This is a genomic window from Nocardia sp. PE-7 (assembly GCF_030486425.1).
GTDB lineage: Bacteria > Actinomycetota > Actinomycetes > Mycobacteriales > Mycobacteriaceae > Nocardia > Nocardia salmonicida_A.
The window spans coordinates 6,019,880-6,076,273 of the sequence record NZ_CP129614.1 but is presented as its reverse complement, the minus strand read 5'-3'; the positions used below and the strand labels follow the sequence as shown (position 1 = coordinate 6,076,273).

Here is a 56,394-nt window from a genome sequence, read left to right as displayed (position 1 = left end):
GGGCGCGCTCACCGGGCGGCCGGTGAGGATCATGTCGAGTGCGCGACCTTCGCCGACGATGCGCGGCAGGCGCACGGTGCCGCCGTCGATCAGCGGGACGCCCCAGCGGCGGCAGAAGACACCGAACGTGGCGTCCTGCTCGGCAATGCGCAGATCGCACCACAGGGCCAGTTCGAGCCCGCCCGCCACGGCGTACCCGGAGACCGCCGCGATCACCGGCTTGGACAGGCGCAGTCGGGTCGGTCCCATCGGACCGTCACCGTCCTCGGCGGCGTGATTGCTGTTCTCGGTGCCGAGGGCTTTGAGATCGGCGCCGGAGCAGAAGGTGCCGTTCTCGCCCCACAGCACGGCCACCGAGGCGGCGGGGTCGGCGTCGAACGCGCGGAAGGCCTCCGCCAACGCGCGAGCGGTCGGGCCGTCCACCGCGTTGCGGGCCTGTGGGCGATCCAGGATCACCGTCGTGACCGGGCCTGCGTGCTCGACGCGCACGGGGGGCGGAGCCGGCTGACCGGTCGATGGTTCCATTCCTCGACCATACGGCCAGTCCGCCCTTGTGTGAAGAGGTGAATTAGTGGTTCACTTCTTCACATGGTGTACCGCAGGACCCCGGCCGTGCAGGCCCGGCTCGACGCGCAACGAGCGCTGATCGTGCAGGGCGCCACCGGCGTGCTCTCGCGTGACGGGTTCGCCGGACTGTCGATGGCCGCGGTCGCCGCCGAGGCGGGAATCGCTACCGGCACCGTGTACAAGCAGTTCGAGAACAAGGCCGAACTGGTAGCGGCGGTGTTCGAGACGGTGGTCGCCCGCGAGGTCGACGCGGTGCGAGCCGCGGTGGCCGCCGGTGACGTGGTCGGGCGGGTCACCGCCGCTGTGGAGACCTTCGCCGGGCGTGCGCTGAAGAATCCGAAGCTGGCCTACGTTCTGCTGGCCGAGCCCGTCGACCCCGCTGTCGACGCGCAGCGGCTGGAATTCCGGCGTGCGTTCGCCGCGTCGTTCGAGACCGCCATCGCACACGGCGTCGCCGAGGGCCGTTTGCCCGCACAGGACCCGAGCCTCACCGCCGCCGCCCTTGTCGGCGCGATCGGCGAGGTCCTCGTCGGGCCGTTGGCGGCGGCTCCGCACGCCGAGACCGTCATCCCCGAATTGGTCGCTTTCGCCGTGCGCGCGCTCGGTGCGCGCCCGGAAACGTTGTAGTCGAAGGAGTTGCAGGACATGCCGACCCACGAAGTGTTCAACCAGGCGCCACCGCTGATCCCCTTCGACGGCGCGCGCAACCCCGCGCTGCTGGAAGGACTGCACCGCGAAGGGGCAGGCTGGGCCGAAGCGGAAGTGCGCGAACTCGGTGCGCTGGCAGGCGGTTTCGAGGCGCAGGAGTGGGGCAGGCTGGCCAACGAGTACCCACCGGTGCTGCACACCCACGACCGGTGGGGCAATCGGGTCGACGAGGTGGAATTCCACCCGCACTGGCACGACCTGATGAAAGTCGCGGTGACGCACGGCCTGCACGGTTCGCCGTGGCTGGACGCGCGGCCGGGCGCGCACACCGCTCGCGCCGCCAAATTCTTCACCTGGGGCGCCGCGGACGCCGGGCACATGTGTCCGATCTCGATGACCTACGCGGTGGTGCCCGCGTTACGCCACAATCCCGAACTGGCCGCCCGCTTCGAGCCGCTACTCGGTTCACGCACCTACGATTTCGGCTTGCGCGAGCCGTCGTCCAAGGCCGGGCTCATCGCGGGCATGTCGATGACGGAGAAGCAGGGCGGCTCGGACGTCCGGGCCAACACCACCACCGCCACGCCACAACTCGATGGGTCGTACCGCGTCGTCGGGCACAAGTGGTTCACCTCGGCGCCCATGTCGGACATGTTCTTGACCCTCGCCCAGGCGCCCGGCGGCCTGTCGTGTTTCCTGTTGCCGCGTGTGCTGCCCGACGGCACCCGCAACCCCATCCGCATCCAGCGACTGAAAGACAAGCTGGGCAACAAGTCCAACGCGTCCTCGGAGATCGAGTACGAGAACGCCACCGGCTGGCTCGTCGGCGCCGAGGGAGCGGGCGTGAAGACGATCATCGAGATGGTCAACATGACCCGCCTCGACTGCGTGATCGGCTCGGCCACCGGCATGCGGCTCGGCGCGGTGACCGCGATTCATCACGCCAGGCATCGAGAAGCCTTCGGCGCCAAGCTGATCGACCAGCCCGCCATGCGCAATGTGCTCGCCGACCTCGTCGTCGAATCCGATGCCGCGACCACGGTGATGATGCGACTGGCCGGCGCCACCGATCGCGCGGGCAGCGACCCGGCCGAAGCGGCGCTGCGCCGGATCGCGCTCGCCATCACCAAATACTGGGTCTGCAAGCGTGCTCCCGCCCACGCCGCCGAGGCACTGGAATGTCTCGGCGGCAACGGATATGCCGAGGAATCGGGGATGCCGCGGCTGTACCGCGAGGCGCCGCTCATGTCGATCTGGGAGGGTTCGGGCAATGTGGCGGCGCTGGACGCGCTGCGCGCCATGGGACGTCAGCCCGAGACGGTCGAGGCGTACTTCGCCGAGGTCGGTCTCGCCCGCGGTGCCGATGCGCGTCTCGACGACGCGATCGACCGCGTCGGCAAGGAACTCACCGACCTGTCCGACATCGAATATCGCGCTCGACGCGTCGTGGAACTGATGGCGCTGGTCCTGCAGGGCGCGCAGTTGGTGCGGCACGGACATCCCGCTGTCGCGGATGCCTTCTGCGCGACGCGCCTCGGCGGCGACTGGGGCATCGCGTTCGGCACCCTGCCGGTCGGCGCGGATACCGGCGCGATCCTCGAACGCGGATTCGTCGACGTGCGCTGAGCCCGCTGAGCTCACCGACATCCGATGCGCTCGTCGGTAGGGTACCCAGGTGACCTGGGCGAGTGGGGTGCTGTCGGTGAGCGAACTGGCTCAACGGATTCCGAGACGCCGTGAGCGGTTCCTGCTCGGGATCGCCGGGCCGCCCGGCGCCGGGAAGTCGACGCTGGCGCAGCGGCTGTGCGCCGAGTCGATCGTGTCGGGGCGGCCCGCCGTGGTAGCGCCGATGGACGGCTACCACCTGCGAAACGAGGTGCTGCGGGCGCGCAACGCCCTGGCGCGCAAGGGTGAGCCGGATACCTTCGACGCGGCCGGGTTCGTCGCGGATCTGCGGTCGCTGCGGGAAACGCCGGTCGGAGAGCCGGTGCCATGGCCGCTGTTCGATCGCACGATCGACGAGCCGACCGACGCCGGCGTGGTCGTGTGTGACGAGCGGGTGGTCATCGTCGAAGGTAACTACCTGCTGCTGACCGAGGCCGAGGCGCCGGGTTGGGCTGAGGTCCGCGTGCTGCTCGACGCGTGCTGGTACCTGGACGCGCCGCGTGGAGTGCTCACCGAACGACTCATGGACCGCCACACCGCAGGCGGGCGAACACCGGATCAGGCGCGGGAGAAGGTGACGGGGAGCGATCTGCGCAACGCCGATCTCATCGCGGCGAGTAGGAGCCGCGCTGACCACGTGTTGACTGCGGTGGGGCCGGGCTACCGCGTGGCCTGATCCGTTCGAACCGGCTGCCCCGACCTACTCGTCGGCGCGGGTGCGCGGAAATAGGCGGCCGCGGGGCAATCATGGAGTGATGACGCGAGGTCGGCGGTTCCCCGGGCATGCGATGCGCAACGGTGCGGCGGCGTTGTGCGCGGTGCTGCTGTACTACAGCGTGCCGGTGGGCTGGATATTCGAGCTCGACTCGTGGCCGGGGCGGTTGCTCGGGGTGTGTCTGTTCCTGGCCGGGGTCGCGGGACTCGCCTGGCTGGTCTGGCGGCGGATCGAGAACTACCTCAGGGCGCCGACCGCAACGGGTGCGCAGGTCGACGGATTGCTGCTGCTGGTGTGCATCGTCGGTGTGGTGTTCGCGCTGTTCTACTACCGCTTGCAGGAACTTCACCCAGATCAATTCGTCGGGCTCGAAACCCGCACCGACGCGCTGTATTACACGCTCGTCACCCTCGGCACTGTCGGCTACGGCGATGTGCACGCCATCGGTCAGGCAGCGCGCGTCGCGACGATGGTGCAGATCGTGTTCGACCTGGTGGTGCTCGGCACCCTGCTCACCATCATCACTACCAGCGTGACCGGCCGGGTCCAAGCCGCGACTCGTGCCGCGCGGGAAGCGCGTGAAGTCAGCGGCGGTGCGTCCGATACCACTCGATGAGCTCGTCGGTCGACGAATCGCCCACCGAATCCGGCTTTTCCGGCCCGCTGAGCAACGGCATCAGGGCCAGCGCCTGCTGCTTGCCCAGTTCGACGCCCCACTGATCGAAGCTGTCGACGCCCCAGATGATGCCCTCGACGAACACCTGGTGCTCGTAGAGCGCGATCAGTTGCCCCAGCGCCGACGGCGTGAGCTCCGCCGCCAGGATCGTGGTGCTCGGCCGGTTGCCCGGCATCACCTTGTGCGGCACCAGCTCCGGGTCGGTGCCCTCGGCCCGGATCTCCTCGGCGGTCTTGCCGAAGGCCAGCACCTTCGACTGCGCGAACAGGTTGCTCATCAGGATGTCCTGCATGCTGCCGGTGCCGTCGCGGGTCGGCAGGTCGTCGGTGGACCTGGCGAAGCCGAGGAAGTCGGCGGGGATCAGGCGGGTGCCCTGATGCAGGAGTTGGTAGAAGGCGTGCTGGCCGTTGGTACCCGGCTCGCCCCAGAAGATCTCGCCGGTCGACGAGGTCACCGGGGTGCCGTCGGCGCGCACCGACTTACCGTTGGACTCCATCGTCAATTGCTGCAGATAGGCGGGGAATCGACCCATGTCGTTCGAATAGGGCAGCACCACACGGGATTCGGCGCCGAAGAAATTCGAGTACCAGATTCCGAGCATCGCCAGCAGCACCGGCGCGTTCTCTTCCAGCGGCGCGGTCGCGAAATGCTTGTCTATGGCGTGCATTCCGCTGAGGAACTCCGCGAACTTCTCCTTGCCGATGGTCACCATCACCGAAAGGCCGATCGCCGAATCCACCGAGTAGCGGCCGCCGACCCAATCCCAGAAACCGAACATATTCGCGGTGTCGATTCCGAAGGCGGCCACCCGTTCCGCGTTCGTCGATACCGCGACGAAATGCTTGGAGACCGCTTCCTCGCCCAGCGCGGCGACCAGCCAGCGGCGCGCCGCGGTGGCATTGGTGAGGGTTTCCAGCGTCGAGAAGGTCTTCGACGCGACGACGAACAGGGTGGTCGCCGGGTCGAGTCCGGCGAGCTTGGCGACCAGATCGGCGGGGTCGACGTTGGAGACGAAACGGGCGGCGATGCCCGCGTCGACATAGTGGCGCAGCGCGCGATACACCATGTCGGGCCCCAGATCCGAGCCGCCGATGCCGATATTGACGATGGTCTCGATGCGTTTTCCGGTCGCGCCGACCCACGCGCCCGCGCGCACCGAATCGGCGAATTCGCCCATCCGGCGCAGGACGTCGTGCACCTCGGCGTCGGCGTCGGTGCCGTCGATGTAGAGCTGGTCGCCGACCGGCAGGCGCAGGGCGATATGGCCCACCGCGCGGTCTTCGGAGGTGTTGATGTGCTGACCCGAGTACATCGCGTCGCGGCGTTGCGGCACACCGGCCGTGTGCGCGAGATCGATGAGCAGGCGCAGGGTTTCGCGAGTCACGCGATGCTTGCTGTAGTCGATGTGCAGGTCGGCCACCTGCAGCGTCAGCTCGCGGCCACGTGCCGGGTCATCGGCGAACAGCTGCCGTAGATGCATCGGCGCAACGGTGCGGTGATTGCCGTGCAGTGCCTGCCAGGCCGCCGACGCGGTGATGTCGCTGCTGCTCACGACCCGAGGGTACCGCGTCATCGGCGCGCTGGCGCGCGGGTGTCCGCGGCCCTGAGGGGCCGCCGGTCAGGCACCGTTGCTTGCTCCTACGTCGCCTACGCAACGGCGCCTGACCGGCGACCCGGCCGCGGACCGGCCACTGCGTGGCCGCCGCTCCCCAGGGGTCGCGGGCGCGGGGTGGGAATGTGGTGATCGTCGGTCTCGGTGTTCGGGTGTTGGGTGGGGCGGCGGGCTTAGGCTGGGCGCATGGTGTCTGAACGCGATGTACTCGAATTCGTTCCCAAGGGGTTGTGGATCGGCTCCGGACCCGTCGAGGCCACCGGGGGTGGGACTTTCGACGTCCGCAATCCGGCCGACGGGACGGTGATCGCGCAGGTGGCGGACGCGACCCCCGAGGACGCGATGCGGGCGTTGGACGCGGCTGTCGCGGCGGGGGACGCGTGGGCCGCGACGCCGTCGCGGGAACGGGGCGAGATCCTGCGAACGGTGTTCGAGCGGCTGACCGCGCGGGCGGAGGAATTCGCGCTGTTGATGACGCTCGAGATGGGCAAGGCGCTCGCGGAGAGCCGCAATGAAGTGCGCTACGGCGCCGAGTTCTTCCGCTGGAACAGCGAAGAGGCGGTGCGGATTCACGGGCGGTATCTGAACGCGCCGTCGGGGACGGGGCGGATCATGGTCGCCAAGCAGCCGGTGGGGCCGTGCCTGGCGATCACGCCGTGGAATTTTCCGCTCGCCATGGGCACCCGCAAGATCGGGCCCGCGCTGGCGGCCGGCTGCACGATGATCGTCAAGCCCGCCTCGGCGACGCCGCTGACCATGCTGGCGCTGGCCAAGCTCTGTAGCGAAGCGGGCCTGCCGGACGGGGTGCTGTCGGTGGTCACGACGCAGCGTTCCGGGGCTGTCACGGGCCCGCTGATCGACGATCCGCGGCTGCGCAAGCTCACCTTCACCGGCTCCACCGAAGTCGGCAAGAAACTCGTTTCCGCGTCCGCGAACCGGTTGCTGCGCACGTCCATGGAACTGGGCGGCAACGCACCGTTCGTGGTGTTCGACGATGCAGACATCGATGCCGCCGTGGCCGGTGCGATGCAGGCGAAGCTGCGCAACGGCGGCGAGGCGTGCACCGCGGCCAATCGGTTCTACGTGCAGCGTGGCGTGGTCGCCGAGTTCACCGAGAAGTTCGTCGCCGCGATGGCCGACACCGTGGTGCTGGGGCCGGGCACCGATTCCGCGACCACCCTCGGCCCGCTGGTGAGCGAGGACCAGCGCGAGATCGTGAGCGACCTGGTCGACGACGCTGTCTCCGTCGGCGCGCGAGTCCTGATCGGCGGCAAGGCCCCCAGCGGTCCGGGGTGGTACTACCCGGCCACGATCCTGGCCGATGTGCCGCCGACCGCCCGCATCCTGCGCGAGGAGGTCTTCGGCCCGGTGGCTCCGATCGTCGCCTTCGACACCGAGGACGAGGGTGTGGCGGCCGCAAACGACACCGAATACGGGCTGGTCAGCTACGTTTTCACCCGAGATCTCGATCGTGCGCTTCGGATCTCGGAGGCGATGGAAAGCGGCATGGTCGGCGTGAACCGTGGCGTCATCTCCGACCCCGCGGCCCCGTTCGGCGGGGTCAAGGAATCGGGCTTCGGTCGCGAGGGCGGCACCGAGGGCATCGAGGAATACCTGAACACCAAATACATCGCCCTGACCTGAGCCGGGCCAAAAAATAACCGCCCCGGGGATGGTGTCGCACCCGGGGCGGCTTTTCGGAAGCGGCGAACTGGCTGGTCCGCCGCGAGGTCTGTGGTCTGGGCTAGCGGCCGAGTCGGCCGCGGCCGAGGCGGAGCAGGAGCATGGCGAGGGTGTGGCCCTCCTGGCCGAGCTCACTGAAGCGCTCGAGCACCTTCATCTCACGGCTGTGGACCAGGCGCGTACCGCCGGAAGCCATGCGGGTGCGGCCGATGATCCGGGAAATTTCGCTGCGGCGTTTGATCGCGGCGAGGATCGTGGCATCGAGTTGATCGATCTCGAGGCGGAGCTTGTCGATCTCGGCTTCGGACTGCGGCAAGGCCGAATCGGAGCCGGTGGTCGTAGCGGGGGTGCTCATCATTCATCTCCTCGTGTCAGAACTTGGATCGGTCAAACCGAACGGCCTGTTACCCGATCTGTTCCGTCACCCTGAAACTTTCCCGATGGGCGGTACATGATCCCCCGGGAGTACACATAAGTCGTACTCGCCGCCACGATATCGGATCGGCCTCCGATCCGGGCATGCGGAGAAGCGCTGACCATGTCGCCCAGTCTGCCACGGGGCGCTAGGTAGGCAAAACAGTTCAGTTTGTGAATTCGCTGAGAACGGTCACCAAGGCCGCCCGTGCCCACCTGGTCGAGTTCACCCGTGGTTTGCCGAGCCGTCGTCTGCCGGTCGCCTCCGCGGCTGCGGTTCGCGGCTTGTCGGTGGCCGCCGGTAGCGTGGACAGACGATGGACATCACGGTCGCTCCCCACGCCTCAGCCACCGATCCCAGCGAACCGGCGCCCGCGCCGAGCGGTGCCGCGCTACCGCCTGCGGACGGTGGTGGAAGCGGCGCCTCCGCGCTGGCTCAGGCAGCGGCCAGGAACAGCGCCGAACAGTCCCAGCGTCGCCAGGAGCGCGAACAACAGCGCGCCGAGGAGATCGAGCGACTGCTCGACGGGCTCAACCCGCCCCAGCGCGCCGCGGTGATGCACGCGGGGTCCCCACTGCTGATCGTGGCGGGCGCCGGCTCGGGCAAGACCGCGGTGCTCACCCGTCGAATCGCGTATCTGCTGGCGGCGCGGGGTGTGCGCACCGGTGAGATCCTGGCCATCACCTTCACCAACAAGGCCGCCGCCGAGATGCGGGAACGCGTCGCCGGGCTGGTCGGTCCGCGCGCGACCAGCATGTGGGTGTCGACCTTCCATTCCAGCTGCGTGCGCATTCTGCGGATGCAGGCGGCACTGCTGCCCGGCTTGAATTCGAATTTCTCGATCTACGACGCGGATGATTCGCGGCGTTTGCTGACGATGATCAGCCGCGATTTCGAGATCGACACGAAGAAGTATTCCGCGCGGTTGCTGTCGACCGCCATTTCGAATCTGAAGAACGAACTGATCGGTCCGGAAAAGGCCGCCGCCGACGCCGAGGCCGACGACACCGAACTGCCCGCCCTGGTCGCCAGGGTCTACGCCGAGTACCAGCGCCGCTTGCGCTCAGCCAACGCGATGGACTTCGACGATCTGATCGGCGAGACGGTGGCGCTGCTGCAGAACCATCCGCAGGTGGCCGAGTACTACCGCCGCCGATTCCGGCACGTGCTGGTCGACGAGTACCAGGACACCAACCACGCCCAGTACGTGTTGGTGCGTGAGTTGGTCGGGCATCACAGCGAGGCGGAAGAGCAGGCGGTCGAGCCGAGCGAATTGTGCGTGGTCGGTGACGCCGACCAGTCGATCTACGCGTTCCGTGGCGCCACGATCCGCAACATCGAGGAATTCGAACGCGACTTCCCGGATGCGGAAACCATCCTGCTGGAACAGAACTACCGATCCACCCAGCACATTCTGTCCGCCGCCAACGCGGTGATCGCGCGCAACGAGGGCAGGCGCGAGAAGAAACTGTGGACCGATTCCGGCGAGGGTGAACTGATCACCGGCTACGTCGCCGACAACGAACACGACGAAGCCTCCTTCGTCGCCAAGGAGATCGACCGGCTCGTCGACACGGGCGATGCCAACTACGGCGACGTGGCGGTGTTCTATCGCACCAACAACAATTCGCGTGCGCTCGAAGAGATCTTCATCCGAATGGGCCTGCCGTACAAGGTCGTCGGTGGTGTGCGGTTCTACGAACGCAAAGAAGTGCGTGACGTGGTGGCTTACCTGCGCGTGCTGGAGAATCCCGAGGACGCGGTGAGTGTGCGCCGCGTTCTCAATACTCCGCGTCGCGGAATCGGCGATCGGGCGGAAGCATGCGTGGCGGTGCACGCCGAACAGCGCGGTATCGGATTCGCGGCGGCGCTGCGTGATGCGGCCGACGGCAGGGTCGCGTTGCTGAATACCCGGGCGCAGCGGGCCATCGCGGGATTCCTCGATCTGCTCGACGAGATCCGGGTGGCCGGTAAGCGAGCCGACAGCGACTACCCCGATGTGGGGAACGTGGTCGAGGCGGTGCTCGACCGCACCGGATATCGCGGCGAACTGGAAGCCTCCGACGATCCCCAAGACGGCGCCCGGCTCGACAACCTCAACGAATTGGTCAGCGTCGCACGCGAATTCAGTTCCGAGGCGTTCAACAACGCCGAGGCGGCGCGCGAGGAAGGGCTGGTACCGGAGGCGGGCGACGGTGAGCCGGAGCCGGGGTCGCTGGCGGCTTTCCTCGAGCGGGTGTCGCTGGTCGCCGATACCGATCAGATCCCGGACGAGGGCACGGGTGTGGTCACCATGATGACGCTGCACACGGCCAAGGGGCTGGAATTCCCGGTGGTCTTCGTGACGGGTTGGGAAGACGGGCAGTTCCCGCACATGCGTGCGCTGGGTGATCCGAACGAGCTGGCCGAGGAACGTCGTCTGGCCTATGTGGGGATCACGCGGGCGCGTCAGCGGCTCTATCTTTCGCGCGCGGTGGTGCGGTCGGGGTGGGGGCAGCCGGTATCCAACCCCGAATCACGTTTCCTGCAGGAGATTCCGCAGCACCTGCTGGATTGGCGCAGGCTGGAGCCGGTGGTCTCGCCGGTGCAGCGGGGTCGGCGTCGGGGTGAGGACAGCGGCTTCGATCGGGACTGGACCAGTGGGAACGGGTGGGATCAGCGACCCGGTGTGCGTGGGGGATCCGGCGAGCGCAGGCCGGCGCCGGGTGGTGCGGTGAAGCGCAACAACACGGAACTGGTGCTGGCCGTGGGTGATCGGGTCACCGACGACAAGTACGGGCTGGGGCGGGTTGTCGCGGCCGACGGTGTGGGTCCGTTGGCTACGGTGACCATCGACTTCGGGTCGGCCGGGAAGATCCGACTGATTCCGCAGTTCAGTCGGACCATTGTGAAGTTGTGAGTGGTCGGGTAACCAACTCCCCGACCACCTCCCGGCCCCTGCGCGCAGGACGTCTGGCCGAGACCTAACGGTCGCGCGGAGAGGCGGAACCGAGCAGGTCTGTCAGGGCTTCGTCGAGGGTGGGGTAGCGGAAGTCGAAGCCTGCCTTGTGGAGGACTTCGGAGGTGGCGTGGCGGCCGGTGAGGCCCAGGGCGGGGTCGGTGCGTAGGGCTACCGCGCCTATCTTCAGCATCGCCGAGGGGGTGGGGGGTGACGGGGGACGGTGCAGGATTCGGCGGAGGGTGGCCATGAGTTCGGTGTTGCGGACCGGGAATTCGGTGGCCGCGACGAGGATGCCGTCGGGGAGGGTGACGGTGGGGTCGAGACCGAGGCAAGTTCGGACGACGGCCAGCCAGTCCTCGATGTGGATCCAGCTGAACCACTGATCGCCGGGGCCGACGCGCCCGCCGAGACCGGCCTTGGTGAGCTGGCCGAGGCGTCTGAGGGCGGGGGCGTCGGGGTCGAGAACGATGGAGGTGCGCAGGATCGTCCAGTGGTCGGCGCGTGCCGGATCGAACGCCTCCTCCCATGGCTGGGCCACGCCGGTCATCTGCGGGAGACCGACCGGGAGGGGAGTTGTTTCGGTGCATCGGGTTTCGCCAGCGTCCGACCAGATGGCGGTGGTGCTGGCTTGTACCCAGTAGTCGACCGGGGTGTCACGCAGGCCCGCGGCGGCGACCAGGGCGGCGGTGGAATCGACTCGGCTGGAGCGCAACTCGGCGATATTGCGTTCGGTCGGTCTGCAGTCGACCAGCTTGCCGGCGAGGTTGATCACCGCGAGCCGACCGGGTTCGCGCAGTTCGGCCGACCAGGAGCCGATCGAGCGGCCGTCCCATTCGGTCTGGCGGAACGGGAGATCGGGGTTGCGACGGCGGGTCAGCAGGGTGACGCGCTGGCCGCGGCAGGTCAGATCGGCGGCGATCTGGAGTCCGAGTGCGCCGGTGCCGCCCGCGATGACGACATTCAGCGCGCTGTCGACGGGGGCGAGTCCGGCCAGCCGGGCCAGGCGCGAGAAGTTCACGCGCGCATCGGTTTCGATGAAGGGGCGAACGACGGTGCGTGCCGCGGCGGCGGAGCGGCCGGTGAAGCGGAGTTCCTGGGTGATCTCGGTGCCGCCGTCGCGGGGCGTCAGCCGCCAGGTGAGGTGCATGGTGCCCGCGGGTTCGGGCTGCTCGATCCCGAGCTCACGATTCGGCTCGAAGGTGGTGACAGTGAACGCTTTTGCGAACCGCCTGTGGATCCGGGCCGAGACGTTCCCGTTGGGCAGATAGTCGCCGGTGGCCCCGACAGCGATCGGCGAGTGCATCCGCACCGATCGCACTCCGGGATTCCACTCCGGCCACTGCTCGAGATCCCCGAGCACTCCCCACACCAATTCCGGTGCGAGCCCGATGAACTGCGTGTACTTCGTCGTACCAGCCATACCCGCAACGCTAACCCCGCCCCTGACAGAGCGGAAGCGTGCTAATGGTCACGTAGGAGCGACGTCACGCCACGTCAGTCGCGCTGGGCGCCCAGGCTGATGCCGCGGGTGGCCAGCCACGGGACCGGGTCGATCTTGTCGGTGCCGTTGAGCCAGACCTCGAAGTGGCAGTGCGGTCCGGTGGAGAAGCCGCGGTTGCCCATGGTGGCGATCTGGTCGCCCGCCATCACGCGCTCGCCCTGCGAGACGGTGGCGGTGTCGATGTGGCCGTAGATGGTGACGGTGCCGTCGTCGTGCAGGACGCGGACCCACATGCCGAACCCGGAGGCCGGGCCCGCTTCGATGATGGTGCCGTCGGCGACCGCGTAGATCGGGGTGCCGATCGGACCCGCGACGTCGATGCCGAGGTGCTGGACGCCCCAACGGGCACCGAAGCCGGAGGTGTAGTTGCCCGAGGTGAACTTGGCGAACAGGGGCCGCAGCTTGGCGGATTCCTGGGCGGCGAGGTCTTCGGCGAACTTGGCGCCCTTGGCGAGGATGTCGTCGAAATGGCTCTTGTCGGCCACGGCGCTGGCGTCGAGTACCTGCGGCGAAGCGCCGGTGCCGGGGTCGCCGACGTCGGCGGTGCTCATCGACTGGGCGGCGATCTCGTGAACCTGGCCCGCTGCCTCGTAATCGATGCCGTGCGCCGGCTGGCCCGGATCGGCCATGGCCGCCTGACCCGCGGCCACGACAGCGCCCGCGGCGACGGCGATGACCGCGGCGCGGCCCTTCAGCGCGGCGGGCGGTGCGGGGACGCGGTGTGCGCCGCCACGACGTTCGGCGCGGCGCGGAGCCGGCGCCTCTTCCTCGGCGGGCTCTTCGGCCACGGGCGCCCAGTCGGCGCCGTACGTGCCGGTGTCATAGGACTCGTCCGCGGTCCATTCGTCCTCGGCGGGCGTCCATGCCGCGTCGTCGGACCATGTGTTCTGGTCGCGCCACGCATCGTCGGTCTGCGGCCATGCGGCAGCGGGGGCCCGACGGGCTTGCGGATGCGCCGTGTATTCGTCGGCATACCGGTAACGGTGGCCGGAGTTGGTGCGATTTTCGACTGGAAGGGTGGAGCGGTGGTTCATCGGCTGTGCCGAATCGCCAGCTGTTCCAAGCGAGTACTGAAGTACCTCAAGCTTGTCGTCCTCCTCAGTCCTGACTTGCCAGTCGTGACCTGGTTGTCGTGACCTGGTTGTGACTTCGACCGCATTGACGGTAACGAAGCGATTGCAGAGTGGCAAGCGCTGGTCGAAAACCTACACCTGTGTGTGACATTCGTCACCGTAACGCCGAGGAATAACTCACTGTTTTCCGGCATCTCGGGTGAGGTCTGTCGACGACATAACGTAGTAGATGTCGGGGTGTCCGGGCTTTAGGTGGCCCGACCTGCCAAGGCGCTGGCGAACGACGAAAAACTACTCGCCAGTAGCCTTGGCCAGCGGTTTTCCGGGACTCTCGTTATGGGTCGTGACCTGCGCCACTTACTATGAACGTGGTCGTTTAGCCCTCCCCGTGACTAGCTACAGTCCGATCCGACCCGCTACCGACGTCGGGCCGCCAACAAAGACGTTGTCATAGCAACGCAGACGAGACGGTGAGTACATGGATCTCTTCGAATATCAGGCGAAGGAGCTCTTCGTTAAGCACGGAGTGCCTTCGTCCGAGGGTCGTGTTTGCGACACGGCTGAAGAAGCACGCGCCATTGCCGAGGAAATCGGCAAGCCTGTGATGGTCAAGGCGCAGGTCAAGGTGGGCGGCCGTGGCAAGGCTGGCGGCGTCAAGTACGCGGCCACTCCGGACGACGCGTTCACGCACGCACAGAACATCCTCGGCCTCGACATCAAGGGCCACATCGTCAAGAAGCTCCTGGTCGCCGAGGCCAAGGACATCGCGGAGGAGTACTACATCTCCTTCCTGCTCGACCGGTCCAACCGCACCTACCTGGCCATGTGTTCGGTCGAGGGCGGCATGGAGATCGAAGAGGTCGCGGAGAAGACTCCCGAGCGTCTCGCCAAGATCGCCGTCGACGCCGTCAAGGGCGTCGACCTGGCCTTCGCCCGTGAGATCGCGGAGAAGGGCCACCTGCCCGCCGACGTGCTCGACGCCGCGGCCGTGACCATCCAGAAGCTGTGGGAGGTCTTCATCAACGAAGACACCACCCTGGTCGAGGTCAACCCGCTGGTGCGCACCCCCACCGACGAGATCCTCGCCCTCGACGGCAAGGTCACCCTGGACGAGAACGCCGAGTACCGGCATCCCGACCACCTCGAGTTCGCCGACGTCGACGCGACCGACCCGCTCGAGCTCAAGGCCAAGGAAAACGACCTCAACTACGTCAAGCTCGACGGCGAGGTCGGCATCATCGGCAACGGCGCCGGTCTGGTCATGTCGACCCTGGACGTCGTCGCCTACGCCGGTGAGAACCACGGTGGCGTGAAGCCGGCCAACTTCCTCGACATCGGCGGCGGCGCCTCGGCTGCCGTGATGGCCGCGGGGCTGGACGTCATCCTGGGCGACGCGCAGGTCAAGAGCGTGTTCGTCAACGTGTTCGGTGGCATCACCGCGTGCGACGCGGTCGCCAACGGCATCGTCGGCGCACTCGAGGTGCTCGGTGCCGCGGCCACCAAGCCGCTGGTCGTTCGCCTGGACGGCAACAACGTCGAAGAGGGTCGTCGCATCCTCGCCGAGGCCAACCACCCGCTGGTGACGCTGGCCCAGACCATGGACGAAGGCGCCGACAAGGCTGCCGAACTCGCCGCAGCCAAGTAAGGAACCGTAAACATGTCCATCTTCCTGAACAAGGACAACAAGGTCATCGTCCAGGGCATCACCGGCGGCGAGGGCACCAAGCACACCGCGCTGATGCTGAAGGCGGGCACCAACGTCGTCGGCGGCGTGAACGCGCGCAAGGCCGGGACCACGGTCAAGCACACCGACAAAGACGGCAACGAGATCGAGCTGCCCGTGTTCGCCTCCGTCGCCGAGGCGATCGAGAAGACCGGCGCCGACACCTCCATCGCGTTCGTGCCGCCCGCCTTCTCCAAGGACGCCATCATCGAGGCCATCGACGCGGAGATCCCGCTGCTCGTGGTCATCACCGAGGGCATCCCGGTGCAGGACTCCGCCTACGCGTGGGCCTACAACGTCGAAAAGGGCGAGAAGACCCGGATCATCGGCCCGAACTGCCCCGGCATCATCACCCCCGGCGAGGCGCTGGTCGGCATCACCCCGAACAACATCACCGGCAAGGGCCCGATCGGCCTGGTATCGAAGTCGGGCACCCTGACCTACCAGATGATGTACGAGCTGCGCGATTTCGGTTTCTCGACCGCGATCGGCATCGGCGGCGACCCGGTTATCGGCACCACCCACATCGACGCCATCGAGGCGTTCGAGAAGGACCCCGAGACCAAGATCATCGTCATGATCGGCGAGATCGGCGGCGACGCCGAAGAGCGTGCGGCCGCCTACATCAAGGCCAACGTGACCAAGCCGGTCGTCGGCTACGTCGCCGGTTTCACCGCGCCCGAGGGCAAGACCATGGGCCACGCCGGCGCCATCGTCTCCAGTGGTGGCGGTACCGCGCAGGCCAAGCAGGACGCGCTCGAGGCCGCTGGCGTGAAGGTCGGCAAGACGCCGTCCGCCACCGCCGCGCTCGCTCGCGAGATCTTGGAGAAGGCGTCGATCGCTTCTGCGTGATCTGAAATCTCACACTGTCGAAGGCCGCTTTCAGGTTTAACCTGGGCGGCCTTCGTCGATTCATCCACAGGTAGTGGTTTATCCACAGCCTGCATCGGTTGGTGATGACCGGGGCCGTGGCGTGCAGTAGCGTCAGGTATCGGATCAGGCACCAGTCAGTTCGACGCGACCGATGCGCACGACTCGACAAGGAGACGACGAGACATGTCATACCCGACCGGGGGCTCCGGGTACAACGCACCCGTGACACCCGCCGCGCCCCAGGGCCCGAGTACCGGAGCCGCCGCGGCTGCGCCATCGACCGCGACCGGCTCGGAAGGCAAAGGGCTGCCGTTCATTCTGACCGCGGCCGCAGCCGGACTCGGCGTCGTCACCTTCCTTTTCGGCTTCGCACCCTATGTCGGCTTCACCGCGCTGCGTGAGACCTCGACCGGCAGCATGTTCGAGTCCAGCAACGGCGCGATCGCGACGCTCATCCTGGCCGCTGCCTTGCTCGCCGGGCTGTCGCTGCTGCCCAAGCAGAATGTCCTCGGTGTCGCCGCAGCGCTCGCGGTGGCCTCGTTCCTCGGTGTCGTCGTCTCGCTGATCAGCGTGGGCGAGGGCGTGGAACTGCAGTGGGGCGCGTTCGTCGTCGCCGCGTTCTCGTTCGTCGTCGCGGTGCTGCTGGTGCTGGCGCTGCTGTTCGGGCTGGGGATCGTCAAGGTGCCCGCGCCGAAACCGGCTCAGCCGCAACAGCAGCCGGGCCAGTACGGCCAGTACGGTCAGCAGGGTTACGGCGGCCAGCAGGGCTACGGCCAGACCGGCGCCCAGCAGTACGGTCAGACCGGTTACGGCCAGGCCCAGACCGGTGGCCAGTACCCGACGCAGTCGCCGTCGCCGTACGGCCAGCAGAGCCAGCCGTCGGTGCCGCAGGCGCAGCAGCCGTCCTACGGCCAGCCGGGTCAGCAGGCCTACGGTCAGCCGCAGCAGTCGCCGTACGGCCAGCAGTACGGTGCCCCGCAGCCGCAGCAGCAGCCCTCGCCGTATGGTTCGGCGCCGCAGGCACAGCCGCGTCCCGACGAGAGCGCCACGCAGACCTTCGGTGGGCAGCAGCAGGGCCAGCCGTTCGGTGCGCCGACCTATGGTGCGCAGCCGTCGTCGCCGGGTCAGCCGCAGCCGTTCGGTGGCGAGCAGACCGCCGATCCGGCGGCCGACGCGACCACCGCGTTCCGTCCGAACGAAGACAACAAGTAGAACCGACGGCTGCCGCACGGTGGTTCAGGTTCGATCGCGAGCCCACAGGTACGCCTGTGGGCTCGCGGCGCGCCTGACCCCCGGCCGCCGAGGAAGCTGCCACGCTGAATTGTCATGAGCTCCCGTAACGCCCTCGTGCGCCGGACCTCCGGGTCACGCGGCATCGGGGAGACAGTCACCGCACCACCGTCCGGGCCCGAGCCCGGTTGGTGGTCGCTCTCGCCCGAGCGGGCGCGAACCCTGCTGTTGGTCGCGGCGAGGCCGACGATCACCGCGTTGGCGGCGACGGTGCTGCTCGTACTCGTGGTCATGCTCACCACCGGCACCGATCTCACCAGCGCGCCCGCCGCGGTCGCCGCTACGTGGCTCGCCGCCCACCAGGTTCCGCTCACGGTCGGCAGGACAACGCTCGGCCTGCTCCCGCTGGTACCGACGGCCGTGCTGGTCTGGCTCGCCGCGCGCGAATGCGCGCGTGCGGTCCCGAACCGGCCGACCCCGATCGAGCTGGGCTGGTTGACCGGTGCGGTGCTGGCCGGACCGCTGCTGATGACGGCTGTCTGCCTCGCCGTCACCGGCGACGCCGCGGGCGTCACGCCGCTGGAATCGTCCGGTCCGATCGCGGCCTTCGGCTGGGTGCTCGTGCTGTATCTGGTCGCGGCGGCCGCCGGGATCGGCAGTCGGGCGTGGAGTTCGCTGTGCGCGCTGGTGCCGGTCGAGATCCCGGAATGGGCGGTCCTCGGCGCGCGCGCCGCACGTCGCACCGTGCTCCGCATGCTCGGCTGCGCCGCACTGGCCACCGTGATCTCCTTCTTCGTCCATCTGTCCCGGCTCGACGGCGCCTTCCAGCAGGCCCACAATTTCACCGATGTGCTGGGGATGACGTTGCTGTCCCTGCTCTACCTGCCGAATGTGGTGATCGGCGCGGCGGGGATCCTCAGCGGTGCCGCGGTGCTGTTCGGCGCCGGGTCGGTGGGTCTGTTCGGGGTCACCGGCGGACACATGCCGGTGCTGCCCGCGCTGATTCCCGTGCCGGAGGGGCCCGCGTCCGGGTGGTGGGCGGCGCTGCTGCTGGTCCCGCTCGCCGTCGGGGTGCTCGGCGGAATCGAACTCGGCCGTACCAGCGACGATCGGCCCGGCGCGCCGTGGGCGACCCTCACCTGCGCCGGGCTGTCCACACTGACGTTCCTGGTGCTCGCGATCCTCGGCAGCGGTCAGCTCGGCGCCATCGGGTGGGTCGGCGTCGATCTACTGATGCTGGTCGTGCTGATGGTCACCTGGTTCGGCTTCGGCGGCTTCGTCGGCATGGTGTTCGCCCGTCGCTTCCTCGCGCCCGCCGCGCCGACCGAGGTCTACGACGAATACGACGCCGACGACTACGAGGACGACGACTACTACGACGACGAGGACGAGTACGACTACGAGGACGACGAGGATGCCGACGACGACGAGGACGCTGTCGAATACGACGATCCCGCAGTCGAAGTCGACGGCGAACTGGTCGAAGACTTCGATGACGACGTCGAGGTGAGCATCGCCGCACCCGGCTCGACCGACACGCCGACCGACGACATCGTCGACGTCGAAGTGGTCGAGTCGGACCTGCCGGACGGTGACGAGACCCCCGGTCGCTAAGCTCGACCCGGCGCCTATCGCCATCGCCGCCGCCCGATCACACGCAGGAGTAGAGCGCTGACGTCCTCGTTTGCCCCGTGGAAGCCCGCCAGAACACCGGCCACCGTCGTCGTTCTGGCCTCGGGCACCGGCTCGCTGCTCAACGCACTGCTGGCCGCCGCACGCGAGCCCGGCTACCCGGCGCAGATCGTCGCCGTCGGCGTCGATCGGGATTGCCGGGCCACCGCCCACGCCGATGCGGCGGGGGTGCCGCACTTCAAGGTGGGGCTCAAAGATTTTCCGGATCGCGAAGCCTGGAACGTCGCCCTCACCGAGGCCGTCGACGCGCACAAGCCCGATCTGGTGGTCCTAGCGGGCTTCATGAAGATCCTCGGCCCGGCGTTCATGGAACGCTTCGGCGGCCGGCTCATCAACACCCATCCCGCGCTGCTGCCGTCGTTCCCCGGCGCGCACGGGGTGCGTGACGCGCTCGCCTACGGCGTGAAGGTCACCGGCTGCACCGTGCACCTGGTCGACGCGGGCGTCGATACCGGCCCGATCCTCGCGCAGGAGACGGTCGCGGTGGAGCCCGGCGACGACGAGGACACGTTGCAGGAGCGCATCAAGGTTGTCGAGCGACGGTTACTGGCGGAGGTCATCGCCGCCGTCGCGACGCGAGGCATTGTCTCCGACGGACGAAAGGCAGAAATACCAGTGAGCGAGCACGCCGGTGAGTGAACGTAAGGCGATCCAGAGGGCGCTGGTGAGCGTCTACGACAAGACCGGGCTCATCGAGCTCGCCACCGGCCTGCACGCGGCCGGTGTGGAGCTGGTGTCGACCGGGTCGACCGCGGGCAAGATCGCCGAGGCCGGGATTCCGGTCACCAAGGTCGAGGATCTGACCGGATTCCCGGAGACCCTCGACGGCCGGGTCAAGACGCTGCACCCCCGTGTGCACGCGGGCATCCTGGCCGACACCCGTCGCGCCGAGCATGTCGATCAGCTCGTCGAGCTCGGTGTCGAGGCGTTCCAGCTGGTGGTGGTGAACCTGTACCCGTTCACCCAGACCGTGGCCAGCGGCGCGAGCGTCGACGAGTGCGTCGAGCAGATCGACATCGGCGGACCGTCGATGGTGCGTGCCGCGGCGAAGAACCACCCGTCGGTGGGTGTGGTCGTCGACGTCACCGACTACGACGACGTGCTCGCCGCGGTGAAGTCCGGCGGGTTCTCCCTCGCCGAGCGGACCGCGCTGGCCGCCAAGGCCTTCCAGCACACCGCGAGCTACGACGTGGCCGTCGCGAGCTGGATGGGTTCGGTCGCCGTACCCGCCGTCGCCGAGGAGACCGAGCAGTTCCCCGGCTGGGTCGCCGGTTCGTGGGAGCGCGCCGCGGTGCTGCGCTACGGCGAGAACCCGCACCAGGCCGCCGCGCTGTACACCAGCAACGACGGCACGGTCGGGATCGCGCAGGCCGAGCAGCTGCACGGCAAGGAGATGTCGTACAACAACTACACCGACGGTGACGCCGCCTGGCGGGCCGCGTTCGACTTCGACGAGCCCGCGGTGGCGGTGATCAAGCACGCCAACCCGTGTGGCATCGCCGTGGCGGGCGATATCGCCGAGGCGCATCGCAAGGCACATGCCACCGACCCGGTCAGTGCCTACGGTGGCGTGATCGCGGCCAACCGTGAGGTCAGCGTCGAGATGGCCGAGCAGGTCGCCGAGATCTTCACCGAGGTGATCATCGCTCCGGGGTACGCGCCCGGTGCCGTGGAAGTGTTGCAGCGCAAGAAGAATGTGCGCGTGCTGGTGGCCCAGGCGCCGCAGCGCAAGGGCGTCGAGCTGCGTCCGATCAGCGGCGGTGCGCTGCTGCAGGACCGCGACGTCCTCGACGCCGCGGGCGACGATCCGGTCAACTGGACCCTCGCGGCGGGCGACCCGGCCGACGTCACCACCCTCGCCGATCTCGAATTCGCCTGGCGCGCATGCCGTTCGGTGAAGTCGAACGCGATCCTGCTCGCCGAGGACGGCGCCGCGGTCGGCGTCGGCATGGGGCAGGTCAACCGCGTGGACTCCTGCAAGCTCGCTGTCGAGCGCGCGGGTGAGCGCGCGAAGGGCTCCGTCGCCGCTTCCGATGCCTTCTTCCCGTTCTCGGACGGGCCGGAGATCCTGGTGGCCGCGGGCGTTCGCGCGATCGTGCAGCCGGGCGGTTCGATCCGCGACAAGGACACCATCGAACTCTGCAAGCAAGCAGGCGTGACGCTGTACCTGACAGGCGCTCGCCACTTCGCTCACTGAGTCGACACCCGAACGGGTGCCGCGCCGAATCCTCGGTGCGGCACCCGTTTTCGGTTATCCGGCGTCGAGTACCTCGCGGGTGCCCAGTGGGGAGCTCAGGGGGATGGCCAGGGTGGCGAAGACGGCGTTCATGGTGCACATCTTGTTCACGGAGTCCGCTCGCGTCCCGGAGCGCAGCGCGACGGTGACCGCCTCGGGGGTTTCGGTGACGGTGGCGTCCACGGCGTAGCACTCGGGGTTGCCGGTCTGGAAGTTGACGCTGATCGTGTTGTCGCTCAGTCGATTCCAGGATGTGAAGGGGATCGGGTGCGGGTTGACGAGGGCGGGATCCGCGGTGAAGGGCAGGCCGATGCCGGGATTCGGGTCCTCGGGCCGGCTGTTGGTGGCCGACGTATCCGGTTGGGGCGCAGCATCATCGGAGGAACCGCAGGCGGTGAGGGGTGCGATCAGCACGGCCACGGCTGCCGCCGCGACGGTGTAGCGCGACATCGTTCTCATGCTGCCAACCCTAGACGGCACCGCCTACTGTGAACTTTCCGCGAACCCTGCGCATAACCCCTGCATTTCCCCGCCGCGGGGACTAGATTCGGCTGGGATGCGGAACTGTGGCAATCGGTCGGCATCTACTGTTGGGCTCTGCAATTGGCGATCTTCGAAAGGAACAACGTGGCCGACACGCTGCGCGTAGGCGAAGAACTGGGTCTGGGTCAGTCCCTGACCGGCGGTGCGTACACCCTGACTCTGCAGCCGGACGGCAACCTGGTGCTGAGTGAGCCCGACGGCAACGTCGTCTGGGCCGCCATGACGCATGGGCAGGACGCGCAGCGCGCGGCTCTGCAGCACGACGGCGACCTCGTCGTCTACAGCGGTGGCGGTGCGCGGATCTGGGCGACCGACACCAGTGGGAAGAGCGTCGAGAAGCTGGTCGTGCAGCCTGACCGCAACGTGGTGCTCTACGGCACCGACGGTTCGGTCGCGTGGTCCACCGCCACCGACACCGACAACCCGCTGCCCGCTCCCGAGCCGGTCGCCGCCGCTCCGATCGCCGAAGAGGTCCCGCCGCCGCCGGCCGCGCAGACCTACACGGTCGAGTCGGGCGACACTCTGTGGGCCATCTCCGAGCGCTTCTACGGTGACGGCAACCGCTACCACGAGATCGCCGCGGCCTCCGGCATCGACAACCCGGACCTCATCAACCCTGGTCAGGTACTCACCATCCCGTAGTCACACACGAAAGTGGCCCCGAGGCAACAGCTTCGGGGCCATTCTCGTGTTCACGGCGCTACTTGGTCGTGGTGAACGGCAGCAGCGCCATCTCGCGCGCGTTCTTCACCGCGACGGCGACCTGACGCTGCTGCCGCGGGGTCAGGCCGGTGACGCGGCGGCTACGGATCTTGCCGCGATCGGAGATGAAGGTGCGCAGCAGGTTGACGTCTTTGTAGTCGACGTACTCGATGCCCGCGGCGATCAGCGGATTCTTCTTCGGCTTGCGGCCCTGGTCTGCCCGGGCCTTCTTGGACGGTGCTCGCTTCACTGCCATGGGATATTCCTTCTCACGAATCAGTTTGGGGAGTCTCTACCAGCTCGATTTGTGGACCCCCGGAAGTTCGCCCCGGTGGGCCATCTCGCGCACGCGAACACGGGAGAGGCCGAATTTGCGGAGATAGCCGCGTGGGCGGCCGTCAGCAGCGTCCCGATTACGCAATCGTACCGGACTGGCATTGCGTGGCTGGTTGCGCAGTTCGGCCTGTGCGGCGGCGCGCTCGGGCTCACCGGTGCTGGGCTTGCGGATGATCTCCTTGAGCTCGGCGCGACGGGCGGCGAACCGTTCGACGACCTCGCGCCGCTGTTCGTTGCGGGCGATCTTGGACTTCTTGGCCATCAGCGCTCCTCGCGGAAGTCGACGTGGCGGCGCACGACGGGGTCGTATTTGCGCAGGACCAGCCGGTCGGGGTCGTTGCGGCGGTTCTTGCGGGTGACGTAGGTGAAGCCGGTGTCGGCGGTGGACTTCAGCTTGACGATCGGCCGGATATCGGTCGATTTCGAGGCCATGTTCAGCTCCTAGATCTTGTCCCCACGAGCGCGGATGCGGGCCACCACAGCCTCGATCCCGTCGCGGTCGATGGTCTTGATGCCCTTGGTAGAGACCGTCAGCGTGATGCGGCGGCCCTCGCTGGGCAGGTAGTAGGTCTTGTGCTGGATGTTGGGGTTCCAGCGTCGGCTGGTGCGCCGGTGCGAGTGCGAGACAGCTTTTCCGAAGCCGGGCTTGCGACCGGTGACCTGGCAGTGGGCCGACATGCGACCTCCTTCCATGGTTATGACAACCATTTTCGACAACGATTATTCCGCACTGTACAGTCGCGCTGGAGTAAATGAAAATCATTGTCGAAAGGGGTATCGGGTGCTTGACCAGTCGGACCGGAGAACGCCCGTGGTGCTGCTGGCCGGCTTCTCGGGACCCGCCATGGGCGGCGTCGAACACATCGCGGAGACGTTGAGCGCGGACGCGGGCACCGTGGTGGTGCATCACGACCTCGCCGAACTTCGTGAAGGCGTGGTGCGCCGCACGGTGCGGACCGCGGGCAACGTGAGCACCACGGTGCTCGAACTCGCGCACGGATGCGTCTCGTGCACGCTGCGCGCCGATCTGCTGCCGATGCTGTGCACGCTCGCCACGCGCGACCATGTCGAACGCATCGTGCTCGCGCTGGATCCCGGCATCGAGGCCGAGGCACTGTGTCACGCGATCGCGAATGTCGTGGTGACCGGAGTCGCCGATCGCGTCGACGGGCCCGCCGGGCGTTCCGTGCGAATCGAGTCGGTGCTCACCTGCCTCGACGGTCAGCAGTGGCTGGCCGATGCCACCGGTGACGAGGTGCTGGCCGATCGGGGCCTGGCCTCCGCCGACGACGAACGCACCGTGGCGCAGGTGGCGGTCGGGCAGGTCGACTTCGCCGACGCGTTGGTGGTCCTCGCCGCGGGAGTCGACGCGCTCGATCGCGAACGCCTCGGGGCGGTGCTCGACCGGCTGGCGCCCGCGGCGCCGATCGCCTGGCTCGACGAATTACCCGGCTTCGATGCGATGGAGATCGGCGCCTTGCTGACCCGCGTGCCCGCTGATTCGCGCCGAGGCAGGATCTTCGACGCGCACGCGCCGCTGCTGCGTGGACAGCCGCCGCTGAGCACCGACTGCGGTGTCTCGATCGTCGAGTTCGCCGCGCGTAGGCCGTTTCACCCCCAGCGGCTGCACGAGGCGCTCGACGTTCTGCTCGACGGCGTTGTCACCGCTCGTGGCCGGGTCTGGTTGGCGACCCAGCCCGATCACGTGGTGTGGCTCGAGTCGGCGGGCGGCGGCCTGCGCGTCGGTGGGGCAGGGCGCTGGCTGGACGCGATGAGCGTCGAGGAACAGGTTGCCGTCGACCCCGATCGACGGGCGATGGCCGCGCTGGGCTGGGACGAGCGGTTCGGCGATCGCGATGTGTCGCTGGTGATCCTGGCCCACGACGCGGACCCCGTGGAGATCCGCCATGCCCTGCACTGGGCGCTGGTCGAGGACGACGAGCTGATGCTCGTCGAGCGGGCCCCCGAACGAGTCGCGTTGTGGGAGGACCCCTTCGGCGACTGGCACGAAGATCCCTGCGCCGACCCCACCGAGGCAACGGCTTCGGCGAGCGAGCGCACCAATCCGAGAGGAGAAACAGCATGAAACCGGGCATCCACCCCGACTACCATCCCGTCGTGTTCGAGGACGCGAGCACCGGGAAACAGTTCCTGACCAGGTCGACCGCGAACAGCGACCGGACGATCGAATGGACCGATGGGAACACCTATCCGCTCATGACGGTCGACGTGACGTCGGATTCGCACCCGTTCTGGACGGGCACCGCCCGCAACCTCGACACCCAGGGCCGGGTCGAGAAGTTCGAGCGCAAGTACGGAAAGCGCTCGCGCGCAGGCAAGGAAGGCTGAATCATGGCGGTTCCCAAGCGGAGGATGTCACGCTCCAACACCCGAAGCAGGCGCTCGCAGTGGAAAGCGGAAGTGCCACAACTGGTCCCGGTGACCGTCGGCGGTGTCGAGTACCGAGTGCCGCGCCGCATCGTCAGCGCCGTACGCAAGGGCATGATCGACCCCGCCCGACTCTGAAACAACGACGACGGCCGTCAGGAACCCCCTGACAGGCCGCCGTCGCACTACCGTCCTGGGTTTGCGGCCAGCCTCGGATCCGAGGGGCGAGACGGAACGGCGCAGCCGCAGTCTCGCCCCTCGGATTCGAGGCAACCGGGGGCCGCAAACCCCGCGGCGCCGGCCGCTAGAAGATTCAGCCTTCGCGTTCGGCGAGTTCCACCAGGGTCGCGGCGAGCTGGAAGAACTTGTTGTTGCCGAGGTCGGCGATGGTCTTGATCTTCAGCGCCTCGAGCAGCTGCTTGTCGTGCGCCTCGGTGAGGCCGGCCAGCGCCGACGGGGGAGCGGCGAGAATTTCGGCGAGCGTCTTGTTCTCGAATTCCTTGTCGAGGACTTTGTCGAGCACCACGTTTACGGCCATGCGAACTCCTTCGAACGAACCTTGTATGGGCTGGGCGAGACGAATGCGCCCTTCAGCGACCATAACTCGGTTGGCGCATCGCGTGGTGAGCTTCCGGGGGGTCGGCGGGATGTTCCGCGTGCCCGCCTGTTCAGGGGTCTTACCCCGACACTGTTGTGCCTGTTCACGGCCTTGCCGGAGGGGTGGGGCAACTGCCCCGTTAACGGTGTGATGCGCGCCACTTGGCGCGGACGCCCCGGAGGGCTAGCGGAATATTTGCTGTGAATCGAATTACCAACTCCTGGTTTGTTTTTCGCCACAAGAAAATTCCCGAACCACTGATGCGGAGTCCCTCGCGGGTATGTACTCTCGTGCACGAGGGCGGGTTCTCCGAGTCAGGGGAACCCGCTCATCGCCACTTCAGGGGCGGTTTTCGCGGTGATTCACCGCAGGTCGCGAGCGCTTCGATCAGCGGGGCGGAAGACCGGAAAGATTCCGACAAACCGGACGTTAGCTGGTTGGCCTCAGCGGGCCGGAATGGGCTGGCGCGCCTGGGCGGCGACGTCGCGCCGATCCGGGGCCACCAGCACCGCGGTGATCGGGACCGTCAGGCCTAGCGCACCGATCACGAACATCGGGAACACCAGGTCGAACAGCGGCATTCCGTCCGGTGTCCGGACCGCTGGATCGATCGAGAACTTCAGTGCGGCGAGCGCCGTGTAATACACCGCGGCGACGCCGAGCGCGAACAGCACCGACACCAACACCCGCACCGGTACCCGCCGGACCACCTGCGCCACCCACAGCGTGGCGGTGCACAGTGCCATCGACACCAGTACCGATACCCCGATGAGGCTCAGCGATTCCTCGACGGTGCCCTGCACGGCGAGCGCGTCCAGGGTCAGGTAGGTCGACAGTCCGACGCTCAATCCCATCGTCAGTCCGCCGATGATCAGCCGCGGCACCTGCGTGGTCCGGCCGCTGATCAGCAATCCGGCGAGCACGCCGACCACCGCGATGGCCAGCGCCGCCGCACCGAGCGCGACGTTGTACCGCACGGTGCTGTCGTTCACCCGCATCGCGAGCAGCGCGACCGAATTCGCCAGCCACAGCCCGACCCCGCCGAGCGAGACCGCGGCCATCGTCAGCCAGATCAGCCGGAACCGGATCGAGTACTTCGCGTGCCGGACGCAGGCGAACGACACCAGCGCCCCGAGTGCCGAAAGATCCAATGCGAGCCACGCGATACCGGTGCCGTGCGCGAAGGTTTCGGCACCGGTCGCGGCGAGCACATCAAGCACGCCTGCCCGCTCCTTCGAACTGCTGCGGCTCGAGTTGGGCAATGGCGTATTCGGTCACCGCCGCCAGTGCCTGACGGACCTCGACGGCGTTGCGCGCATCGATATCGACGATCGGGATACCCTCGCGCACCGAGAGCGCTTCGCGCAGTTCGGCGATGGGGAAGCGGGGGGCGTTGGGGAAGCGGTTCACCGCGATCAGGAACGGCAGTCCGCGCGCCTCGAAGAAGTCCACGGCGGCGAAACTGTCTTCGAGCCTACGGGTATCGATCAGCACCACCGCGCCGATGGCGCCACGGATCAGGTCGTCCCACATGAACCAGAAGCGCTTCTGGCCCGGCGTGCCGAACAGGTAGAGCACCAGGTTTCCGGGCAGCACGATGCGGCCGAAGTCCATGGCTACGGTGGTGGTTTCTTTTTCCGGCGTCTCGGCGAGGTCGTCGATGCCATCGGAGAAATGGGTCACCATCGCCTCGGTGCGCAACGGCACGATCTCCGACACCGCACCGACGAAAGTCGTTTTACCGGCGCCGAATCCGCCGGCAACGACGATCTTGGTCGATGCAACGCGTTGTTCTGTTGCCGGCGGGCGCATGCCATCAGAGGCCACGGAGTCCACGCAAAGTCCTCTCCATCAGTGATCGGCGTTCGTCGTAGCTCGCCTGTTCGGTCAGCGTCGAATGCACTCGAAGAATCCCGCCCACTACGAGATCGCCGATCATCACCCGGACCATACCCAGTGGGCGTCCAAGGTATGCGGCAATCTCGACGACAGAAAGCCGATGTGTGGCAAGACGCACGATTTCGATCCGCAAATCGCCTGCGGACCAGTCGTTGTGCGCTGTATAAGAGACCGTCTCGACGACTGCTTCCAACGGCAGTGCGATCGCGGGCTCGGTGCGGCCGGAGGTCAGGGCATAGGGCCTGACTCGCGTCGTCGGCCGGTGATCGGATCCGTAAGGGCTCGACATCTCACCTCAGCCGGCGGAGCGGGCGGTGGCGGTAACCGCCGAGCCCACCCGGTCGACGAGCAACGCCATCTCGTAGCCGATACGGCCGATGTCGTGGCTCTTGTTGGCGAGAACGGCCAGGTGCGAACCGTTTCCGACGCTCATCACCAGCAGGTATCCACGCTGCATCTCCACGATCGACTGCATCACTTTGCCGCCGTCGAACAGGTGCGCCGCACCCATCGACAGGCTCGCCAGACCGGCGGTGACCGCGGCCAATTGCTCGGCGCGGTCCGCGGGTAGATGAGGACTGGTCGCTTGGAGCAGTCCGTCGGCCGAGACGAGCACCGCGTGCGAGACGCCGGGTACGTCGCGGGTGAAGCGGGCGACCAACCAGTTCAGATTCTCGTCTGTGGGGTGCGCGTTGCTCATTCGAGGCCTCCGTCGTTGTGCTGGATCTCGGCACGGCCGCTACGGACGCCGCTGAGATGTCGGGTCAGGTTGTTGCGAATCTCCTCCGGGTCGCGATCGCCCGCCTCCTCCGCGGGGGTGAGCCCACCGGGGACGAGCTGAGCGCCCGGCTTGCGGATCGGCAGGCCGCCGCTCGTTCGCGAGGACGTGGGCGGGTGGTCCGCCTCGGCGGCGGCCGTCCAGCCCGCGTCGCCGGGGGCGCTCCACGACGCGCCGTTGCCGCTGTCGGATTCGGTACCGGCGGAAGCCGGTTCGACGAGCCACTCCGAGACCATCCGCTGGTAGATCGGGGTCGGCGCCGGGCCGGAGACAGGCTGCAAGCGGGTGCTCGTCGTCGGCAACGGGTCGGTGTCGATGGATCGCGACACCGGCTTCGGCTCGGGCTCTGGTTCCGGCTCCGGGTCCGGTTTCGGTGGCGCGGCGGGTGCGGACTGAGCGGCGAGCTCGGCCAGCGCGCTCGCGGGCACGCGCTGCGGCAGGCCGAAGGGCAGCGAGTCGGTGACCGTGGGGGGATCGGCGGACCCCGGGAGATCGTCGTCGGAGTCGTGATCGTGCTCGGCCCACATGCCTACCGGCGTCGCGTCGTCGTCGGGGTCGACGCGGACCGGTTCCGGTGGGGGTGCCGGTACCGCGGCCGGAATACGTTGCGGAAGGCCGACATTGGTGAGCGAGGAGTGGGACGTGCCCACGCCGTTGGTCGGGACGAGTGGACTCGGACCCGACGGCGTGAAGATCGCGGGCCCGGGCAGCGGGGAAGCGGGCAGATCGAGATCGGTCACCGCGTCCAGCGACACCAAGGGACGCGGTCCGGTCGGCATGATCGGATTCGGTCCGGTGATATCGGCCGGAGTCAGTGCGTACGGGCCGATTCCGGCGGGCATGATCGGGTTCGGCCCGGTCGGCGGACCCGACGACACCGGCGGTGACGGCGCGACGAGCGCGCTGGGCAGATGCACGCTGGCAGTGATGCCGGGCTGCGGCGCGGCACCGCTGGTACGGCGCAGGCTCACGGTGATGGTGTGGCGCTTGGCGAGCCTGCCGACCACGAAAAGACCCATGCGGCGGGCAGTTTCGATGGTGACCTCACCACCGGAGGCCAGCCGGTCGTTGGTCGTCTGCAGATCGTCGGCCGACATGCCGAGGCCGCGGTCGGTGATCTCGATCAGGTAGCCGCTGTCGACCGCCCGGCCGACGATGACCGCCACCGACGTGCTCGGCGGGGAATAGCGCAGCGCGTTGTCGATGAGCTCGGCGAGCAGGTGCTCGATATCGACCGCGGACTCACCGGCGACGACACCGTCGGGCACATTGCCGATCTCGACGCGCTGGTAGTCCTCCACCTGCGAGACCGCGCTCCACAGCATGTCAGACAGCGGCACCGGCGGCAGGTGGCCGCGGCGCAGCACGGTGCCCGCGAGCACGAGCAGGTTGTCGCCGTTGCGGCGCATGCGGGTGGCGAGGTGGTCGAGGCGGAACAGGGTCTGCAGGCGCGAGGGGTTGTCCTCGTCGTGCTCGAGTTCCTCGATGAGCGCGAGTTGCTGTTCCACCAGCGACTGGCTGCGCCGCGACAGCGTCTCGAACATGTTGCCGATCTGCAGGCGAAGGCGGGCCTGGTCGCCTGCCAGATTCAGGGCCTGCTCGTGGATCTCGTCGACGGCACGGGCAAGCTGGCCGATCTCGTCGGTGGAATGCACACCCACCGGCGTGATCTCCGGCGTGGCGCCGCCGCTGCGGACCACGGCCAGTTCGTCGGGCAGCTTCACGTGCGCCACTTCGAGCGCGTCACGACGCAGCCTGCGCACCGGCACCACCAGGGTGCGGGCCACGGCGAGGGCGAGCGCGAGCCCGGCCAGCAGCATGCCGAGCACCAGGGTGGTCTCGCGCAGGGCGCCGGTCTGGGCCGTGGCGGTATTGCTGTCGAGGGTGCTGTCGATCTTGTCGAGCAGCGCGGAGATGGTGGAGGCGTAGGTGTCGGCGCTGACCTGCAGCGTATTGAGCACCGCCGCGTTGGTGGTCGGGTCGCCGTTGTTCTGGCTGAACACGCTGATCCGGGTCTGGACCGCGTCGAGCAGCGCCGCCTGGCTGCCCGCGTGCTCGGGCAGGATTATCCCGTAGGTCTTGATCATGTTCGCTTCGGAGCCGAGCTCGACGAGCATCTTCGCCCGCGCGCTCTGACTGCGACCCGATTCGGGCGAGACGACCAGGGTGCGTTCGCGGGTGAGAATTCGGCGGGCCTGGTGCAGCGCGGTCAGCTGCAGGAAGTAGCGCTGCACGATGAAGTCCTCGACCTGGGGGGTCTTGGACAGCGCGTTGCCGATCCGTTCGCCGATCTCGTCGGTCTGCTCGCCGACCATCGCGGGGGAGCCGCCGCGCACGGTATTGCGCAGGGTGGCGCCGGTGGTGGTGGCCGCGGTGAGTTCACTGGCGACGCCGGCGTCGATGCGGGCCGAGCGCAGCGCGCTCTGCACCTCGGCGAGCGCCTGGTCGTAGTTGGTGAGCGCGGCGTCGGTCTGTGGGTCGGCGATCGCCCCCCAGTTGGCTGTCGCGGCCACGGCCAGTTGTTCGGTCGCGGTGGCGAATTTGACGACGGGTCGGATGACGGTGGCCTGTTCGGTCGCCGCGCCGAGCTGCGTCATCGTCTGCAGTTCGTTGTTGATCCGCAGCACGGCGAAGGTGGTCGCGAGCATCACCGGCAGCACCAGCACCACACCGACCTTGCGCGTTACCGACCAGTTGGACAGGCTGAATTGCCAGGAGCGCGATGCAGGTTCCATCCGCGTGCGTTGCCTCTGCTTCCACGTGTGACCCCGGCCCGCGCGGGGAGGTCGCGGAGCGATGCGAGCGCAGAACCAACTGGAGGTCTTCTTTTACCGCAGGAAAGATACCGTGCTGAGTGGGCAACGGCAATCCGGGCCACGCGGTCTGTAATTCGCCGAATATGCGCTGACACAACGACGATTCGTTCAGGTTTGTCAAGACCTACAACATACATCGCCTAGAACACGACGTTCGGCGCGCCGGGCCCTCTCAGTACGTTCTCAGTCGGTCACGGCAAACTACAGCACATGCGCATTCTGGTAGTCGACGACGATCGCGCGGTGCGGGAATCACTGCGCCGGTCACTGAGCTTCAACGGCTACACCGTCGACCTGGCCGTCGACGGTCTGGACGCACTGGAGAAAGTGACCGCAGCCAGGCCCGATGCTCTGGTTCTCGACGTCATGATGCCGCGTCTGGACGGCCTGGAAGTGTGCAGGCGGCTACGCAGTACGGGCGACGATCTGCCGATTCTCGTTTTGACCGCGCGCGATTCGGTGTCCGAACGCGTGGCCGGACTCGACGCGGGTGCCGACGATTATTTGCCGAAACCTTTCGCGTTGGAGGAATTGCTGGCGCGTTTACGGGCGTTGCTGCGTCGGCGAACGCCAGATCCTGGTGAAGCGTCGGAGGCGATGGTGTTCGCTGACTTGTCGCTGGATCCGGTCACCCGCGAGGTTTCGCGCGGCGAACGCGGGATCAGTCTGACGCGCACAGAGTTCTCGTTGCTCGAGATGTTGATGGCCAATCCACGCCGGGTACTCACCCGCGGCCGAATCCTCGAAGAGGTCTGGGGCTACGACTTTCCCACCTCCGGCAACGCGCTGGAGGTCTATATCGGCTATTTGCGCCGCAAGACCGAAGCCGACGGCGAAGAGCGACTGATCCACACCGTGCGTGGCGTCGGCTACGTGCTGCGCGAGACCCCTCCGTAGGCGGGCGGCATGGCATCCAAGGAACCCGCGGTCGCCGTACTCGGCAGGCCGCTGGACGCGAGCGAGATGCGTCCGCCGACCCCGCTGACCCGCTCGGTGTCGCTGCGCTGGCGGGTGACGCTGCTGGCGGCGTCGGTGGTGCTGATCGCCGTCGCGGTGACCTCCATCGCCGCCTATGCGATGGTGGCGCGCGCGCTGTACGCCGATGTCGACGCCCAGCTGGAGGCCCGCGCGGCCACCATGATCAACAACAACTTCGAGACCGCCGGTTTCCAGTCGATCGTGCTGGCCGGGCTGTTCTCCAACGATGTCGGCGTCGCGCTGATCTATGCCGGTCACAAGCCGTATATGCCGCCCCAGCAGACGATTCCGCCGGTCGGCGCCCAGGAACTCGCCGTGGCCGACGGCAAGATCAACTCCTCGCTGCGCACCGTCGGTGATCAGCGCGTGCTCGCCGCGCGCACGCACAGCGGCGCGACGCTGATCATCTCGCAGAAGCTCTATCGCACCCGTGAGGTGCTCGATCAGCTGGCGTGGCTGCTGTTCGTGGTCGGCGCGTGCGGTGTCGTGCTCGCCGCCGCGGCCGGCACCGCGGTGGGCCGTACCGGCCTGCGCCCGATCGCCCGCCTCACCGCGGCGACCGAGCGCGTGGCCCGCACCGACGACCTGACGCCGATCCCGGTGACCGGTGACGACGAATTAGCCAGGCTCACCGAGAGTTTCAACACGATGCTGCGGGCGCTGACCGAATCGCGCGACCGGCAGCGCCGACTCGTGGCCGACGCGGGCCACGAGCTGCGGACCCCGCTCACCTCGCTGCGCACCAATATGGAGCTGCTCATCGCCTCGGGCAGGCCCGGTGCGCCCCGGCTGCCGGACGAGGACATGGCCGAATTGCGCGCCGATGTGGTCGCCCAGATCGGCGAACTGTCGACACTGGTCGGCGACTTGGTCGACCTGGCCCGTGAGGACGCCCCCGAAACCGTGTACGAGCGGGTGGATCTGGGCGAGGTGGCCGAGCGTGCGCTCGAGCGTGCGCGGCGAAGGCGGGTGGGGATCACCTTCGTCGCCGATCTGGCGCCGTGGTTCGTCTACGGGCACGAGGCGGGCCTGGAACGGGCCGTCCTCAACGTCCTCGACAACGCGGCCAAGTGGAGTCCGCCCGACGCGGTCGTGCGCATCACCATGCGCCCGGCCGGTCCCGGCCTGCTCGAACTGGCCGTCGGCGACGCGGGCCCCGGTATCCCCACCGACGAACGCGAGCTGGTCTTCGAACGCTTCTACCGCACGACCGCCTCGCGGTCGATGCCCGGTTCCGGGCTCGGGCTCGCCATCGTCAAGCAGGTGGTGACCAAACACGGCGGCACCATCGCGGTGGACACCTCCGATCGTGGCGGCGCGCTGGTGCGCATCGTGTTGCCCGGGGAGGCGCCGACCGTTCTCGACGAGTCCGCGGCCGGGTGATCGTCGGAGTCACGGCGAACTGATAGTCCGATCTCAGGCGCCTCTCAGTAGCCGTCACGAAGCTGGTCTGCAAGCGTGAGGAGACAGACACCATGACCGACGATCCCCAGCGGCACCCTGCTGACCGCCCCGCCGAGACCGGCGGGCAACCGGATCAGCCTCCGTTCGGCGGGCACCAGGGCCAGCAGCCGCCCTACGGCGGCGAGGCCGCCCACACGGACCAGGCTCCCTACGGCGGGCACCAGGCCGAGCAGCCGCCCTATGGCGGCGAGGCCGCCCACACGAGCCAGGCTCACTATGGCGGGCCCTACGGCAACCCCGCGCCCTTTGGAAACACCGCGTCGTTCGGTCACCAGCATCCGCAGGGTGCTCCGGCCCCGCACGGCGTCGCGCCGCAGGCGTTCGGCCCCGCGCCGACTCCGCAGCGAAAGCCGTTGCGGCTCGGCCTGATCGCCGGAGCGACTGCCTTGGCACTGGTCAGCGGTGGTGTCGGTGGTGTCGTCGGCGTACTCGCCACCGACTCGAGTTCCGCACCGGTGACCAACGCGCTCGAGGCGCCCAAGCCCGCGGTGAACAATGTCGCCAACGCGCCCGCCGGGTCCACCCAGGCGGTGGCGCAGCGGGTACTGCCCAGCGTCGTGATGATCAAGGTCGCCGGTAGTCGTGCTTCCGGAGAAGGCTCCGGAGTGGTGCTGTCCACGGACGGGCTGATTCTCACCAACAACCACGTCGCCGCGGGCGCGGGCGCCTCGGCGAAGATGGAAGTGGTGTTCAGCGACGGCAGCACCGCGCCGGCCACCATGATCGGCGCGGATCCGGTGTCCGACCTGGCTGTCATCAAGGTCAGCGGCAAGACCGGGCTCACGCCGATCGAGTTGGGTACCTCCGACGGACTGGCGGTCGGCCAGCCCGTGATCGCCATCGGCTCGCCCCTCGGCCTGGCGGGCACCGTCACCACCGGCATCGTCTCCGCCCTCAACCGTCCGGTCTCGACCAGCGGCGAGGGAACCCCGAGCCAGGTGAACCCGGTGATCGACGCGATCCAGACCGACGCGGCGATCAACCCGGGCAATTCCGGCGGTGCGCTGGTCGACGGGCAGGGCAAGCTGATCGGCATCAACACCGCCATCGCCAGCCTCGGCGGCGAGGCGGCGGGCGGCGCCCAGAGCGGTTCGATCGGCCTCGGCTTCGCGATCCCGGTGGATCAGGCACGCCGGGTCGCCGACGAACTGATCAAGACCGGCCACGCCACCTACGCCCAGATCGGCATCAAACTGCGCCCGCAGGACACCGCCGCGCGCGTACTCGAGGCCACCCCCGACGGCCCGGCCGCCAAGGCGGGCATCCCCGCGGGCGCGGTCATCACCCGCCTCGACGACCGTCCCATCGACTCGGGCGACGCGCTGATCGCCGCCGTCCGCTCGCACCAGCCAGGAGACAAGGTGAAGGTGACCTATACCGACGAACAGGGCGGCAATGCCAAGACCGTCGAGGTCACGCTCACCGCGGCGGCGGCCGAAGGCGGCCGATGATGCGTTCGAACGCAAACCTGTCGTGCGTAGGCGCTACGGTGATGACCATGGACATCGATGCTCCCGTGGCAGGGCGCGCACTGGTTGTTGTCGTCGACGATCGGACGGCTCATGGCGGCGTGGATTCACTCGGCCCCCTCGTCACCGAATTGCTCAACGAGGCCGGGTTCCTCGTCGACGCCTCGGTGACCGTGCAGGCCGAGGAGGTCGAGATCCGCAACGCTCTCAACACCGCGGTAATCGGCGGTGTCGACTTGGTGATCTCGGTCGGCGGCACCGGCATGTCGCCGCGCGATATCACCCCCGAGGCCACGACCCAGGTGCTCGACCGCGAACTGCCCGGCATCACCGAGGCGCTGCGCGCGTCGGGCCGGGTGGCGGGCTCGCTCGACGCCGGTCTGTCGCGTGGCGTCGCGGGCATCTCCGGCAGCACCCTGGTGGTGAACCTGCCGGGTACCCGTGCGTCGGTCCGCGACGGCATGGCCACCCTCGGCCCGCTGGCCAGCAAGGTGATCGGCGAACTGTCCGGTCTGGACGAATGACCTCCGTTCCGCGTGACGCGGTTCCCGACTCCGAGGAGGGCCGGGAACCCACGTCGGCGGACGAGCTCCGGCGCAAGGCCGCCGAGGCGGCGCGGCTGGCGAGGATCTTCGGCGATGTGCTGCCCGAGACCACCGGTGACGAGCGCGGCGACCGATCACGCGACTCCGGCGCGGACGAATGGTTACGGTCCCAGGTTCCCCCGCATCACGGGTGATCGGCCCGTTATCTACGTAGCCGCTACGTAATAAGCGGTATCGGAAAAGGCTAATTCGGTGCGAACTCGCACTGCCGACAAATACTCGAGACCACGCGAAAGCGTGGTCTTTTGTCGTTGGAAGGCCCGAATCGTCACCCGCGGCTATCTCCTGTCAAGGTGTCATGACAGGGGCCTTCGCGACTACATCAATGCACGTCAAAGCATGTGGCGATGTACGAATGTGTGCTGTGCTTCACAGTGAAATTTACGAACTCTTACATTGCCGTATCCGTGGAACGGCGTTTAATGTTCGCCATTGAGCCACCAACTATCGGTCCCCGCAGTACTCCCGCTTCTGTGCGTTGAACCACCCGGTGGAGCCCTGGCTCGGGTTCGCCACACCGGCCCCGGCCGTATCGTCGAAATAACAGTTAGTTACGTAACGGCAACAAAGGGGCGACACACTGATCTGGGCCCTGTGAGGTCCACTTGTCCGGCTTCGAAAGTCGAGGTCGGCTGTTAGACACCTGATGAGGGGAAGTATGAGCGAGAACCGCACCACCGGTGTGCGCCGTGGCGTCCGTGCCGCGGGCGTCGGCGCTGCCGCGGCCGCCGTGGCCTTGGGCCTGCTGTCGACCGGTGCCGCCAATGCCGACACCTTCGTGCCGTTGCCGGACGGCCAGAAGGTCAGCCCTGCTGGCGTGACCATCACCCGCACCCATGAGTCCGCGCTGATCTCGCCGTCGCTGTCCGCCAATGGCGCGGGTCGCGTCGTGTGGGTCTCGGGCACCGCGGTCGCCGAGGTCAACGAGACCCCCGAGGGCGAGGTCGGCCCGTGGAACGGCCCGACCGGCCGCCCCGGTTCCAACAATTCCTCCACCCATGGCGCCTCCCAGCTGAACACCGGCTACATCGTCGGTTGCCAGGTGAGCATCGCCGATGACGCGATCGGCGCCGGCCTGTCCGGTGGCCTGAGCACCGGCGGCGTGACCGCCGGCGGCTCGATCGGCGTGAACCTGGGCCCGGGCGAGGTCAAGTTCGTGCAGATCAGCTCGAAGGACATCCTGAAGGCCGGTACGTACGCGATCGATTACCAGGACGCGGAAATCGAGATCCAGGGCTGCGCCGGCTACGCGCAGGCTCGGGCCTACACCGTGGTCGAGATCATCGGCGACCACTACTCGAAGACCACCCTGTACGGCATGCCGTTCAGCATCGGCTGACGTCTTTCGATCCGGCACGAATCTTCTTCTCGCTTCGGCGAACTCAATCCTCGAGGGACAAATCCTATGATCAACCGTAAGTTCATGGCGAAGGTGGCGGGCGTCAGCGCTGCGGCCACCGTGGCCGTCGGCCTGTTCTCGACGGGCGCGGCCAATGCCGATACCTTCGTTCCGCTGCCGGGTGGCCACATCACCAAGACGCTGTCCGACGGCACCGTTGTCGATATCGCCCTGGTCGGCGAGTCGGCCAACATCAACCCGTCGCTGGGTTCCACCCCGGTCCACCGCAACGCGTGGGTTTCGGGTAGCGCTCAGGTCTCCGTCTCCGACGGCGGCTCCGGCAAGATCTTCCCCGGCTATACCGTGGGTTGCCAGGTCAATATCGCGGGCGGCGGCGTCTCCGGCGGCGGCGACCTCGGCAGCGACTGGGAGGGCAACGTCGAGGCGGGCGTGACCTCCGGCGGCGAGCTCTCGCTCGGCCCCGGCCAGTCGAAGTCGTTCTACGTCCTCGACCTCGAAAAGGCCGACGACTACGGTTCGGAGTCGCACGGCAAGTCGAACAAGTTCAAGGACGGCTCGGGCTCGGTGACCTGGTCCGACGAGACCATCGGCCTGACCGGCTGCGGCGGCTACGCGCAGGCGCGTGCCTTCGTCTCCGTCGAGGTCGAGACCGACAACGTCATCTCCTGGGTGACCCTGTGGGGCGCTCCGTTCAGCCTCGGCTGATCTGTTCGCATCCCGCACTCGAAACGGGCCGGTCGCTCTGCGACCGGCCCGTTTTGTGTGCGCGCACTCCGATAGCGCTGGACATTACGAGTCAGTCTCACTATGTTGAAGCCGAATCGACCGCTCTTGCAGTCGAAGTCACTTGCGTTTTCGTTCGCCGATCGGCTGAGCTCGCGCTGATCCGGTGACCAACAGCTTCTCGATCCACCTCCCGGCAGGGCGCATCTGTCCTGTTGCCAGCGGTGCCTGTCCTTGTGACACACCCCAGCTGGGTCCGGGCGCAACACAGATATCGACCTCGATGGCCGAGGTCGGATTTGCGTACCTCGAGGGGAAGAATGAGCGAGAACCGCACCAACCGCGGGCGTCGCGGCGCTTGGAGCGTGGGCGCCGCCGTGGCCGTGACGATCGGCCTGTTGTCGGCCGGTGCTGCCGCGGCGGACACCTTCATACCGTTGCCGGACGGCCAGAAGGCCGGCCCCGGCGTCACTTTGAGCCGTACCGGCGAGCATGCCGTGGTCTCCCCGTCGCTGGCCGCCAACGGTGCTGGTCGCGTCGTGTGGGTGTCGGGCATCGCCCGCGCCGATGTGCAGGTCACGCCGGAGGGCGAGGTCGGGCCGTACAACGGTCCGACGAACCGTTCCGGCTCCAACAATTCCTCGACGCATGGTGCGTCACAGCTGAATACGGGTTACATCGTCGGGTGCCAGGTGAGCATCGGCGACGAGGCGATCGCTGCCGGGTTCGCCGGTGGAGTATCGAACCTCGGCGCCTCGGCCGGTGGCGCGATCGGCCTTCACCTCGGCCCCGGGCAGGTCGCCTTCGTGCAGATCGATGCCAAGGACATTCTGAAGCCCGGCGTCTATTCGGTGGAGTACCAGGACGCGGAGATCGATCTCCAAGGCTGCGCGGGCTATGCGCAGGCCCGGTCCTACTCGGTGGTCGAGATCATCGGCGACCATTACTCCAAGACCACGCTGTACGGAGCGCCGTTCAGCATCGGCTGATCCTCGGCCGAATCGAAACTCTTTCTCGTTCACACGAATTCACCCTCGAGGGGTCACTGTGATGATCAACCGTAAGAGCATGGCGCGCGCAGCCGGATTCATGGCGACGGCGACTGTGGCATCGGGTCTGCTGTTCACGGGTGCGGCCGATGCCGACACCGTCGTTCCGCTGCCGGGTGGCCACATCACCAAGACGCTGTCGGACGGCACCGTCGTCGACATCAGCCTGGTCGGCGAGTCCGCCAATATCAACCCGTCCATGGGGGCCACTCCAGCCCATCGCAACGCCTGGGTTTCCGGCAGTGCGCAGGTCTCGGTGTCCGGTGACGGCGGTGGCAAGATCTTCCCCGGTTACACCGTGGGTTGCCAGGTCAATATCGCCGGTGGCGACGCGCTCGGAGACGCCGGCGGCGAGGTCGTGGAGGGCGTGGAGTTCGGCGAGGTGAACACCGGCGGCGAGCTCACCGTCGGTCCCGGCCAGGCGAAGTCCTTCTACGTCCTCGATCTCGAAATGCCCGACGACTACGGCAACGAATCCCACAAGACCCGCAATGCCTTCAAGGGCGGGTCGGGCTCGGTGACCTGGGCCGACGAGACCATCGGCCTGTCCGGCTGTGGTGGTTACGCCCAGGCTCGTTCCTTCGTGAGCGTCGAGGTGGAAACCGACAACGTCATCAGCTGGGTGACTCTCTGGGGTGCGCCGTTCAGCCTCGGCTGAGCAATCGCCAGCTCTGAATTCGGGTCCCGCTCACCAGGTGAGCGGGACCCGATGCGTTGTGGGGGTGCCGGATCAGTAGGTCTTCTTACCGTCGGTATCCGATGCCGGTTCGGCCAGGTAGCTGTGCTTGCCGTTCGAGCGGCTGTGCTGTTCGGCGAGCAGGTCTCGGATCTGGATGAGCAATTCGTTTTCGCTGAGCTTCTCGTCGGCGGCGGAGAACCGCTTCTTCGCCCTGGTCGCGGGCACCACCAGGACGAAGTACAGGATCAGCGCGACCAACACGAAGTTGATCGCCGCGGTGATGATCGGCCCGATTTCGATGAAGGTGGCCGGTTTGTCCGCGATGAGCTGGAAGCCAAGCCCCATCTCGTTCGATCCGCCGAACACCGCGAGCAGCGGATTGATGATCCCGGTGGTGAACGCGGTGACGATCGCGACGAATGCCGTGCCGATGACGACGGCAACCGCCAAGTCGACCACATTGCCGCGGAGTAGGAAATCCCTGAAACCTTTGAGCATTGCCGATGTCTCCTTCGTACAGGAGCCGGCCCGTGGCGCTGCGCTCCATATCGAATGTTGCGAAACGGTCTGCTTGGTTCCTATCTGATGCTAACGAGAGTTCGGGCAAATTTCTCGCGAACTTCGCCGCGGGCGACAGAGGCGGCGGTCAGTGGAAGACGACAGTCAGTGCCGTCCGCAGTGACGCACCGGCGACGGCGGTGGCGTATTCGGTGTCCAGCGCGAGTAAGACCACCCGTTCCGCCCCGCGCCGATCGCCCGTCGCGGTAACGAGCACGACCGCGGCATCGGTGGCCAGCGTCCGTGCGGGTGTGCTCGCCCCCGGCCCGCCCGCGTCCTCGACTCCGACGACATCGACTCGATCGCCCGCCCGCAACACATCAGCCACCGCGGCATCGGCCAATCGGATCGGCACGATCCGCGCATCGGCGCTACCCGCGGCCGCGGCGGCGAGCCGTGGCCCGACGACGCGCAGATCGGTGAAGGTTTCCCCGGCGTGCATGGCGCCGGTCAGTGTCGCGCCGAGCAGGGGAGCGGTATCGCTGACCGAACCTGTTGGCAGCGAACGGGACTCGTATCGATCGACACGTAGATCGTCGGCGGTGAGCAGCCGTCCGGGTGCGAGATCGCGGGCCGCGACAACAACCGCGACCCTCGCCCCACCGGGATCGCCACGCACGAACAGCACCACGGCAGCCATGGCGAGAACAGCGGCGGCGATGCGCCGGGCGAGCAGCGCGTCGGCCCAGGCCGGACGGTTACCGAGGGCGAAGCGCCAGGAACTGCCACGGCCCAGATCGGCGAGACTGCGAGTCATGGCGAAAGCGTAGAACCGCCGCACGGCGGAAAAGCCGCCGAAAGCCCCGCCTGTGGATAACTACGGGGCTGTGGACAACTGTGGAAAAATCAGCTGGCGGCGGCCGGAGTGGAGCTGGTGGACGCGCTCGACGACGAATCGCCGTTGCTGCTCGACCCGCTGGTGCTCGACCCGTTGCTGCTGCTCTCGGACGACGTCTTCGCCGGTTCGCTCGCGGTGGACGCGCCGCCACGGCTGTCGGTGCGGTAGAAACCGCTGCCCTTGAACACGATGCCGACCGAGTTGAACAGCTTGCGCAGCTTCCCGGAGCACTGCGGGCATTCCGTCAGTGTGTCGTCGGAGAAGGACTGAACGATGTCGAAGCGGTTGTCACACTCGGTGCACGCATACGAATAAGTTGGCACAGGATCCTCCGCAAGTCTCTCGTCGATCTAGCACTCTACCGCCGACACTGCCAACGCCGCGAATCGCCGTTTCATTCCGGCGAAACGGGGAGGTCGCGGCCCAGCTGTCGCAGTCCGCCACCCGGGGTGAGTACCCAACCCATCCGCCGATCGTGCGGTTCCTCGGGAAGCAGGTCGACCAGTTCATTATCCCGGACAACGGCGATGAGGCGCACGTCAGCGCGGGCCGCACCCAGCGTCCGGTCGTAATATCCGGCGCCACGCCCGAGCCGTACGCCGCGTCGATCCACCGCGAGGGCAGGCACCAGGATCGTGGTGGCTTCGGCCACCACGGCGGGTGGCAGCGTCTCGGTGGCCGGTTCGAGCAGGCCGTAGCGGGCTTTGCGCAGCGAATCCGCGCCCTCGTAGCGCGCCCAGCTCAGCGGACCGGGCTCGCCGGTCACCGGCAGCAACACCGTGGCGCCACGCGCGCGCAACACGTCGAGCATGCGCAGATCGCCGGGTTCGCCGCGGATGGGCACGTAGGCGCACACGACGTCATCGGGCCCGGCCAAGTGGGCCGCCGAGGAAGCGAGCGCGGCCGCGTCGACGGCGTGTTCGGTGGGCTCCACTTCTGCGCGAGTGGCCAGGATCTCGCCGCGCCACGCATATTTGGTGCGCTCACCGGGCATCTCCACAGCGACCACCATAGTCTGCACAGGCGCGCAGCGATCCGAAGTATTCAGCGCACGGCCGGAGTGAAGGCGGAGGTACGCCGCCTAAGCTCTTGCCGACGCCGGATCGTCGCGAGGAGGCGATCGGACGGCACTGAATGGATAGGGTATGCGCATGACAGACAAGACTTCCGGTTTCCGCACTGCGGTGGTACCCGCGGCCGGACTCGGGACGCGGTTTCTGCCTGCCACCAAGACAGTGCCCAAGGAGTTGCTGCCGGTGGTCGACACCCCCGGTATCGAGCTGGTCGCGGCCGAGGCCGCCGAATCCGGCGCCGACCGGCTGGTGATCGTCACCTCACCGGGCAAGGACGGCGTCGTTGCCCACTTCGTCGAGGACCTGGTGCTGGAGAGCACCCTGGCCGAGCGCGGGAAGTTCGCGCTGCTGGAGAAGGTTCGCAAGGCCCCGGCGCTGCTCGACGTGACCTCGGTCGTCCAGGAGGAGCCGCTCGGCCTCGGCCACGCGGTCGCCCAGGCCGAAGCCGTCCTCGACGACGACGAATCGGCCATCGCCGTCCTGCTGCCCGACGATCTGGTGCTGCCCTGTGGCGTACTCGAGACGATGAGCCGGGTCCGCCGGGAACGCGGCGGTTCCGTGCTGTGCGCCATCGACGTGCCGAAATCCCAGGTCAGCGCCTACGGTGTCTTCGACGTCGAGGAATGCGCCGACGGAGCCGAGACCGACGTGTTGCGCGTCAAGGGCATGGTCGAGAAGCCCGATCTCGTCGACGCCCCGTCGACCCTGGCCGCCGCCGGCCGCTATCTGCTCGACCGGGTGATCTTCGACGCACTGCGCCGGATCGAGCCGGGCGCGGGCGGGGAACTGCAGCTCACCGATGCCATCGCCCTGTTGATCGCCGAGGGTCACCCGGTACACGTGGTGGTCCACCGTGGGTCGCGCCACGACTTGGGCAACCCGGGCGGTTATCTTCGAGCTGCTGTGGATTTCGCCCTCGAGCGGGACGAATACGGCCCGCAACTGCGCGAGTGGCTGAATTTCCGGCTCAGTCCGGAGTGGGATCCACAGTCGCCCGTCGCGTAAACGCGGTCAGGTACACCGCCATAGATTCAGGAGCTCGATGCGCTCGGTTGAGGATCAGCTGATCAAGGTCACCGCGGCTGCGGTCGCACCCCGGCCGGTCCGGGTGGCGATTTCCGAAGCCCAGGGTTTGCTGTGCGCGGAAGACGTCGTCACCGAACGGCCGCTGCCCGGCTTCGATCAGGCCGCCATCGACGGATACGCGGTGCGCAGCGTCGACGTCACCGCCGCGGGCACCGATGTGCGCGACGAGGAGGGTGAGCTGATCGACCTCACCCTGCCGGTGGTCGGCGAGGTGGTCGCCGGTTCACGCCAGCCCATCCGATTGCAGCCGCGCCAGACCGTCCGAGTCGATACCGGCGCGCCGCTGCCGACCCTGGCCGACGCGGTGCTGCCGGTGGAGTTCACCGACGGTGGGCGGGCCAGGATCAAGGTTTTCGAGCCGGTTCGCTCGGGCGACTACGTCCGCCGCATCGGTGACGACGTGCAGCCCGGAGACGTGGCCGTCCGGGCGGGCACGATCATCGGCGCGGCCCAGGTGGGCCTGCTCGCCGCGGTCGGCCAGGACAAGGTGCTCGTGCATCCGCGTCCGCGCCTGTCGGTGATCTCCATCGGTGGCGAGCTGATCGACATCGACCGCACGCCCGGTCCCGGCCAGGTCTACGACGTGAACTCCTATGCCCTGGCGGCGGCCGCGCGCGACGCGGGCGCCGATGTGAACCGGGTGGGCATCGTCAGCGCCGATCCACGCCGACTGCGTGACGTGGTCGAAGGACAGCTGGTGCGCTCGGAGGTCGTGGTGATCGCGGGTGCGGTCGGCGGCTGGGCCTCGGATCAGGTGCGCGAGGCGCTCGACGGGCTCGGCGAACTCGAGGTCGACCGGGTGGCGATGCACCCGGGTTCGGTGCAGGGCTTCGGACGGCTCGGGCGCGACGAGGTGCCCACCTTCCTGCTGCCCGCGAATCCGGTGAGCGCCCTTGTGGTGTTCGAGGTGATGGTCCGTCCGTTGATCCGGATCGCGCTCGGTCGCCGTCAGCCGATGCGTCGAATCGTGAGCGCGCGCACCATCACTCCCGTCACCTCGTTGCCGGGTCGCAAGGGTTACCTGCGCGCACAACTGCTGCGCGACGAGACGACGGGCGACTATCTGGTGCAGCCGCTCGGCAACGGCAACGCGGGCTCCTCGCATCTGCTGGTGTCCCTCGCCGAGGCCAACAGCCTGATCGTGGTGGAACCCGACGACACCGATTTCCGCACCGGTGACGAAGTTCAGGTCGCGTTCTTGGCGCAGCGCGGCTGAACAATGGAATCCATGAACGTATTCCGGGCCGGACAGCATCCCGGCTGGCCCGCTCGGCTCGGTCCGGTAATGGTGGCGGGCGGCAAGGTGACCCTGCGACCGGTGCGTTTTCGTGACGCCGCCGCCTGGAGCCGGATCCGGCTGCGCGACCGCGACCACCTCGAGCGCTGGGAACCGACCGGGCGCGGCAGCTGGGAGGCGCGCAATCACGCGTCGAACTGGCCGTCGCTGTGGACGAGTCTGAAAGCCGAGGCCCGGCGCGGGGCGATGATCCCGCTGGTCATCGAGGTCGACGGGCAGTTCAGCGGTCAGTTGACCATCGGCAACGTCGTGCGCGGCGCGCTGCGGTCGGGCTGGATCGGGTACTGGGTGGCCAAGGATCTCGGCGGTCAGGGGGTGGCGACCGCCGCGCTCGCGCTCGGCCTCGACCACTGCTTCGGCCCCGTCGGCCTGCACCGCGTCGAGGCGACGGTGCGGCCGGAAAACCTTGCCAGCCAGGCGGTTCTGCGCAATGTCGGCTTCCGGGAAGAGGGCCTGCTGCGCCGCTACCTCGATGTCGACGGCGCGTGGCGCGATCACCTACTGGTCGGTCTGACTGTCGAAGAGGTTATGGGCACTGTGGTAGATCGCCTGGTCAGGGAGGGTCGAGCGGCGCTGCCGTGAAATTTCTGTTACTCATGTGGCAGGTGTGCACGGCGCGCCTGCCACACGGGCGCGTCTGCCCGAATTAACCTACGGACGTCAGTGGTGCGTCCACAGAGGGACAACACGTAGGTGGGGACGGGAGGTGATGACCGCGATGCCGAATTCGATCCTGTGGATCGGACTGGTGGTGCTGTGGGTCTTCGTCCTGTTCCCGATCCTGGCGGACCGGCATCCCCGGATCCGCCGCACCACCGATGCCGCGCTCGCCACACGCGTGCTGCACCGTGGCGGGGCCGAACGACGGATCCGCATCGGCGCGGCGGGCGGTCACGAGAGTGACCCCGATTACCGACCCCGTGTGCTTCGCAAGCGCTCCCACCGAACTGATTCGGAGGATCGGATGACGAACGAAGAGCCCGTCACCGAAGACGACGACGAGAAGTTGACCCCCACAGCCGAACTCGAGGCAGCCGAAGCCGAGGTGGACCCCGACGTCCTCGGAGAGCCCACCGCGACAGCCGATCCCGATGACGACGACGAGACAGAAGATGCCGCGGCGCAGCCTGTCTCGGCGGAAGTCGACGAGGACCCACCCGCCGCCGCGCGCATCCCACCCGCGCCGCCGGCCCGACTCGACGACCTCGTTGTCGAGGACGCCGAATTCGACGACGATGACGACGACTTCACCCCGTCGCGTCGGGGTCGCGGCGGCTACGACCCCGAGGCCGACGCGATCGCCCGCGCCGCCCGCTACAGCTTCCGTCAGCGCGCGGTCATGGGCCTGATCGTCGGCCTGATCCTGTTCGCCGCGTTCGGACTGCTGCTCAACTCGATGTTCTGGTGGGCGTTCGGGTTGTCGGCGGCGGTGCTCGCGGGCTATCTCGCCTACCTGCGCAAGCAGGTCCACTTGGAGGAGGAGATCCGCCGCAGGCGCGCGGCCCGCCTCACTCGCGGCAAGCGTCAGGAAGCCGCTGAAGCCACTCCGGAGGCGGCCACCACCCGGCGCACCATGGACCGCGACACCGCACGCGCGCTGCGCCGCCGCTCCACCCTGCTCGACACCGACGACGAGGACCCGAGGTTCGAGTTCCTCGAAATCTTCGATCCGGCCACTTCTCGCGCACTCCGCAACCGGGTCGAAGACCTCGGTCAAGCCGTCGGCGAGTAACTGGTGCAACCACGCAAATCAGCAGGTCAGAGTACCGATTCGGTATCGGGGCGCAACCCCTGATACAGTGTCACAGCGCGGTTCGCCAGAGCCGCACGGGGCTATAGCGCAGTTGGTAGCGCGTCTCGTTCGCATCGAGAAGGTCAGGGGTTCGATTCCCCTTAGCTCCACAGTATGCGCAGGTCAGGCCGGGTTCCGAAGACTTCTTCGGAACCCGGCCTGACCTATTTACGCCACTAAGTCACCACTAATTCAATCGACGACTTTCGCGCATCTCATCTCCTTGACAAACCTCAGCGGTGTCACGAGTAAGAGATGGAAGATAGTTGCAGAGCTGGCTCAGATTCCGGAGTATTGGCGCCCGATCAAAGTGAATGAAAATCCAGGTATCTCGCTGCAACAGTGCTGGTCAGAAAGTGTCGTCCCCACACGCGTGGGGGTGAGCCGGCCGAGATTCCCGCGTTCCTACAGTCGCTGTCGTCGTCCCCACACGCGTGGGGGTGAGCCCAGGCGGATGATGGCAAATGACTGATGTTCTGCGTCGTCCCCACACGCGTGGGGGTGAGCCCGGCACGTAGTCGCCATGCACCAACTTGGCGACGTCGTCCCCACACGCGTGGGGGTGAGCCCACTCACTCCCGAGACTCGCAGCGACCGGCGCAGTCGTCCCCACACGCGTGGGGGTGAGCCCAAATATGGCGGATACAGGGGCTTCAACGATCCGTCGTCCCCACACGCGTGGGGGTGAGCCCGGCTCGATGCCGTACCAGAGCTCCAACAGCACGTCGTCCCCACACGCGTGGGGGTGAGCCCCAGTCCTGCACGCCTTGCTTGCTCATGCCCAGGCCGTCCCCACACACGTGGGGGTGAGCCCAGCAGGAATGCGCCCCCCAGCCCGCCCAGCACGTCGTCCCCACACGCGTGGGGGTGAGCCCAGATCCAAGCCGGTGACCAGGTGGGGGTCGCCGGTCGTCCCCACACGCGTGGGGGTGAGCCGGGGCGCGAGTGGGACACTGTCCGCCTCGACTCGTCGTCCCCACATGCGTGGGGGTGAGCCCACAGTGATCCGCGCTGTGCCGTCTATGTCGGTGCCGTCCCCCACACGCGTGGGGGTGAGCCCTTCTGGGAAGACGGGCCTACCGAGGACTGGCCTGTCGTCCCCACATGCGTGGGGGTGATCCCCAGAGCGCCGAAGGCGCGAGGCTGATGTGGGAGTTGTCCTCACACGCGTGGGGTTGAGGCAGGCAAGCCTGCTACAGACTCGACCAGCAGGCCGTCGTCCCTACACGCGTCGGGGTGAGTCGCAGATCTACCCGATCGTCGGCGGCCATAACCAGTCGTCCCTACACGCGTGGGGGTGAGCCGGGCTTCTTCTCGCCTCGTGCCTCGTGCCTCGTGCCTCGTGCCTCGTGCCTCGTGCCTCGTGGCACATGGCACATGGCACATGGCACGTGGCACGTGGCACGTGGTGAAGTGTCTTCTCTATATGCGTGGGGGTGAGCCCGTGGTTTATCCGGTCACGCGCTCGGTGCTGATTCCGTCCCCACACGCGTGGGGGTGAACTCGGCCCGATCGGCGAAGTGACTGGTATCGCGGTGTTGTTGTCCGCGCGCACGGAGTGAGCCGTTGACGAGCGTGGCCGCGCCTGCCAGCGGTTCGGGATCGTCAGCAGATCGCTGACTCCATGCGCATGAGCGAGTCATGTTGACCCCCAACGGGTCTAGTTTCGGAAGGATCGTGCCCGGCGCGCGGTTGAGTCGCGGTGCTGCTCGCACATGATCTGTGGTTGTTGTCAGTGGGGTGGTCTACGGTTGCCGCTTGTCGGATCGGACGAGGGGTGTGGATGGCTGATCGTGGGCTGGTAGATCTTCGGTTGTGGGGCAAGTCCAAAGGCCTGCCGACGGTGTATCCGTTGATGTGCCATTTGCTGGATACCGGTGCGGCAGTGGGGGTTCTGTGGGATCAGTGGCTATCGCGCGGCTTGCGTCGGTTCATTGCTCGCGGGTTGGGTGTAGACGAAGTGCAGGCTCGTGCGCTGGTCGTGTGGTGGGCCGGGCTACACGACATCGGGAAAGCCATGTCTTGCTTCCAATCTCTCGACGCCGGGGCGTATTCGGTTTCTGCACAGGAGTATCCGCCAGGTGCGGGTGACTACCGCAGTCACGAGTACGCCTCTCATGCATGGTTGGTGTCGGCGTTGACCGGGCACGGGTTCGCGCGCCGTCCGGCGAGGATGGTGGCGCAGCTGCTCGGTGGGCACCATGGCTGCTTCTTCGAAGCCGATTCTCGGGTGTGGGCCACGCCGTTGGCTTTTGTCCTGGAGCTGGGTGGCGGGGAGTGGGAACGGCAGCGTCTGTTGATGGTGGACACGGTGCGCCGGTGCGCGGGCTCTCCTGCTCCGGTGGCGGCGATCGATCCGGCTGCGGCGGCGGTGATTTCGGGATTTGTCGTGCTGGCCGACTGGCTGGTGTCTCAGGAAGAGTTCCTGAAACAGCAGTTGGGTGACCTGCCGTCGGACGGGACCCAAGAACAGCTGCACGCCTATTTCGACCGGGTGCAGGCACGAATTCCTGCCTTGCTTGAGGAAGCCGGGCTGGGTCGGTTGTCGCTCCAGCCAGGCGATTTCGAAGCTGAGCACGGTTTCGCACCGAACGCCTTGCAAGCTTCGGTCCAGGAACGGTTGCCAGCGCTGATGAAGTCTGGAGGTGGGTTGCTCGTTGTCGCGGCGCCGACCGGGATCGGGAAGACGGAACTGGCGCTGTCCGCAGCCCGGGCGATGGGCGAAGCCGCCGGGGCATCAGGGTTCGTGTTCGGGCTGCCGACGATGTCGACGGCGAACCACATCTATGACCGGCTGACCGAGTACGGGCAGCGGCGGGTAAGCGGTAGGGCGTCATTGGCGTTGCTGCACTCGATGGCATGGATGCACGACGCTTATGGCCCTGCCGAAATCGGCGATGACGTGGTGACCGGCGAGGGCGTGCTGGGTGATCCGCTGGCGGTAACCGAATGGCTGATCCGCGCGTATCGAGGGTTGTTGGCGCCGTGGGCGACCGGGACGATCGACCAAGCGCTGATGGCCGGAGTGCGGGTCCGGTACAACATGTTCCGGCTGCTGGGGTTGGCGGGCAAGGTATTCGTCGTCGACGAGGTCCACGCCTACGACGCCTACATGCAGCGCCTGTTGTGCGGGCTGTTGACCTGGCTCGGCCGTATCGGTGCACCGGTGGTGTTGCTGTCGGCGACCCTGCCTACCGCGGTCGGGCAGCGGTTGGTGCGCGCCTATCTCGCTGGTGCCGGTCACCGCACCGGTGCAGATCTCGAGGGCTGCCCATATCCGGGCTGGCTATATGCCGACGCGGAAACCGGTGTGGTGTCGCGTGTTTCTGTTCCCACACCAGTGTCGACGCTGTGGTTGCGCCCGCACCGTGTACCGGTGAGGCAAGGCCGGGTGGTCAGGGAACAGGCACTGCGGGAGCTGCTGGACGGGCTGGTCGAGACCCGGTCCGGCTGTGTGGCTGTCATCTGTAACACCGTCGCTGATACGCAGATCACCTACCAGGCACTGCGCCGATGGTTCGAGACGGAGTTCGGCTCGCAAGGGCCGAGGTTGTGGACACTGCACGCGCGGTTTCCCGTCGACCGGCGAGACGAGCTCACCGAGGAGGTCGTCGCCGCGTATGGCAAGAGCGGGGCACGGCCGTGGGGTGTCGTTGTGGCGACTCAGGTGATCGAGCAGTCGATCGACCTCGACTTCGACCTGGTCATCAGTGACCTCGCACCGCTGGCATTGCTGCTGCAACGCGCCGGGCGTGGACAACGCCACCCGCGCCAAGGGCGTCCGGACTGGGCACTAGGGAAGCGGTTGGAGGTGCTTATCCCCACTGGCGCAGAAGGTTTGGCGATTCCGGGTGGGTGGCCGTTCGTGTATCCGATCTCGTTGCTGGAACGCACCGCCACCCTGCTGGCCGCCGACCTCGAAGTCGAGATCCCGTCCCATGTACAAGGATTGATGGAGCAGGTCTACGACGAATCGTTCGCCGACGGCACACCTAGCGCGTCCGACCTCGACCGGATATCCGATGAACGACTCGCTCGTGCGGTGGCCGAGCAGGTCGGGATCCCGGCCCCTGGCGGGTTGGTGGAACTGTCGCCGCTGACCTTCGCCGATCTCGACCCGGAGGTCTACAGCACCCGGCTCGGCGCCGACTCGGGCCGCGTGGTCTGTTGCTACACCGATTCGGTCGGGGCCCAGTGGCTCGATCCAGAGTGCACCGTCGCGTTACCTGTCCCGTTCCACGGTCGCGACCGACTCACCCCGGCACAGGTCAAAGCTGTACTGGCCAAGTCGATCCCGGTCCCGGGCACGTGGACACGCAACCTGGCGGTGACCAACCAGCCACCCGCCGGGTGGTCGAAGCACCCGCTCCTACGCCGCATCGCGCTGCTGACCGCCACCGGACCCGCCGCCGCGATGCAGTTGGGTGCGCGCGAATGCATCCTCGACCAGGACCTCGGCCTGGTCGAGATCCGACACCTGATCCGGTCCTGACCTCCTCCGGCCACCATCGCCGAGCGGTCTCAGCACGAGACCGAGGACCATTTTTCGCCCCATAACCAACCGCATCTCACGAGAGTGGATGACCATTGAACCTTCGTAGTTCGCCGTGGATACCTGTGCGAAAAGAGGGCGCGCTCCAGGCCGAAAGTCTGGAATCGCTGCTGCTGAACGCACACCTGGTGCAAGACCTGAGCGTGGACCTAGCCCCGGCCGCCGCCGGCCTGTGGCGAATCCTGACCGTGATCGCCGCCCGCGTCACTGGGCTGGACAACCGCGACCTCACCGCGCCCGAGTGGTTCGCGCTGCGCGACTCGATCCTGGACGACGGAGCGTTCGGCGACGACGCGGTCAGGAGCTATTTCGGTAAGCACGCTGCCCGGTTCGGCTTGTTCGATCCACTGTGGCCGTGGCTGCAGGACCCGCGGCTGGCGGATCAGTGCGCTCGGGCGACCGGGTTGAACACGGTGGTGTTCGGCCGCCCGGCCGGGAACAACCAGTCGTGGCTGTCGCATCACCGCGACGCCGACCCTCTTCCGATCGACGCGGGCGAGGCCGCATTGCAGTTGATCGCCCAGCTGTATCACGGTGCCCCGGGCCGCTGCACCGCTCGCACCGTCGATGGGCGCAGCGAAGCCAACGCCAAGTCCGCACTGTTGCGGGGTTTGGTGTCCTATCACCCTGTCGGGCGCACCGTGTTCGAGTCGCTGGTGGTCTCGATCCCGTTCTTCGACCCTGACCTCACCGACGACGGCGAGGACTTCGCGTGGTGGGAACTGCCGCAATTGCCTGATCCGCTGGCACCGCCGCAGCCGAGCTCTGGTGTGGGTGGTGTTCTGGCGGGTAGGTTCTGCCACGCGTTGCTGCTGGTCGCCTCTGCGGATGGCGAGCAGGTGGTCGATGGCTATCGGACGTGGGGGTTTCGGCACCCGGTCCCGGTGGTCGAGGACCCGTTCTTGATCTATCAAACCAGTAAAGCCGGTCAACGGTATGCGCGTTTCGCCAACGCCGATCGCGCGTTGTGGCGGGATCTGGATGGACTGCTGCTCGACGATGCCGGCATCGAACACAGCAGTCGCCCGAAGGTTTTCGCTCAGGCGATGCAGTTCGATGATCCAGCAGTGCTCGACCGGTTGCGGGTGCGGGCCTTCGGGTTCGACCAAGACCGCGCCCAGACCAGCGACCGCCAGTGGTACACCGCCTCGACCCCGCCGGTGCTGCGCCGAGTTGGTGACCCGGAAACCGCGGCCGCGCTCAGCCGTAGCCGGATCGCCGCCGAGCTGATCGCGCGCCGGATCGACAGAGCAGTACGCACCGCGTGGATCACGATCAACGACCCCGCCAACGGGGGGTCCGACAGCGCGCCGGTGGAAAGCCGCAAGGCCGGTCCGGTGCGCCGCGAGTCCGATATCGGCCACGGCCCGTGGCTGGCGACTGCGGCCGCCCGGTACTGGCCCACCGCGGAACGCGAGTTCTGGCGCCAGATCCGCGACAACGACTTCGACCAACCGCTGCGCCGATTCCGGACGTTGGGGCTCAACGCGTTCGACGAGACCACCGACAGCGCCGGGCACCGACCCCGTACCCGGCGGGCAATCGAACGTGCCCGCACGCTGCTGTTCGACACCCCCGCCAAGAAATGACCACATCACCTCGAAGACAGGAACTGTGATGGCTGGATACCGGCACGCGCTCGACGGCCGCGCTCGTGCGCTGGTCGAACGTGTCAACCGCATCAACCGCGCCAGCAGCGGCGACCGCGCCGACCTACGACGCAGCCTGCGCCTGACACCCGAGGACCCCCAAACCCGACGATCTCACCGCATCGTCGCCCCCTACCTACCCCAAAATCCCGACCCAGCAACCGAGCGCGCCTTCTACGCGATCGCGGCCATGATCGCCGCCCAACCCCGCGCCGCCCGCGACCAAGACGACCAGGCCGACACCACCGAGGCCGACACCACCGAGGCCGACACCACCGAGGCCGACACCACCGAGGCCGACACCATCAACCTCTCCGAAGGCGGCTCCGATGCGCAGGTCGCCAGCGGCGACCAGCTAGCGGCGGTGCACGGGCCGACCGGTATTGGGGACGACGCAGAGTCTGAGGCGACCGGAACCGGGCGCAGATCGGGCTGGGTCGATGTGCGGCAGGCGTTGGGACTGAGCCTGGGAGCGTCACTGGCCCAGGCGGTCTCAGCCAATCAGCTCAACGCCGACACCACTGCCTCACGGCTGCAACTGCTGTGCAGGCAAGGCATACACGGAGTGCATCGGCAGCTGCCTCGTCTGGTCTTGCAGATCCGCGAGAAAAAGGTCGACATCGCGTGGGAGCGGCTCCTGGTCGACCTGGCCGAATGGGACACCTCCCGCGATCGCGTGACCAAACGCTGGCTCCAGGACTACTACCGCACCCTGCACCACCTCGAACGCAACAACACCGCCACCCCCGAATCCGATAGCGAAGGGACCAACCGTCCGTGACGACCACTGCTGCTGTTCCGCGTTTCCTCGACATCCACCTGCTGCAGACCCTGCCCTACAGCAATCTCAACCGCGACGACCTCGGCTCGCCGAAACAACTGATCTACGGCGGCACCGAACGCACCCGTGTATCGAGCCAGGCGTGGAAACGCGTCACCCGTCACGCGGTGGAGAACACGACCCGAACCCACGCGGTGCGGACCCGACGTGTGGCACCCGAAGTCAGCCGCCGCCTCCAAGCCCGCGGTTGGAGCCAGGAACTGGCAGACACGGCCGGGGTGCAGGTGCTCAAGTCCGCGGTGAAAGACGCCAAGAAGGAAGGCCTGGCCGTCGAAGCCAACGGCAGCAGCTCGGTACTGCTGTACCTGCCGACAGACGCCCTCGACGCGCTCGCTCACCTCGCCGAAACCCACCGTGCGGCAATCGAAGAACAAGCCACAGCGAAGAAGCTGGTGCCGGTGTTGCCGACCGCAGAAGTCGCAAAGATCCTGACCAGCCGCAACGGCAGCATCCACTTGCTGGGCCGGATGCTGGCTGAGCTGCCCGGCGGTGACGTCGATGGCGCGGTCCAGGTCGCGCACGCTTTCACCACCCACGGCACCGAACCCGAGATCGACTTCTTCACCGCCGTCGACGACGTCCCCTCCACCATCCGCGGCAGCGGGCACATGAACAGCGCCGAATTCTCCGCCGGGGTGTTCTACCGCTACGCCAATATCGACCTGCAAGGCCTGCACACCAACCTCGGCGGCGACACCGCCATGGCGCGCGAGCTGGTCGCCGCGTTCCTGGACGCGTTCGCCACCACCGTCCCCACCGGCAAACAGAACTCCACCGCCGCGCAAACCCTGCCCGAACTCGTCCACGTCGCCGTGCGCACCGATCGCCCCGTCTCTCTGGCCGCCGCTTTCGAAGCACCGGTCTCCGCGAATACTGACGGGTGGGCGGTGCCGTCACGCAAACGGCTCTCGGACTACGCGACGCGACTGCAACGGATGTGGACCGGTACCAGCGTGGCCTGGGATGGGTTCACCAGCATCGACGACGAGGACTACACCGGCATCGGTACCCGCATCGACAGCGTCGCCGACTTGCTCGACACTGCGACCGACACTGCCTACCCGAACACGGGCGCGTGAGCGGGCTGCTGTTGCGGTTGGCGGCGCCTTTGCAGAGCTGGGGTGAGCACAGCGCGTTCGCGCGCCGCGACACCCAACCGTTTCCCACCCGCTCCGGACTGATCGGCATGTTCGCCGCCGCCCACGGCATCGAACGCACCGACGACGAGAGTCTGGCCAGGTTGGATCGGTTGCAGTTCACCATCCGCATCGACCGACCCGGAATACAGATCCGCGATTACCACACCGTCGGCGGCGGCAGATCACCCCACCACACCGTGCCCACCGCCGAAGGAAAACGCCGCAGCGCAGGCAAAGGCACCATCGTGACCAACCGCTACTACCTCTCCGACGCCGCGTTCACCGTCGCCGTCGAAGGACCCGACGACACAGTGGCCGAACTCGCTGTCGCGCTGAACAACCCACGATGGCAGCCCTACCTCGGTCGCCGGTCCTGCCCACCCGAACAGCCCCTGCTCATCGGGCACAGCGACACCCCGGTCCAAGACCTACACACCAAGGTCCCGATCCACGCACGGCACCGATCCAGCATCGACGTCGTCACCGACCATCCCACCGAAACCGGCAGCGAAACCGAACTAGCCGATGTCCCGGTCAGTTTCGATCCGCTCCGCCGCCGCTACCTCAGCCGGACCGTCACAGTCACCGCACACAGCGATGTCGCTGAGGAGTTGTGGCATACGCGGTCGATCGATTACCAGCAAGCACTGTTCACCTACATGGGAGTGTCATGACTTTGTGGCTGACCCGGATTCAGCTCAACCTGCGCGACCGCACCGTGCGTCGCGACCTCGCCAACGCCGTCGACCTACACCGCACCATGATGTCGATGATGCCCGACGACCTCGGCAACAACGCCCGTCAACAGACCGGGCTGCTGTACCGGCTCGACGAAACACCCATCGCGACAAAACTACTCATCCAAAGCCAGCACGCACCGAACTTGACCGCACTCCCCACCGGATACGGCGAGGCAGCGACCCGATCCCTGGATCAACTCCTCGACAACCTCACAGCCGGAACGCAGGTGCGGTACCGGCTGGTCGGCAACCCCACCAAACGCACACCCCGCGGCCACGAACGCCCCGGCAAGATCCTGGCATTGCACGGGCCCGATGCCGATCAGTGGTGGGTTCAACGTGCCTACAACTCCGGTCTCGCGGTGAACACTCTGTCAGCGACCGCGCTGGCAGACATCCGTGGGCGAAAAGACCGTGCCACCAGCACGATCCGCCATGCCGCAACTCGCTTCGACGGCACCGCGACGGTTGCCGATGTTCCCCAGCTTCGGGACGCGATTATCCGTGGCATCGGGCGCGGAAAATCGTACGGCTGTGGGCTATTGAGTCTTGTTGCCACTGGCTGACCACCGGCGGTTGCCAACAACGGAAGGATGAAAGTGAATGAGATTCGACCGGTACTGCTCTAAACCTGCTGGTCGAGAAGTGTCGTCCCCACATGCGTGGGGGTGAGCCCGCCGTCTCACCCTCGTTGCCGTCTGGCTGATAGTCGTCCCCACAGGCGTGGGGGTGAGCCCCGAACGGCCGCCTCACCTACGGGTACGGCTTTGTCGTCCCCACAGCCGTGGGGGTGAGCCGACCTACAACTTGGTCCCCGACGAAGGCATGAGGTCGTCCCCACAGGCGTGGGGGTGAGCCCATCGAGAAGTAGCCGCCAGCCCACAGCATCCAGTCGTCCCCACAGGCGTGGGGGTGAGCCGTCGATGAAGATCATCAGCGGTCGCGTCGCGTCGTCGTCCCCACACGCGTGGGGTGAGCCCCAAACTCCCGTGTCCTGCCATTAGACGACAAGGTCGTCCCCACTCGCCTGGGGGTGAGCCCCACTGATGCTGTCGAACAATCGGCTTGGGCGGTTCGTCCCCACATGCGTGGGGGTGAGCCCGGCGGGCACGGCACCCTGTAGCACGGTCTCGTGTCGTCCCCCACACGCGTGGGGGTGGGCCCCGAGCGACCCGGATATCCCATGCGGAAT

The 56,394-nt window shown here is 67.4% G+C and carries 55 protein-coding genes, 1 tRNA gene and 2 CRISPR repeat arrays (2 of these 58 only partly in view); of the genes, 36 read left to right on the top strand and 20 right to left on the bottom strand.

The features are described 5' to 3' along the window. A protein-coding gene (locus tag QX204_RS28595; RefSeq protein WP_301903608.1) for a crotonase/enoyl-CoA hydratase family protein crosses the window boundary here: on the bottom strand, positions 1-525 show its 5' portion. It extends 273 nt beyond the left edge of the window; the window shows 525 of its 798 coding nt (coding positions 1-525); the start codon lies at positions 523-525; its stop codon lies off the left edge, out of view. A gap of 63 nt (positions 526-588) precedes the next feature. On the opposite strand from QX204_RS28595, the gene QX204_RS28590 reads away from it, so the two are divergent. The 4 genes from QX204_RS28590 (at position 589) to QX204_RS28575 (ending at position 4,211) form a co-directional block, all read left to right on the top strand. Beyond that, complete coding sequence (locus QX204_RS28590; RefSeq protein ID WP_056814038.1) at positions 589-1,194, top strand: TetR/AcrR family transcriptional regulator; 606 nt, start codon at positions 589-591, stop codon at positions 1,192-1,194. 18 nt (positions 1,195-1,212) lie between these two features. Then, complete coding sequence (locus QX204_RS28585) at positions 1,213-2,841, top strand: acyl-CoA dehydrogenase family protein (protein WP_301903607.1); 1,629 nt, start codon at positions 1,213-1,215, stop codon at positions 2,839-2,841. Positions 2,842-2,890: 49 nt separating this feature from the next. Continuing rightward, positions 2,891-3,556, top strand: a complete 666-nt coding sequence (locus QX204_RS28580; RefSeq protein ID WP_301903606.1) for a nucleoside/nucleotide kinase family protein — start codon at positions 2,891-2,893, stop codon at positions 3,554-3,556. 79 nt (positions 3,557-3,635) lie between these two features. Beyond that, the gene (locus tag QX204_RS28575; protein ID WP_301903605.1) at positions 3,636-4,211 is read left to right on the top strand and encodes a potassium channel family protein; all 576 of its coding nucleotides are present in this window, start codon (positions 3,636-3,638) and stop codon (positions 4,209-4,211) included. Here QX204_RS28575 and pgi read toward each other — a convergent pair. Beyond that, positions 4,180-5,823: a glucose-6-phosphate isomerase gene (gene pgi / locus QX204_RS28570; protein WP_301903604.1), complete on the bottom strand. Its 1,644-nt coding sequence runs from the start codon at positions 5,821-5,823 to the stop codon at positions 4,180-4,182. The two genes, QX204_RS28575 and pgi, sit on opposite strands and share 32 nt — an antisense overlap. Before the next feature lie 246 nt (positions 5,824-6,069). Here pgi and QX204_RS28565 point away from each other — a divergent pair, with 246 nt between their 5' ends. Continuing rightward, positions 6,070-7,527, top strand: coding sequence for an NAD-dependent succinate-semialdehyde dehydrogenase (locus tag QX204_RS28565; RefSeq protein WP_301903603.1), 1,458 nt, complete (start codon positions 6,070-6,072; stop codon positions 7,525-7,527). A gap of 100 nt (positions 7,528-7,627) precedes the next feature. Here the strand turns inward: QX204_RS28565 and QX204_RS28560 are convergent, their stop codons facing one another. Then, positions 7,628-7,921, bottom strand: a complete 294-nt coding sequence (locus QX204_RS28560; protein WP_056816138.1) for a chorismate mutase — start codon at positions 7,919-7,921, stop codon at positions 7,628-7,630. Between the two features lie 616 nt (positions 7,922-8,537). Here QX204_RS28560 and QX204_RS28555 point away from each other — a divergent pair. After that, positions 8,538-10,880 (top strand): UvrD-helicase domain-containing protein, encoded by a 2,343-nt coding sequence (locus QX204_RS28555; protein WP_301908136.1) that lies wholly within the window; start codon positions 8,538-8,540, stop codon positions 10,878-10,880. A gap of 64 nt (positions 10,881-10,944) precedes the next feature. On the opposite strand, the gene QX204_RS28550 is transcribed toward QX204_RS28555, so the two are convergent. Both QX204_RS28550 and QX204_RS28545 read right to left on the bottom strand, forming a co-directional pair. Continuing rightward, positions 10,945-12,342 carry a DUF1731 domain-containing protein gene (locus tag QX204_RS28550; protein ID WP_301903602.1) on the bottom strand — a complete coding sequence of 466 codons (1,398 nt, stop codon included), beginning with the start codon at positions 12,340-12,342 and terminating at the stop codon, positions 10,945-10,947. 74 nt (positions 12,343-12,416) lie between these two features. Beyond that, complete coding sequence (locus QX204_RS28545) at positions 12,417-13,457, bottom strand: M23 family metallopeptidase (protein WP_301903601.1); 1,041 nt, start codon at positions 13,455-13,457, stop codon at positions 12,417-12,419. Between the two features lie 517 nt (positions 13,458-13,974). Between QX204_RS28545 and sucC the strand changes: the two genes are divergently transcribed. From sucC to purH, 6 genes are all read left to right on the top strand, one after another. Continuing rightward, on the top strand, positions 13,975-15,141 hold the full coding sequence (gene sucC, locus QX204_RS28540; protein ID WP_056814020.1) for an ADP-forming succinate--CoA ligase subunit beta: 1,167 nt from the start codon (positions 13,975-13,977) through the stop codon (positions 15,139-15,141). A gap of 12 nt (positions 15,142-15,153) precedes the next feature. Continuing rightward, on the top strand, positions 15,154-16,071 hold the full coding sequence (gene sucD / locus QX204_RS28535) for a succinate--CoA ligase subunit alpha (protein WP_056814017.1): 918 nt from the start codon (positions 15,154-15,156) through the stop codon (positions 16,069-16,071). Positions 16,072-16,275: 204 nt separating this feature from the next. Continuing rightward, complete coding sequence (locus tag QX204_RS28530) at positions 16,276-17,304, top strand: DUF5336 domain-containing protein (protein ID WP_301903600.1); 1,029 nt, start codon at positions 16,276-16,278, stop codon at positions 17,302-17,304. 114 nt (positions 17,305-17,418) lie between these two features. Then, complete coding sequence (locus QX204_RS28525) at positions 17,419-18,936, top strand: cell division protein PerM (RefSeq protein ID WP_301903599.1); 1,518 nt, start codon at positions 17,419-17,421, stop codon at positions 18,934-18,936. Between the two features lie 36 nt (positions 18,937-18,972). Then, positions 18,973-19,653: a phosphoribosylglycinamide formyltransferase gene (purN, locus tag QX204_RS28520; protein ID WP_301908135.1), complete on the top strand. Its 681-nt coding sequence runs from the start codon at positions 18,973-18,975 to the stop codon at positions 19,651-19,653. Next, positions 19,646-21,211: a bifunctional phosphoribosylaminoimidazolecarboxamide formyltransferase/IMP cyclohydrolase gene (gene purH / locus QX204_RS28515; protein ID WP_301903598.1), complete on the top strand. Its 1,566-nt coding sequence runs from the start codon at positions 19,646-19,648 to the stop codon at positions 21,209-21,211. Before purN ends, purH begins: the two co-directional genes overlap by 8 nt. A gap of 54 nt (positions 21,212-21,265) precedes the next feature. Here the strand turns inward: purH and QX204_RS28510 are convergent, their stop codons facing one another. Beyond that, a complete protein-coding gene (locus QX204_RS28510; RefSeq protein ID WP_301903597.1) occupies positions 21,266-21,709 on the bottom strand; it encodes a hypothetical protein in 444 nt (147 codons plus the stop codon). A gap of 168 nt (positions 21,710-21,877) precedes the next feature. Here QX204_RS28510 and QX204_RS28505 point away from each other — a divergent pair, with 168 nt between their 5' ends. Then, positions 21,878-22,435: a LysM peptidoglycan-binding domain-containing protein gene (locus tag QX204_RS28505; protein WP_301903596.1), complete on the top strand. Its 558-nt coding sequence runs from the start codon at positions 21,878-21,880 to the stop codon at positions 22,433-22,435. 58 nt (positions 22,436-22,493) lie between these two features. Here QX204_RS28505 and rpsR read toward each other — a convergent pair whose 3' ends face one another. The 4 genes from rpsR to rpmB are packed head-to-tail and all read right to left on the bottom strand — an operon-like array spanning position 22,494 to position 23,509. Then, positions 22,494-22,751 carry a 30S ribosomal protein S18 gene (rpsR, locus tag QX204_RS28500; protein WP_301903595.1) on the bottom strand — a complete coding sequence of 86 codons (258 nt, stop codon included), beginning with the start codon at positions 22,749-22,751 and terminating at the stop codon, positions 22,494-22,496. 36 nt (positions 22,752-22,787) lie between these two features. Further along, a complete protein-coding gene (rpsN, locus tag QX204_RS28495; protein WP_301903594.1) occupies positions 22,788-23,093 on the bottom strand; it encodes a 30S ribosomal protein S14 in 306 nt (101 codons plus the stop codon). Then, the gene (gene rpmG / locus QX204_RS28490) at positions 23,093-23,263 is read right to left on the bottom strand and encodes a 50S ribosomal protein L33 (protein ID WP_056813994.1); all 171 of its coding nucleotides are present in this window, start codon (positions 23,261-23,263) and stop codon (positions 23,093-23,095) included. The genes rpsN and rpmG overlap by 1 nt, the downstream gene beginning before the upstream one ends. 9 nt (positions 23,264-23,272) lie before the next feature. Then, the gene (gene rpmB / locus QX204_RS28485) at positions 23,273-23,509 is read right to left on the bottom strand and encodes a 50S ribosomal protein L28 (protein WP_301903593.1); all 237 of its coding nucleotides are present in this window, start codon (positions 23,507-23,509) and stop codon (positions 23,273-23,275) included. A 103-nt stretch (positions 23,510-23,612) separates the two neighbouring features. Between rpmB and QX204_RS28480 the strand changes: the two genes are divergently transcribed. Genes QX204_RS28480 through rpmF form a run of 3 tightly spaced genes read left to right on the top strand, consistent with a single transcriptional unit; the run spans position 23,613 to position 25,357 of the window. Beyond that, complete coding sequence (locus QX204_RS28480; RefSeq protein ID WP_301903592.1) at positions 23,613-24,917, top strand: ribosome hibernation factor-recruiting GTPase MRF; 1,305 nt, start codon at positions 23,613-23,615, stop codon at positions 24,915-24,917. After that, on the top strand, positions 24,914-25,180 hold the full coding sequence (locus QX204_RS28475; protein ID WP_301903591.1) for a type B 50S ribosomal protein L31: 267 nt from the start codon (positions 24,914-24,916) through the stop codon (positions 25,178-25,180). Before QX204_RS28480 ends, QX204_RS28475 begins: the two co-directional genes overlap by 4 nt. Before the next feature lie 3 nt (positions 25,181-25,183). Next, entirely contained in the window at positions 25,184-25,357 is a 174-nt protein-coding gene (gene rpmF, locus QX204_RS28470; protein WP_301903590.1) for a 50S ribosomal protein L32, read from the top strand. 175 nt (positions 25,358-25,532) lie between these two features. On the opposite strand, the gene QX204_RS28465 is transcribed toward rpmF, so the two are convergent. The 6 genes from QX204_RS28465 to QX204_RS28440 form a co-directional block, all read right to left on the bottom strand. Next, positions 25,533-25,757, bottom strand: a complete 225-nt coding sequence (locus tag QX204_RS28465; protein ID WP_278261368.1) for a hypothetical protein — start codon at positions 25,755-25,757, stop codon at positions 25,533-25,535. Between the two features lie 503 nt (positions 25,758-26,260). Then, positions 26,261-27,037, bottom strand: a complete 777-nt coding sequence (locus QX204_RS28460; protein WP_301903589.1) for an MHYT domain-containing protein — start codon at positions 27,035-27,037, stop codon at positions 26,261-26,263. After that, positions 27,030-27,629, bottom strand: coding sequence for a GTP-binding protein (locus QX204_RS28455; RefSeq protein ID WP_056813977.1), 600 nt, complete (start codon positions 27,627-27,629; stop codon positions 27,030-27,032). Before QX204_RS28455 ends, QX204_RS28460 begins: the two co-directional genes overlap by 8 nt. A 4-nt stretch (positions 27,630-27,633) precedes the next feature. Then, entirely contained in the window at positions 27,634-28,005 is a 372-nt protein-coding gene (locus tag QX204_RS28450; protein WP_056813973.1) for a DUF742 domain-containing protein, read from the bottom strand. A 6-nt stretch (positions 28,006-28,011) separates the two neighbouring features. Further along, positions 28,012-28,416, bottom strand: coding sequence for a roadblock/LC7 domain-containing protein (locus QX204_RS28445; RefSeq protein WP_056813970.1), 405 nt, complete (start codon positions 28,414-28,416; stop codon positions 28,012-28,014). Then, positions 28,413-31,229 (bottom strand): ATP-binding protein, encoded by a 2,817-nt coding sequence (locus QX204_RS28440; RefSeq protein WP_301903588.1) that lies wholly within the window; start codon positions 31,227-31,229, stop codon positions 28,413-28,415. The genes QX204_RS28445 and QX204_RS28440 overlap by 4 nt, the downstream gene beginning before the upstream one ends. Positions 31,230-31,520: 291 nt before the next feature. Between QX204_RS28440 and QX204_RS28435 the strand changes: the two genes are divergently transcribed. From QX204_RS28435 to QX204_RS28395, 9 genes are all read left to right on the top strand, one after another. Further along, entirely contained in the window at positions 31,521-32,207 is a 687-nt protein-coding gene (locus QX204_RS28435; RefSeq protein WP_056813964.1) for a response regulator transcription factor, read from the top strand. Positions 32,208-32,216: 9 nt separating this feature from the next. Continuing rightward, a complete protein-coding gene (locus tag QX204_RS28430) occupies positions 32,217-33,671 on the top strand; it encodes a sensor histidine kinase (RefSeq protein WP_301903587.1) in 1,455 nt (484 codons plus the stop codon). A 92-nt stretch (positions 33,672-33,763) separates the two neighbouring features. Then, positions 33,764-35,203, top strand: coding sequence for a trypsin-like peptidase domain-containing protein (locus tag QX204_RS28425; protein ID WP_301903586.1), 1,440 nt, complete (start codon positions 33,764-33,766; stop codon positions 35,201-35,203). Between the two features lie 47 nt (positions 35,204-35,250). Then, a complete protein-coding gene (locus QX204_RS28420) occupies positions 35,251-35,745 on the top strand; it encodes a MogA/MoaB family molybdenum cofactor biosynthesis protein (RefSeq protein WP_228537147.1) in 495 nt (164 codons plus the stop codon). After that, a complete protein-coding gene (locus QX204_RS28415; RefSeq protein WP_301903585.1) occupies positions 35,742-35,960 on the top strand; it encodes a hypothetical protein in 219 nt (72 codons plus the stop codon). Before QX204_RS28420 ends, QX204_RS28415 begins: the two co-directional genes overlap by 4 nt. 524 nt (positions 35,961-36,484) lie before the next feature. Then, entirely contained in the window at positions 36,485-37,165 is a 681-nt protein-coding gene (locus QX204_RS28410) for an MspA family porin (RefSeq protein ID WP_056813945.1), read from the top strand. Positions 37,166-37,231: 66 nt separating this feature from the next. Next, positions 37,232-37,891 carry an MspA family porin gene (locus QX204_RS28405; RefSeq protein ID WP_301903584.1) on the top strand — a complete coding sequence of 220 codons (660 nt, stop codon included), beginning with the start codon at positions 37,232-37,234 and terminating at the stop codon, positions 37,889-37,891. Between the two features lie 338 nt (positions 37,892-38,229). Next, positions 38,230-38,898 (top strand): MspA family porin, encoded by a 669-nt coding sequence (locus QX204_RS28400; protein WP_301903583.1) that lies wholly within the window; start codon positions 38,230-38,232, stop codon positions 38,896-38,898. A 61-nt stretch (positions 38,899-38,959) separates the two neighbouring features. Continuing rightward, positions 38,960-39,616: an MspA family porin gene (locus QX204_RS28395; RefSeq protein ID WP_301903582.1), complete on the top strand. Its 657-nt coding sequence runs from the start codon at positions 38,960-38,962 to the stop codon at positions 39,614-39,616. A gap of 72 nt (positions 39,617-39,688) precedes the next feature. Here QX204_RS28395 and mscL read toward each other — a convergent pair whose 3' ends face one another. The 4 genes from mscL to QX204_RS28375 all read right to left on the bottom strand — a co-directional run bounded on the left by mscL (position 39,689) and on the right by QX204_RS28375 (position 42,027). Continuing rightward, the gene (gene mscL / locus QX204_RS28390) at positions 39,689-40,135 is read right to left on the bottom strand and encodes a large conductance mechanosensitive channel protein MscL (RefSeq protein ID WP_301903581.1); all 447 of its coding nucleotides are present in this window, start codon (positions 40,133-40,135) and stop codon (positions 39,689-39,691) included. Positions 40,136-40,283: 148 nt separating this feature from the next. Then, complete coding sequence (locus QX204_RS28385) at positions 40,284-40,952, bottom strand: SAF domain-containing protein (RefSeq protein WP_301903580.1); 669 nt, start codon at positions 40,950-40,952, stop codon at positions 40,284-40,286. A gap of 89 nt (positions 40,953-41,041) precedes the next feature. Beyond that, on the bottom strand, positions 41,042-41,356 hold the full coding sequence (locus tag QX204_RS28380; protein WP_301903579.1) for an FmdB family zinc ribbon protein: 315 nt from the start codon (positions 41,354-41,356) through the stop codon (positions 41,042-41,044). Between the two features lie 71 nt (positions 41,357-41,427). Then, the gene (locus QX204_RS28375) at positions 41,428-42,027 is read right to left on the bottom strand and encodes a 5-formyltetrahydrofolate cyclo-ligase (RefSeq protein ID WP_301908134.1); all 600 of its coding nucleotides are present in this window, start codon (positions 42,025-42,027) and stop codon (positions 41,428-41,430) included. A gap of 157 nt (positions 42,028-42,184) precedes the next feature. Here QX204_RS28375 and QX204_RS28370 point away from each other — a divergent pair, with 157 nt between their 5' ends. The 11 genes from QX204_RS28370 (at position 42,185) to cas6e (ending at position 55,768) form a co-directional block, all read left to right on the top strand. Beyond that, positions 42,185-43,111: a UTP--glucose-1-phosphate uridylyltransferase gene (locus QX204_RS28370; RefSeq protein ID WP_301903578.1), complete on the top strand. Its 927-nt coding sequence runs from the start codon at positions 42,185-42,187 to the stop codon at positions 43,109-43,111. Positions 43,112-43,148: 37 nt separating this feature from the next. Further along, the gene (gene glp, locus QX204_RS28365; protein WP_301903577.1) at positions 43,149-44,408 is read left to right on the top strand and encodes a molybdotransferase-like divisome protein Glp; all 1,260 of its coding nucleotides are present in this window, start codon (positions 43,149-43,151) and stop codon (positions 44,406-44,408) included. A gap of 12 nt (positions 44,409-44,420) precedes the next feature. Next, the gene (locus QX204_RS28360; RefSeq protein WP_056816118.1) at positions 44,421-45,071 is read left to right on the top strand and encodes a GNAT family N-acetyltransferase; all 651 of its coding nucleotides are present in this window, start codon (positions 44,421-44,423) and stop codon (positions 45,069-45,071) included. Between the two features lie 136 nt (positions 45,072-45,207). Next, on the top strand, positions 45,208-46,221 hold the full coding sequence (gene glpR, locus QX204_RS28355; protein WP_301903576.1) for a divisome protein SepX/GlpR: 1,014 nt from the start codon (positions 45,208-45,210) through the stop codon (positions 46,219-46,221). Positions 46,222-46,318: 97 nt separating this feature from the next. Continuing rightward, a tRNA-Ala gene (locus QX204_RS28350) sits at positions 46,319-46,391 on the top strand. 248 nt (positions 46,392-46,639) lie between these two features. Continuing rightward, a CRISPR array of direct repeats spans positions 46,640-47,585; the repeat unit is 28 nt; unit sequence GTCGTCCCCACACGCGTGGGGGTGAGCC. 479 nt (positions 47,586-48,064) lie between these two features. Beyond that, positions 48,065-50,773 (top strand): CRISPR-associated helicase Cas3', encoded by a 2,709-nt coding sequence (cas3, locus tag QX204_RS28345; RefSeq protein WP_301903575.1) that lies wholly within the window; start codon positions 48,065-48,067, stop codon positions 50,771-50,773. A 125-nt stretch (positions 50,774-50,898) separates the two neighbouring features. Then, positions 50,899-52,422, top strand: coding sequence for a type I-E CRISPR-associated protein Cse1/CasA (gene casA / locus QX204_RS28340; RefSeq protein ID WP_301903574.1), 1,524 nt, complete (start codon positions 50,899-50,901; stop codon positions 52,420-52,422). A 28-nt stretch (positions 52,423-52,450) separates the two neighbouring features. Next, positions 52,451-53,263, top strand: a complete 813-nt coding sequence (gene casB, locus QX204_RS28335) for a type I-E CRISPR-associated protein Cse2/CasB (RefSeq protein ID WP_301903573.1) — start codon at positions 52,451-52,453, stop codon at positions 53,261-53,263. Continuing rightward, positions 53,260-54,402 (top strand): type I-E CRISPR-associated protein Cas7/Cse4/CasC, encoded by a 1,143-nt coding sequence (gene cas7e, locus QX204_RS28330; protein WP_301903572.1) that lies wholly within the window; start codon positions 53,260-53,262, stop codon positions 54,400-54,402. The genes casB and cas7e overlap by 4 nt, the downstream gene beginning before the upstream one ends. Further along, positions 54,399-55,136 carry a type I-E CRISPR-associated protein Cas5/CasD gene (gene cas5e, locus QX204_RS28325; protein WP_301903571.1) on the top strand — a complete coding sequence of 246 codons (738 nt, stop codon included), beginning with the start codon at positions 54,399-54,401 and terminating at the stop codon, positions 55,134-55,136. The genes cas7e and cas5e overlap by 4 nt, the downstream gene beginning before the upstream one ends. Then, entirely contained in the window at positions 55,133-55,768 is a 636-nt protein-coding gene (gene cas6e / locus QX204_RS28320; protein WP_301903570.1) for a type I-E CRISPR-associated protein Cas6/Cse3/CasE, read from the top strand. The genes cas5e and cas6e overlap by 4 nt, the downstream gene beginning before the upstream one ends. A gap of 81 nt (positions 55,769-55,849) precedes the next feature. Continuing rightward, positions 55,850-56,394: a CRISPR direct-repeat array (repeat unit 28 nt; unit sequence GTCGTCCCCACAGGCGTGGGGGTGAGCC) (it continues 93 nt past the right edge of the window).

Bases quoted from the DNA above. Each gene is read 5' to 3' on its own strand.
- cas6e (WP_301903570.1), top strand. From the start codon at position 55,133: ATGACTTTGTGGCTGACCCGGATTCAGCTCAACCTGCGCGACCGCACC.
- QX204_RS28410 (WP_056813945.1), top strand. From the start codon at position 36,485: ATGAGCGAGAACCGCACCACCGGTGTGCGCCGTGGCGTCCGTGCCGCG.
- QX204_RS28405 (WP_301903584.1), top strand. From the start codon at position 37,232: ATGATCAACCGTAAGTTCATGGCGAAGGTGGCGGGCGTCAGCGCTGCG.
- QX204_RS28555 (WP_301908136.1), top strand. From the start codon at position 8,538: ATGCACGCGGGGTCCCCACTGCTGATCGTGGCGGGCGCCGGCTCGGGC.
- QX204_RS28375 (WP_301908134.1), bottom strand. From the start codon at position 42,027: ATGCCCGGTGAGCGCACCAAATATGCGTGGCGCGGCGAGATCCTGGCC.
- QX204_RS28420 (WP_228537147.1), top strand. From the start codon at position 35,251: ATGGACATCGATGCTCCCGTGGCAGGGCGCGCACTGGTTGTTGTCGTC.
- sucC (WP_056814020.1), top strand. From the start codon at position 13,975: ATGGATCTCTTCGAATATCAGGCGAAGGAGCTCTTCGTTAAGCACGGA.
- QX204_RS28525 (WP_301903599.1), top strand. From the start codon at position 17,419: ATGAGCTCCCGTAACGCCCTCGTGCGCCGGACCTCCGGGTCACGCGGC.
- QX204_RS28370 (WP_301903578.1), top strand. From the start codon at position 42,185: ATGACAGACAAGACTTCCGGTTTCCGCACTGCGGTGGTACCCGCGGCC.
- rpmF (WP_301903590.1), top strand. From the start codon at position 25,184: ATGGCGGTTCCCAAGCGGAGGATGTCACGCTCCAACACCCGAAGCAGG.
- QX204_RS28415 (WP_301903585.1), top strand. From the start codon at position 35,742: ATGACCTCCGTTCCGCGTGACGCGGTTCCCGACTCCGAGGAGGGCCGG.
- QX204_RS28550 (WP_301903602.1), bottom strand. From the start codon at position 12,342: ATGGCTGGTACGACGAAGTACACGCAGTTCATCGGGCTCGCACCGGAA.
- QX204_RS28465 (WP_278261368.1), bottom strand. From the start codon at position 25,757: ATGGCCGTAAACGTGGTGCTCGACAAAGTCCTCGACAAGGAATTCGAG.
- QX204_RS28430 (WP_301903587.1), top strand. From the start codon at position 32,217: ATGGCATCCAAGGAACCCGCGGTCGCCGTACTCGGCAGGCCGCTGGAC.
- glp (WP_301903577.1), top strand. From the start codon at position 43,149: ATGCGCTCGGTTGAGGATCAGCTGATCAAGGTCACCGCGGCTGCGGTC.
- QX204_RS28445 (WP_056813970.1), bottom strand. From the start codon at position 28,416: ATGAGCAACGCGCACCCCACAGACGAGAATCTGAACTGGTTGGTCGCC.
- cas3 (WP_301903575.1), top strand. From the start codon at position 48,065: ATGGCTGATCGTGGGCTGGTAGATCTTCGGTTGTGGGGCAAGTCCAAA.
- QX204_RS28575 (WP_301903605.1), top strand. From the start codon at position 3,636: ATGACGCGAGGTCGGCGGTTCCCCGGGCATGCGATGCGCAACGGTGCG.
- QX204_RS28450 (WP_056813973.1), bottom strand. From the start codon at position 28,005: ATGTCGAGCCCTTACGGATCCGATCACCGGCCGACGACGCGAGTCAGG.
- QX204_RS28510 (WP_301903597.1), bottom strand. From the start codon at position 21,709: ATGAGAACGATGTCGCGCTACACCGTCGCGGCGGCAGCCGTGGCCGTG.
- glpR (WP_301903576.1), top strand. From the start codon at position 45,208: ATGCCGAATTCGATCCTGTGGATCGGACTGGTGGTGCTGTGGGTCTTC.
- QX204_RS28435 (WP_056813964.1), top strand. From the start codon at position 31,521: ATGCGCATTCTGGTAGTCGACGACGATCGCGCGGTGCGGGAATCACTG.
- QX204_RS28440 (WP_301903588.1), bottom strand. From the start codon at position 31,229: ATGGAACCTGCATCGCGCTCCTGGCAATTCAGCCTGTCCAACTGGTCG.
- QX204_RS28545 (WP_301903601.1), bottom strand. From the start codon at position 13,457: ATGAACCACCGCTCCACCCTTCCAGTCGAAAATCGCACCAACTCCGGC.
- rpsR (WP_301903595.1), bottom strand. From the start codon at position 22,751: ATGGCAGTGAAGCGAGCACCGTCCAAGAAGGCCCGGGCAGACCAGGGC.
- QX204_RS28585 (WP_301903607.1), top strand. From the start codon at position 1,213: ATGCCGACCCACGAAGTGTTCAACCAGGCGCCACCGCTGATCCCCTTC.
- QX204_RS28425 (WP_301903586.1), top strand. From the start codon at position 33,764: ATGACCGACGATCCCCAGCGGCACCCTGCTGACCGCCCCGCCGAGACC.
- rpmB (WP_301903593.1), bottom strand. From the start codon at position 23,509: ATGTCGGCCCACTGCCAGGTCACCGGTCGCAAGCCCGGCTTCGGAAAA.
- QX204_RS28590 (WP_056814038.1), top strand. From the start codon at position 589: ATGGTGTACCGCAGGACCCCGGCCGTGCAGGCCCGGCTCGACGCGCAA.
- QX204_RS28565 (WP_301903603.1), top strand. From the start codon at position 6,070: ATGGTGTCTGAACGCGATGTACTCGAATTCGTTCCCAAGGGGTTGTGG.
- QX204_RS28395 (WP_301903582.1), top strand. From the start codon at position 38,960: ATGATCAACCGTAAGAGCATGGCGCGCGCAGCCGGATTCATGGCGACG.
- mscL (WP_301903581.1), bottom strand. From the start codon at position 40,135: ATGCTCAAAGGTTTCAGGGATTTCCTACTCCGCGGCAATGTGGTCGAC.
- casB (WP_301903573.1), top strand. From the start codon at position 52,451: ATGGCTGGATACCGGCACGCGCTCGACGGCCGCGCTCGTGCGCTGGTC.
- QX204_RS28530 (WP_301903600.1), top strand. From the start codon at position 16,276: ATGTCATACCCGACCGGGGGCTCCGGGTACAACGCACCCGTGACACCC.
- QX204_RS28475 (WP_301903591.1), top strand. From the start codon at position 24,914: ATGAAACCGGGCATCCACCCCGACTACCATCCCGTCGTGTTCGAGGAC.
- QX204_RS28560 (WP_056816138.1), bottom strand. From the start codon at position 7,921: ATGAGCACCCCCGCTACGACCACCGGCTCCGATTCGGCCTTGCCGCAG.
- QX204_RS28455 (WP_056813977.1), bottom strand. From the start codon at position 27,629: ATGCGCCCGCCGGCAACAGAACAACGCGTTGCATCGACCAAGATCGTC.
- rpsN (WP_301903594.1), bottom strand. From the start codon at position 23,093: ATGGCCAAGAAGTCCAAGATCGCCCGCAACGAACAGCGGCGCGAGGTC.
- QX204_RS28400 (WP_301903583.1), top strand. From the start codon at position 38,230: ATGAGCGAGAACCGCACCAACCGCGGGCGTCGCGGCGCTTGGAGCGTG.
- QX204_RS28360 (WP_056816118.1), top strand. From the start codon at position 44,421: ATGAACGTATTCCGGGCCGGACAGCATCCCGGCTGGCCCGCTCGGCTC.
- sucD (WP_056814017.1), top strand. From the start codon at position 15,154: ATGTCCATCTTCCTGAACAAGGACAACAAGGTCATCGTCCAGGGCATC.
- QX204_RS28385 (WP_301903580.1), bottom strand. From the start codon at position 40,952: ATGACTCGCAGTCTCGCCGATCTGGGCCGTGGCAGTTCCTGGCGCTTC.
- rpmG (WP_056813994.1), bottom strand. From the start codon at position 23,263: ATGGCCTCGAAATCGACCGATATCCGGCCGATCGTCAAGCTGAAGTCC.